The organism is Streptomyces sp. NPDC001135 (genome assembly GCF_053598395.1).
Genome location: NZ_JBSFKD010000013.1, coordinates 57,672 through 114,008 on the forward strand (window position 1 = coordinate 57,672; position 56,337 = coordinate 114,008).

49 protein-coding genes and 3 pseudogenes (1 of these 52 cut by a window edge) are annotated in these 56,337 nt (G+C 71.3%); 27 read left to right on the top strand and 25 right to left on the bottom strand.

Features of this window, described 5'->3' with window-relative positions:
* The first annotated feature begins 239 nt into the window (after window positions 1-239).
* Window positions 240-1,181: a hypothetical protein gene (locus tag ACWC94_RS17855; protein WP_450797521.1), complete on the top strand. Its 942-nt coding sequence runs from the start codon at window positions 240-242 to the stop codon at window positions 1,179-1,181.
* A 359-nt stretch (window positions 1,182-1,540) separates the two neighbouring features.
* Entirely contained in the window at window positions 1,541-1,834 is a 294-nt protein-coding gene (locus tag ACWC94_RS17860) for a hypothetical protein (RefSeq protein WP_450797522.1), read from the top strand.
* 209 nt (window positions 1,835-2,043) lie between these two features.
* Here the strand turns inward: ACWC94_RS17860 and ACWC94_RS17865 are convergent, their stop codons facing one another.
* Both ACWC94_RS17865 and ACWC94_RS17870 read right to left on the bottom strand, forming a co-directional pair.
* A complete protein-coding gene (locus ACWC94_RS17865; RefSeq protein ID WP_450797523.1) occupies window positions 2,044-2,754 on the bottom strand; it encodes a hypothetical protein in 711 nt (236 codons plus the stop codon).
* 270 nt (window positions 2,755-3,024) lie between these two features.
* A complete protein-coding gene (locus tag ACWC94_RS17870) occupies window positions 3,025-3,579 on the bottom strand; it encodes a hypothetical protein (RefSeq protein ID WP_450797524.1) in 555 nt (184 codons plus the stop codon).
* Window positions 3,580-3,885: 306 nt separating this feature from the next.
* On the opposite strand from ACWC94_RS17870, the gene ACWC94_RS17875 reads away from it, so the two are divergent.
* From ACWC94_RS17875 to ACWC94_RS17885, 3 genes are all read left to right on the top strand, one after another.
* A complete protein-coding gene (locus ACWC94_RS17875) occupies window positions 3,886-4,638 on the top strand; it encodes a serine hydrolase (RefSeq protein ID WP_450797525.1) in 753 nt (250 codons plus the stop codon).
* A 26-nt stretch (window positions 4,639-4,664) separates the two neighbouring features.
* Window positions 4,665-5,651, top strand: coding sequence for a hypothetical protein (locus ACWC94_RS17880; RefSeq protein ID WP_450797526.1), 987 nt, complete (start codon window positions 4,665-4,667; stop codon window positions 5,649-5,651).
* A gap of 138 nt (window positions 5,652-5,789) precedes the next feature.
* Window positions 5,790-6,755, top strand: coding sequence for a LysR family transcriptional regulator (locus tag ACWC94_RS17885; protein WP_450797527.1), 966 nt, complete (start codon window positions 5,790-5,792; stop codon window positions 6,753-6,755).
* Window positions 6,756-6,780: 25 nt separating this feature from the next.
* Here ACWC94_RS17885 and ACWC94_RS17890 read toward each other — a convergent pair whose 3' ends face one another.
* From ACWC94_RS17890 to ACWC94_RS17920, 7 genes are read right to left on the bottom strand one after another with little or no spacing between them, the layout of a single operon-like run.
* Window positions 6,781-7,977, bottom strand: coding sequence for a M6 family metalloprotease domain-containing protein (locus ACWC94_RS17890; protein WP_450797528.1), 1,197 nt, complete (start codon window positions 7,975-7,977; stop codon window positions 6,781-6,783).
* 37 nt (window positions 7,978-8,014) lie between these two features.
* Window positions 8,015-9,295, bottom strand: a complete 1,281-nt coding sequence (locus ACWC94_RS17895; RefSeq protein ID WP_450797529.1) for an alpha/beta fold hydrolase — start codon at window positions 9,293-9,295, stop codon at window positions 8,015-8,017.
* A complete protein-coding gene (locus tag ACWC94_RS17900) occupies window positions 9,292-10,302 on the bottom strand; it encodes an ABC transporter ATP-binding protein (RefSeq protein ID WP_450797530.1) in 1,011 nt (336 codons plus the stop codon). Before ACWC94_RS17900 ends, ACWC94_RS17895 begins: the two co-directional genes overlap by 4 nt.
* Window positions 10,299-11,120: an ABC transporter ATP-binding protein gene (locus tag ACWC94_RS17905; RefSeq protein ID WP_450797531.1), complete on the bottom strand. Its 822-nt coding sequence runs from the start codon at window positions 11,118-11,120 to the stop codon at window positions 10,299-10,301. Before ACWC94_RS17905 ends, ACWC94_RS17900 begins: the two co-directional genes overlap by 4 nt.
* A complete protein-coding gene (locus ACWC94_RS17910) occupies window positions 11,117-12,109 on the bottom strand; it encodes an ABC transporter permease (protein ID WP_450797533.1) in 993 nt (330 codons plus the stop codon). The genes ACWC94_RS17905 and ACWC94_RS17910 overlap by 4 nt, the downstream gene beginning before the upstream one ends.
* Complete coding sequence (locus ACWC94_RS17915; protein ID WP_450797535.1) at window positions 12,106-13,050, bottom strand: ABC transporter permease; 945 nt, start codon at window positions 13,048-13,050, stop codon at window positions 12,106-12,108. The genes ACWC94_RS17910 and ACWC94_RS17915 overlap by 4 nt, the downstream gene beginning before the upstream one ends.
* Complete coding sequence (locus ACWC94_RS17920) at window positions 13,047-14,729, bottom strand: ABC transporter substrate-binding protein (RefSeq protein ID WP_450797536.1); 1,683 nt, start codon at window positions 14,727-14,729, stop codon at window positions 13,047-13,049. Before ACWC94_RS17920 ends, ACWC94_RS17915 begins: the two co-directional genes overlap by 4 nt.
* Before the next feature lie 468 nt (window positions 14,730-15,197).
* Here ACWC94_RS17920 and ACWC94_RS17925 point away from each other — a divergent pair, with 468 nt between their 5' ends.
* Entirely contained in the window at window positions 15,198-16,064 is an 867-nt protein-coding gene (locus tag ACWC94_RS17925) for a hypothetical protein (RefSeq protein ID WP_450797538.1), read from the top strand.
* Between the two features lie 24 nt (window positions 16,065-16,088).
* Here the strand turns inward: ACWC94_RS17925 and ACWC94_RS17930 are convergent, their stop codons facing one another.
* Window positions 16,089-17,309 (bottom strand): saccharopine dehydrogenase family protein, encoded by a 1,221-nt coding sequence (locus ACWC94_RS17930; RefSeq protein ID WP_450797539.1) that lies wholly within the window; start codon window positions 17,307-17,309, stop codon window positions 16,089-16,091.
* A gap of 149 nt (window positions 17,310-17,458) precedes the next feature.
* Between ACWC94_RS17930 and ACWC94_RS17935 the strand changes: the two genes are divergently transcribed.
* Complete coding sequence (locus tag ACWC94_RS17935; RefSeq protein WP_450797541.1) at window positions 17,459-18,205, top strand: TetR/AcrR family transcriptional regulator; 747 nt, start codon at window positions 17,459-17,461, stop codon at window positions 18,203-18,205.
* Between the two features lie 156 nt (window positions 18,206-18,361).
* Here ACWC94_RS17935 and ACWC94_RS17940 read toward each other — a convergent pair whose 3' ends face one another.
* Window positions 18,362-18,823: an AAA family ATPase gene (locus tag ACWC94_RS17940; protein WP_450797542.1), complete on the bottom strand. Its 462-nt coding sequence runs from the start codon at window positions 18,821-18,823 to the stop codon at window positions 18,362-18,364.
* A 212-nt stretch (window positions 18,824-19,035) separates the two neighbouring features.
* On the opposite strand from ACWC94_RS17940, the gene ACWC94_RS17945 reads away from it, so the two are divergent.
* Window positions 19,036-20,208: a polysaccharide pyruvyl transferase family protein gene (locus tag ACWC94_RS17945; RefSeq protein WP_450797544.1), complete on the top strand. Its 1,173-nt coding sequence runs from the start codon at window positions 19,036-19,038 to the stop codon at window positions 20,206-20,208.
* Between the two features lie 33 nt (window positions 20,209-20,241).
* Entirely contained in the window at window positions 20,242-21,651 is a 1,410-nt protein-coding gene (locus ACWC94_RS17950) for an FAD-dependent oxidoreductase (protein WP_450797545.1), read from the top strand.
* 103 nt (window positions 21,652-21,754) lie between these two features.
* Here the strand turns inward: ACWC94_RS17950 and ACWC94_RS17955 are convergent, their stop codons facing one another.
* Complete coding sequence (locus tag ACWC94_RS17955) at window positions 21,755-22,984, bottom strand: cytochrome P450 family protein (RefSeq protein WP_450797547.1); 1,230 nt, start codon at window positions 22,982-22,984, stop codon at window positions 21,755-21,757.
* Between the two features lie 324 nt (window positions 22,985-23,308).
* Here ACWC94_RS17955 and ACWC94_RS17960 point away from each other — a divergent pair, with 324 nt between their 5' ends.
* Entirely contained in the window at window positions 23,309-24,307 is a 999-nt protein-coding gene (locus tag ACWC94_RS17960) for an urea transporter (protein ID WP_450797549.1), read from the top strand.
* A 539-nt stretch (window positions 24,308-24,846) separates the two neighbouring features.
* On the opposite strand, the gene ACWC94_RS17965 is transcribed toward ACWC94_RS17960, so the two are convergent.
* Complete coding sequence (locus tag ACWC94_RS17965; RefSeq protein WP_450797550.1) at window positions 24,847-25,107, bottom strand: hypothetical protein; 261 nt, start codon at window positions 25,105-25,107, stop codon at window positions 24,847-24,849.
* Between the two features lie 237 nt (window positions 25,108-25,344).
* Window positions 25,345-26,673, bottom strand: a complete 1,329-nt coding sequence (locus ACWC94_RS17970; protein ID WP_450797681.1) for a phosphatase PAP2 family protein — start codon at window positions 26,671-26,673, stop codon at window positions 25,345-25,347.
* A gap of 729 nt (window positions 26,674-27,402) precedes the next feature.
* On the opposite strand from ACWC94_RS17970, the gene ACWC94_RS17975 reads away from it, so the two are divergent.
* From ACWC94_RS17975 to ACWC94_RS17985, 3 genes are all read left to right on the top strand, one after another.
* Window positions 27,403-28,644, top strand: coding sequence for an alpha/beta hydrolase (locus ACWC94_RS17975; RefSeq protein WP_450797551.1), 1,242 nt, complete (start codon window positions 27,403-27,405; stop codon window positions 28,642-28,644).
* A gap of 404 nt (window positions 28,645-29,048) precedes the next feature.
* Window positions 29,049-31,223, top strand: a complete 2,175-nt coding sequence (locus ACWC94_RS17980) for a glycosyltransferase family 39 protein (RefSeq protein WP_450797553.1) — start codon at window positions 29,049-29,051, stop codon at window positions 31,221-31,223.
* 162 nt (window positions 31,224-31,385) lie between these two features.
* Window positions 31,386-31,931, top strand: coding sequence for a GNAT family N-acetyltransferase (locus ACWC94_RS17985; protein WP_450797554.1), 546 nt, complete (start codon window positions 31,386-31,388; stop codon window positions 31,929-31,931).
* Window positions 31,932-31,995: 64 nt separating this feature from the next.
* Here ACWC94_RS17985 and ACWC94_RS17990 read toward each other — a convergent pair.
* A pseudogene (locus tag ACWC94_RS17990) lies at window positions 31,996-32,301 on the bottom strand (MBL fold metallo-hydrolase); the annotation flags it as partial.
* Window positions 32,302-32,591: 290 nt separating this feature from the next.
* Between ACWC94_RS17990 and ACWC94_RS17995 the strand changes: the two are divergent.
* Entirely contained in the window at window positions 32,592-33,485 is an 894-nt protein-coding gene (locus ACWC94_RS17995) for a dioxygenase family protein (protein WP_450797555.1), read from the top strand.
* Window positions 33,486-33,630: 145 nt separating this feature from the next.
* Here the strand turns inward: ACWC94_RS17995 and ACWC94_RS18000 are convergent.
* Window positions 33,631-34,013, bottom strand: a pseudogene (locus ACWC94_RS18000) (family 43 glycosylhydrolase); the annotation flags it as partial.
* A 165-nt stretch (window positions 34,014-34,178) separates the two neighbouring features.
* Between ACWC94_RS18000 and ACWC94_RS18005 the strand changes: the two are divergent.
* Together ACWC94_RS18005 and ACWC94_RS18010 are read left to right on the top strand one after the other, a co-directional pair.
* Window positions 34,179-34,646 carry an SRPBCC family protein gene (locus tag ACWC94_RS18005; RefSeq protein ID WP_450797556.1) on the top strand — a complete coding sequence of 156 codons (468 nt, stop codon included), beginning with the start codon at window positions 34,179-34,181 and terminating at the stop codon, window positions 34,644-34,646.
* Between the two features lie 221 nt (window positions 34,647-34,867).
* Window positions 34,868-35,044, top strand: a complete 177-nt coding sequence (locus ACWC94_RS18010; protein WP_363219403.1) for a cold-shock protein — start codon at window positions 34,868-34,870, stop codon at window positions 35,042-35,044.
* A 408-nt stretch (window positions 35,045-35,452) separates the two neighbouring features.
* On the opposite strand, the gene ACWC94_RS18015 is transcribed toward ACWC94_RS18010, so the two are convergent.
* Window positions 35,453-35,698 carry a hypothetical protein gene (locus ACWC94_RS18015; RefSeq protein WP_450797557.1) on the bottom strand — a complete coding sequence of 82 codons (246 nt, stop codon included), beginning with the start codon at window positions 35,696-35,698 and terminating at the stop codon, window positions 35,453-35,455.
* 281 nt (window positions 35,699-35,979) lie between these two features.
* Window positions 35,980-37,620, bottom strand: coding sequence for a sigma-70 family RNA polymerase sigma factor (locus tag ACWC94_RS18020; protein WP_450797559.1), 1,641 nt, complete (start codon window positions 37,618-37,620; stop codon window positions 35,980-35,982).
* 336 nt (window positions 37,621-37,956) lie between these two features.
* Here ACWC94_RS18020 and ACWC94_RS18025 point away from each other — a divergent pair, with 336 nt between their 5' ends.
* From ACWC94_RS18025 to ACWC94_RS18045, 5 genes are all read left to right on the top strand, one after another.
* Entirely contained in the window at window positions 37,957-38,397 is a 441-nt protein-coding gene (locus ACWC94_RS18025) for a hypothetical protein (protein WP_450797560.1), read from the top strand.
* A 191-nt stretch (window positions 38,398-38,588) separates the two neighbouring features.
* Window positions 38,589-39,770, top strand: a complete 1,182-nt coding sequence (locus ACWC94_RS18030; RefSeq protein WP_450797562.1) for a PP2C family protein-serine/threonine phosphatase — start codon at window positions 38,589-38,591, stop codon at window positions 39,768-39,770.
* An 89-nt stretch (window positions 39,771-39,859) separates the two neighbouring features.
* Complete coding sequence (gene phoU, locus ACWC94_RS18035) at window positions 39,860-40,534, top strand: phosphate signaling complex protein PhoU (RefSeq protein ID WP_450797564.1); 675 nt, start codon at window positions 39,860-39,862, stop codon at window positions 40,532-40,534.
* A gap of 226 nt (window positions 40,535-40,760) precedes the next feature.
* Window positions 40,761-42,158, top strand: a complete 1,398-nt coding sequence (locus ACWC94_RS18040) for an FAD-binding oxidoreductase (protein ID WP_450797565.1) — start codon at window positions 40,761-40,763, stop codon at window positions 42,156-42,158.
* Window positions 42,159-42,375: 217 nt separating this feature from the next.
* Entirely contained in the window at window positions 42,376-44,073 is a 1,698-nt protein-coding gene (locus ACWC94_RS18045) for a DUF885 domain-containing protein (protein WP_450797683.1), read from the top strand.
* On the opposite strand, the gene ACWC94_RS18050 is transcribed toward ACWC94_RS18045, so the two are convergent.
* Window positions 44,039-45,178, bottom strand: coding sequence for a DNA glycosylase AlkZ-like family protein (locus tag ACWC94_RS18050; protein WP_450797566.1), 1,140 nt, complete (start codon window positions 45,176-45,178; stop codon window positions 44,039-44,041). The genes ACWC94_RS18045 and ACWC94_RS18050 overlap by 35 nt on opposite strands.
* Window positions 45,179-45,546: 368 nt before the next feature.
* Between ACWC94_RS18050 and ACWC94_RS18055 the strand changes: the two genes are divergently transcribed.
* The 6 genes from ACWC94_RS18055 (at window position 45,547) to ACWC94_RS18080 (ending at window position 51,344) form a co-directional block, all read left to right on the top strand.
* Window positions 45,547-46,308 (top strand): response regulator transcription factor, encoded by a 762-nt coding sequence (locus tag ACWC94_RS18055; RefSeq protein WP_450797567.1) that lies wholly within the window; start codon window positions 45,547-45,549, stop codon window positions 46,306-46,308.
* On the top strand, window positions 46,305-47,738 hold the full coding sequence (locus ACWC94_RS18060) for a sensor histidine kinase (RefSeq protein WP_450797568.1): 1,434 nt from the start codon (window positions 46,305-46,307) through the stop codon (window positions 47,736-47,738). Before ACWC94_RS18055 ends, ACWC94_RS18060 begins: the two co-directional genes overlap by 4 nt.
* A gap of 236 nt (window positions 47,739-47,974) precedes the next feature.
* On the top strand, window positions 47,975-48,643 hold the full coding sequence (locus ACWC94_RS18065; RefSeq protein ID WP_450797569.1) for a DedA family protein: 669 nt from the start codon (window positions 47,975-47,977) through the stop codon (window positions 48,641-48,643).
* On the top strand, window positions 48,640-49,245 hold the full coding sequence (locus tag ACWC94_RS18070; protein ID WP_450797571.1) for a phosphatase PAP2 family protein: 606 nt from the start codon (window positions 48,640-48,642) through the stop codon (window positions 49,243-49,245). The genes ACWC94_RS18065 and ACWC94_RS18070 overlap by 4 nt, the downstream gene beginning before the upstream one ends.
* A 57-nt stretch (window positions 49,246-49,302) precedes the next feature.
* Entirely contained in the window at window positions 49,303-49,965 is a 663-nt protein-coding gene (locus tag ACWC94_RS18075; protein WP_450797573.1) for a response regulator transcription factor, read from the top strand.
* Window positions 49,962-51,344: a sensor histidine kinase gene (locus tag ACWC94_RS18080; protein WP_450797575.1), complete on the top strand. Its 1,383-nt coding sequence runs from the start codon at window positions 49,962-49,964 to the stop codon at window positions 51,342-51,344. The genes ACWC94_RS18075 and ACWC94_RS18080 overlap by 4 nt, the downstream gene beginning before the upstream one ends.
* Here the strand turns inward: ACWC94_RS18080 and ACWC94_RS18085 are convergent.
* From ACWC94_RS18085 to ACWC94_RS18110, 6 genes and pseudogenes are all read right to left on the bottom strand, one after another.
* Window positions 51,325-51,798, bottom strand: a pseudogene (locus ACWC94_RS18085) (hypothetical protein); the annotation flags it as partial. The gene ACWC94_RS18080 and the pseudogene ACWC94_RS18085 overlap by 20 nt on opposite strands.
* A gap of 83 nt (window positions 51,799-51,881) precedes the next feature.
* Complete coding sequence (locus ACWC94_RS18090; protein ID WP_450797576.1) at window positions 51,882-52,550, bottom strand: response regulator; 669 nt, start codon at window positions 52,548-52,550, stop codon at window positions 51,882-51,884.
* The gene (locus ACWC94_RS18095) at window positions 52,547-53,839 is read right to left on the bottom strand and encodes a sensor histidine kinase (protein WP_450797578.1); all 1,293 of its coding nucleotides are present in this window, start codon (window positions 53,837-53,839) and stop codon (window positions 52,547-52,549) included. The genes ACWC94_RS18090 and ACWC94_RS18095 overlap by 4 nt, the downstream gene beginning before the upstream one ends.
* Before the next feature lie 53 nt (window positions 53,840-53,892).
* On the bottom strand, window positions 53,893-54,744 hold the full coding sequence (locus ACWC94_RS18100; RefSeq protein WP_450797579.1) for an ABC transporter permease: 852 nt from the start codon (window positions 54,742-54,744) through the stop codon (window positions 53,893-53,895).
* Complete coding sequence (locus ACWC94_RS18105; protein WP_450797580.1) at window positions 54,741-55,679, bottom strand: ATP-binding cassette domain-containing protein; 939 nt, start codon at window positions 55,677-55,679, stop codon at window positions 54,741-54,743. The genes ACWC94_RS18100 and ACWC94_RS18105 overlap by 4 nt, the downstream gene beginning before the upstream one ends.
* 321 nt (window positions 55,680-56,000) lie before the next feature.
* Window positions 56,001-56,337, bottom strand: partial view of a hypothetical protein gene (locus tag ACWC94_RS18110; RefSeq protein WP_450797582.1) — the 3' portion only. It continues 83 nt past the right edge of the window; only the last 337 of its 420 coding nucleotides appear in the window; its start codon lies off the right edge, out of view; it ends in the stop codon at window positions 56,001-56,003.

The following is a 56,337-nucleotide window of genomic DNA, read 5'->3' on the forward strand; positions in this document are numbered from 1 at the left end:
TTCGCAGCGGGGACCGGGCGACGGTGGCTGGAGCCCCGGACAGTGAAGGGGTCCTCGGCGCGGGCAAGGGGCTGGTCGGCTCCGGCGGAGTTCCGGGTGCGGGTGCGGGCGGAGTGGTCGGCGAGTTGGACGGTGGGGGCCGGTCCCGTCTCTTGTGGGAAGCGGCTGCCGTATCGTTACGGCTCATGTGGCCAGGAGAGCAGTCGTCGAGGGACGGACAGAACCCGCAGCAGCCCCCGGTGGGAAGTCCGTCCAACCCGTACCAGCAGCCTGGCCCGCCGAACCCGTACCAGCAGCCCGGTCCCGGCCCGTACCAGCCGAACTCCTACCAGCAGCCCCACCCCTGGCAGACGCCCACACAGCCGGCCGCCGGCGCACCGGTGCCCCCACCGGCGGGTGGCGGCCGCAACCGGACCGGACTCGTCGCCGTCATCGCCGCGGCAGCCGTCGTGCTCGCCGCCGGCGTCACCGGATTCCTCGTGCTCGGCGGCCACGGGCACGACGAGCCCGGCCCGAAGCCGACCAACACCACATCGCCGTCGCGGAGTTCCGCCGCCTCCCGGGGGCCCGTCACCCCGACCGCCACGGTCAAGGGCTGGAAGGTCGTGACGAACCCGACCCAGCACATCGCCTTCGATGTCCCGCCCCAATGGGAGACCCAGTCCCCCAGCTGGGTCACGTACGTCTCCAAGGACGGGGACCCGGATGACAAGCCGCTCATCGCGATACGCAATGTCGCGATGCTGCAGAAGAAGTGGTGTTCCTCGGACGACAACCGGGACGGCACGTTGGAGAACACCCCGCTGGCCCAGGTGGGCACGAGGGGCAACAACGGTTACGGAAGCACGCGGGAGATCGCCGGCTCCGACTCGCGGACCTGGGTGTACGGGGCGTACGCCCAGCCGGACAAGAAGAAGGTGAGGACCGGCACCGTCGAGTCGTTCACCACGAACTCCGGGCTCAAGGGCACTCTGGGCACCGCCTGGTCCGTAGGCGCGAAGAAGTCCGAGAAGTGCGCCACGGACGGGAAGGCATGGGTCTTCGGCTTCAAGAACAGTGCCGGGGATCTGGTCTCCTGGTCGTTCTTCGGCGCCAAGAACGTGGCCGCCGAGGTACCGGACGCGACCATTCGGAAAATCGCCTCCACGGTACGGCTTTACGAGGCCCCGTCGAGCTCCTGACCCCACACACGGCTTGATCTCCCGGACTGTCATGTTTCGACGGTGCCGCCTGGCAGGTCTGCCGAGAACGGGGCAAGCAGGGCCGCGGTCGCCGGTGCGGACGGCACACCGGTCCGGGTCGTGAGCCGGTACCGGTCAGTTGCCGTCAGGGTGACCACTTCCTGGATCGCCTCGACGCGTACTCCGCTGAGCACCGGCAGACACTGGTTCACAGGGGAGGCGACACCAGGTCGCTCGCCATCCAAGATCATGAAACTCGGCGCGCCGAGGGGTGATTTCGGACATTTCTCACTAATCTCCGTTTGCTGTAAGGAGTCGACCCTTCACTCATCGATCCACATCGCCTCACCGGAGATGACATGTACAAGCTTCGCAAGGCCGCCGTCCTGGTCGCCGCCCTCAGCAGCGTCGGCGTGCTGACCGCCGGCACCACCCACGCCGCAGGCTGGGGCCGAGGCGACGGCCACGGGGGCAACCGATACAGCGTCCAGCAAAGCACCCAGTGCAAGTCCCACGACCTGAACATCGACGTCCTCGGCGCGGTCGGGCTGGTCAACGGTCTGCTGGGCAACGGGCTCAACGGCGAGGGCGACGCGGGCAGCCAGGGCACCCACCTGGGCTCGACGATGGGCTGCAACAACAGCGCCTTCTAGACGGGCCCTTGGCGCCACCAGAGGTCACAGGCGGTCAGCGAACGGCTGACCGCCTGGCTGGTACGGAAGCCACCACTGGCGGGTCTCTCATCCGCCACCAACTCGGCGACGGATGACGTGGAATTCACCCAGCGCCGCTTCTGATCGGATCGTTGCGGGGGCGGGGGCGGAGACGACGTGGGTTCGCGCAGGTTGACGACGGCAAGGGATCAGTTCTGGTTGACCGGCCAGACTGCCGCCGGATCGCAGTGGTCCGGACAGGCGAGCAGGTAGACCTCGTTGCCGAGGAACAGCCAGTAGGTATCGGGACTGATGCTGTAGGGCTGCTCCGGCCGGCCGGGCCGGATGGCGAACCGCATGTGCTCAGGCACCTGGCAGATGTACATCAAGTCCGCGCCGCACGAGCACCGGTAGTACTCGGGATCCTGAGCCCAGGACGGCGTACCGCCCACCTTGAACGTCTGGGCTCCCAGTCCTCGCGCATCAGGGGTGTCGGCGAAGGGGTGCAGGGTCAGCGGCAGGGCGCACACGGATGGTTCGGGCTCCGCCGCCGCACGCGTTGCGTTGCGCTGGAGCAGCACGCGCCAGAACGGACGTGGGTAGGGCGGCTGCGGAGCGTCCCAGTACCGCGGGACGAGCCGGCCGGCGGCGGTCTCCGGTTCGGATGCGTCGTTGTGCATGCTGCAGTGGAAGACCAAGAGGTGGTCTCCGCCGAAGTGCTCCAGGTCTGCCGGTAGGTCGAGCTGGAAGAACAAGGTCATGCGAATGCCGCAAAAGCACTCCGGCCACTCCTGGGCTTCATCGAGGAAGGGCCAACCGCCCACCGAGTTCCGCATCGGCTGTTCCAGCGGCTCGGTTCCGATCTCGATCGCATGGGCAGGCAGCACCGCCTGCGTCTTCCTCACCTCAGGTTCGAGCATCCACACACCCTAAGGGGGCCCTTGTGACAGCTGATCACAGGTGAGGTGGTCCGGGTGCGGGCGGTGTGACCACGACGTCGGAGCCGTCAACTTGGCGGGGCCCCAGTCGGCCCCCTGCGCAGTACTCCACCGACGCAGCCCCTGGGCACAGGGCTCGTGATGCCACCTCGACTGACACCTGGGTGAGATGCCTCGCACCATGGGAAGGAGTGGATCACGACAGGCAGGCTGCCGTGTCCGGTCCCCGGTCTCCATGGCCACGTCCCGCGGTCAGGGCTGGGCATCCCCCGTCGGCTCCGGCCGTGTCGCGCGACGCCGGCGGTGGTACGAGATGGTGACGGCGCCGAGCAGCGGCCCCCAGGCGACCAGGGGCAGGTAGAGGAATCCGACGATGGTGTTGCCGAGTGCGGTCATATCGGGGTGGGGGATGGCCCACCAGGCGACGAACGGCGTCCACAGAACGGTCAGTGCGACGGCGGCGACTCCGGCCGGGACGACGGCCGCCAGCGGGTGGATCGGGCGGCCGCCGAGCAGGGGGATCCAGCGCGGAACCACCTCGCCCCAGGGCCGGACGAGGCCGAGCGTGAGCAGTGCCAGTGCCTCGCTGGCCACGCTGAGGCCGACCACGTACACCGCACCCCAACCGGTCAGGCCCATCGCCGCATAGCCTGCGTCGGTGTACCCGGCCGGGTGGCCGGTCGCCAGCAGGAGGCGCCAGATCCCGGTCGGCAGGGTGACGAGCGCGGCGGCATGCGCGGCCCGGACTGCCCATCGGGGCGGGGGCGGAGCGGCGGGATCGAGCCGAGCGGTGGTCATGTACACCATCCTGTCGGCGTACCGCCCTCACGACGTCGGTTCTGGGGATGAGCTTCCGGACCGGCCCAGGATGGAGATCCGTACGGCCGCCTCACCCTCGAGAGGGAGGTGCGTTCGTTCTGCTCCACCTCCCGGGGTCGACGACTCCGGTGGCCCATGGTGCGGGAAGCCGGTCGACTTCCCATCGACGTGTCAGGTGGCGACGGCAGCCGGCCACCAGCGACCTGTCCGCTGCTCTCACCGCATGTAGACGGTCCGAAAGCCTGCCGTTAACCTGCATGAGTCAGGTCGGGGGCATGCCAGGGGGCTGGCGGTATGGACATTGATGGTCGCATCGACTCGTTCATCGCCCACGACCCTTCACGAGCCGTGGTGCTGTCGTCCCTGCGCGGAACAGACCTCTGCGTTCACCGCAACGCCCACCAGGTGTTCCCCGCCGCCAGCCTGATGAAGGTGCCCCTGGCCCTCACCGTGCTGGAGCGAGCGGACGCCTCGCGCGTGGTCAAACGGTCCGAGCTGCAGCGCACGGCCTACCCGTCGCTGCTCGAGGTGTTCGATCCTCAGCACGAGTTCACGTTGGCCGAACTGTGCGGCCTGATGCTGGCCACGAGCGACAACCCCGTCGGCGCCTTCCTGACCGAACTGGTCGGCATGGACGCGGTAACGGCCACCGCCACACGAGCAGGAGCACAACGGACGTACATGCGTGTGGGATTCAGCGACGCCGAGCTGGGCCCGCAGGCCAGGGACAGCACCACGACAGCCCACGACATGGCCGCCATCCTGCGCTACGCAGCTACTCGGCCTGGACTGCGCGGCGTGATCAAGGCCATGCGCAACAGCATGCGCAACTTCCGTCTGCCGCTACGCCTCCCTGACGACCTGGCCGTCGCTCACAAGACCGGCAGCCTGCGTGGCCTCGCCCACGATGCCGGCGTCCTCTACGGGCGCGACAGTGATGTGATCGCGGTGTTCCTCACCGACAACCAGGAGGACACCGCCACCGTGGGCATCCAGATCGGCGACTGCATCGCCGATGTGTGGCATCAGCTCGGCGAAGCCGCGTAACCGGGCTCGCGGACGGGGGTCCCCGGATGACCGACCAGCGCAACGTCATCGCCGAAGTCCGGCGCACGGTCCGCATCTACAACCTTCTGATACTCGTCGTGGGAGCGATCGCTCTCGTCATCTCGGTGAACCGCGCCCACGGCGACGTGATCGTCAAGTGCCTGGAGGTGATCGGCAGCACCCTCGTCTCGGCTGCCGTGGTCAGCATCATCTTCGGCCAGATCACGATCCGCGACACAACACTGCAGGTTGACCAGGCCATCGACCGCGCTCTGCGTGAAGTCCTCGAACCCATAAGGGAAAACCTCTTCGCCGGCGCCCTCGCCCGCTACCGGTGGGACTGCCACCTGGACGGCCTCGCAGTCGACGGATACGCCGTCCAGGCGATGCGCATCTCCTACCAAGTCGCGAACCTGCCCACAGAACTCCGTTTCGTATGTGTCTCCTCACTGTCGGACGAACCCTTCAGCACCCTGGTCGGCGACAACAGATACGCGTTCCGCTGGCAGATCGACGAGGGTCTCGCGCTGACAGACCGAACCTGCTTCCGCGTCGATCACGTCCGCGTCAACGGCCAGGAACTCCCCCAAGCGCCACCGCGCCAGACGGTCCTGCGCGGGTCTCCCGCGATCGAATACCGGTTTCCGCTGTCGGAGCAGCGCCGCCACCACGGTCTGCACTACGTCGAATTCCACGTCGTCGCCCGCAAATACCTCGGGTCCGACCGTGAAATCCGGGTCCAGGCCACCACCTTCAGGCCCATCCTCGATGCGGAGTACCGCCTCACCGTGGGCGAGACCATCGGTTCCCAGATCCTGAACACACAGGTGTCCGGGCTGAGCCGACTCGGTGCGAGCGGACTGACCCAGCACGGCCGTACCTATCCCGAAGCGTTCGGTCAGGTCGCCGCCTACGCCATCTTCACCACGCCGCTGCAGACGGGAAGCACCGTCGTCTTCACCGTCGACCGCGGCAACCCGCGTCGGGCAGGCCTGAGGGGCGGAGCATCCTGAGCCGACGAAGTACGGCACAGGATGCTTCCTGCCGAGGTGCCGCACCCATAGCATTTCAGTGGCGTGTGGCATTGCATAGGGGACTGGCCGGTCCGCACCCCTGCCGGAAGGCTCCCCGGGCTCCCTACCATCCGCGCCATGGATCTAGAGGTACGGCACTTGCGAGTGATCTGCGCGATCGCGGAGGCCGGAAGCCTGACCCGTGCCGCCGCGTCGCTGTGCATGACCCAACCGGGGCTCAGCGCCCAACTGCGGCGTATCGAGGCCATGCTGGGCGGACCGATCTTCGACCGGGGGCAGGCCGGTGCCGTGCCCACCGCGCTGGGTGAGCTGGTGCTGCCCCGGGCGCGGGCCATCCTGCCGGGCATCGACGGCCTGCTCTCCGACACCGCCCGCGCCGCTCACTGCGGGACGGCCCCCGGCCGTGTCCGTCTCGGATCGGTGGGCGCGCCGTTGCTGGCCGATCTCGTCCTGGCGGCAAGGGAGCTGATTCCCGGATCGGACGTGACGACCCGGTGTCAGTACTCCCCCTCGCCGCTGGTGGACGACCTCTCGGCGGGGCGTCTGGAGGCGGCGGTCCTCGGGGACAGCCCCGGGCATGAACTCGCCCCCCGCGAGGGAGTCGTGCTGCGCCCGGTGGCCACCGAGCCCCTCTTCGCGCTGCTGCCGTCCACCCATGCCCTGGCCGGCCGCGAAGAGGTGGGTCTGGAGGAACTCATCGCGGATGACTGGGCCATGCCGCATCCGGACAGTGATCGTACCCGGGAGTACTGGGCGTCCGTCTTCTCCCGGACGGGCCGTCAGCCGCACGCCCCCTACGAGGCGGAAGGCCGGCAGCTGATCGACATCGTCCGGGCAGGCCTGGCCGTCAGTCTCTGTCAGGCCACCTTCATCGAGGTGCCGGGCGTCGCCGTCCGCCCGCTCGCCGGTGATCCCCTCTGGTACCGCCACGTGCTGGGCCTGCGCCGCGACGGACCGCTGGCCGCCCACGGTGACGCGGTCGTCCGCAGGGTGGCCGAGGGGTATCTCGCCACCGGTGCCGCCGCACCGGCCTACGCACGATGGCACCGGCGCCGCCCGAAGTCGCTGTGCCTGCCCGGGTGAGCCACCGCGCGGTGAAGACCGGCTCTCACTGCCGGGCGACAGAGATCTCGTCTTGCAGGGGGGCGCTGCTGTCGACATCGATCCGGACTCCTGTGGCGGGATCGGTGAAGGTCTGGCCGGAGTGGAATGCCGCCATGTCCAGGGCCCGGCAACCCGACGGGGGCGTGGCGCCGGGGTTGCCGTTCACGACCTGGATGGGGCCGTAGCCGGTCGGGGTCGAGGTGTCCACCTTGTAGACGAGCACGCCGCTGGAACAGGCGTGTCCGTCCGCGCCGACGGCCCTGCGGGATTCGGCGACGTAGGCGGTGGTCTCGCCGGTGGGAATCACCGCGATCTTCTTCCCGCCGGGGCTTTCGACCGCGTTCAGGCGGACGGTGCGGGTTCCGGCCGAGGGAAGGCAGGCCACCTGGCGGTCGTCGATCCAGCCGAGCTTCCACCGCTCCCAGCCCAGGTGCTGTGGGGCGGCCCCGGCGATGTCGCCCATGAGGTCCCAGCCGCCGACGAAACGGTGGTAGTCCGTACCGGTGAACGCGTAGAGGTCGGGCAGGCCGAAGGTGTGGCCGGTCTCGTGGTCGGCGACCTTGAAGCCCCAGTGCCACATGTCCTGCCCGAAGGTCACGGCCCACTTGACGCGCCTGCCGTCGGCGGTGACGCCCGCGGTGGCGGGGTCGTACAGGTACGTCGGCGAGAAGCTGATCGCGGCGGCGGACTTCGCCGGGACGATGTAGACCATGTCGTACCGGGAGAAGTCGGCGTACGCGTCCGCGGCCGCCACCGCCTGCCGGACGTACGCCTCGTGCTGCTCGAAGGTGATCCCGCGCTGGAAGCCGTAGCTGGTGGAGTCCTGTGGCATCCGTATCCACCGGTCCAGTGGGGTGATGTCGAGCGAGGCCCGGCCGTAGGAGTCGCGTTTCATCCAGTCGGCGGCCGGGGCGAGTTGCCGGTAGTAGTCGGTCGTGGCACCGGTGGCCGGGGCGTCGGGGAAGTCGACGAACAGCATGAGCACGTGTGTGGTGCCGAGGGGCCGCTGGAACTGGGTGTAGTCGGTGGCGTGGCCCTCGTCCGTCCAGCCGGTCCGGCCGGGAAGCGCGCAGTCGGCGGCCGGGGCGGTGCTCCGCGCCGGCGCTGCGGTGGCGGTCGGAACGGTGACCGGGAGCGTCAGGAAGGCCGTCGCCGCCGCACCCGCGGCAAGGGCTCTGAGCCTCTGGGGGGTTCCGGACATGTCTCCTCGTGTGTGTCGTCGGGATGGGGCGGGGACGTCAGGCCCGTCCGGCGGCCATGTCCATCAGGCGGGACAGCACGCCTTCGCCGGACGCGGTCACCCCGTCGTGCTCCCACTCGTTGGTGACCCAGGCGCGCAGCGCGCCGACCGAGCGCGCGGTCGGCAGGGACAGTTCCGCGGGGACGTACATGTCGTCGTGGTAGACCACTGCGGCCACCGGCACCTGGTTGGCCGCCAGCCGCGACGGCGCGTACAGCGCGGGCCAGTCGGCCCGCTCGGCCAGCAGTCGGGCGGCGTCACGGAACGGCCGCAGCGCGCTGATCTCCTCGTACATCCAGGGATAGAACATCTCGCCGGTGAGCAGCAGCGGGTCGGTGTCCTCGGCGAACTCGGGGCGGTCGGCGATCGCGCGGGCGGCGGCCCAGTCGGTGGGTTTGCCCCCTTGCGCGAAGCAGGCTTCCTGGAGCACGGCGAAGAGCGGGTTGTCGACGAGTCCGGTCAGGTGGGTGACCTGTTGCAGGAAGGTCGCCGAGAGGTCGCCGTCGGCGCCGACGGCCTCGTCCAGCAGCCAGTGCAGGCGCGTGGGCCCGTCCCCCATCCCCAGCATCAGGCCGAGTGTGCGCAGCCGCCGTACGGTGAGCCGGTCGCCGTCCGGCAGGTGGACCGTGCGGCGGTGGAGCCGGTCGGCGATCCGCCGGACCAGGTCGCGGTCGCCGGGGTAACGGGCGTAGTACGCGGTCACCTTCTCCCTGACCCGGGGATAGGTGGCCGCGTAGACGTCGTCGGCGGTGGCGTCCAGGCCGGGCAGGCCGCCGGTGATGTAGCAGGCGCGCAGGCCCTCGGGGGCCTGGGAGAGATAGGTGAGGGTGATGAAGCCGCCGTAGCTCTGGCCGAGCGTCTCCCAGGGCTCGTCGCCGCACAGCTGATGCCGGATCAGCTCCGCGTCGGCGACGATCGAGTCCGCGCGGAGGAGGGCGAGGTGGTCGGCCAGCCCCCGGGGGTCGGGGAACCGTGCGGCCGACCGGGCCGTGACCGGGGTGCTGCGGCCGGTGCCGCGTTGGTCCAGCAGCAGCACCCGGTGGGTCCTGAGGGCGCGGGCGAGCCACCCGGAGATGGCGTTCAGCGGCCGGGGCGACTTGCCACCGGGGCCGCCCTGCAGGAACAGCAGCCAGGGCAGTCGCTCGCCGGCCCGGAGCGGGTCGGACACTTCCCGGGCGAACACCTGGATCGAGGTTCCCGCGGGGTCGGTGTGATCGAGCGGTACGGTGAACTCGTGGTCCGTCACGGCGAGTCCGGGCAGGCGGTAGGTACGGCTCATGCGGTCCTCTCCTCGGCAGACGGCTCGGAGACCGGCTGGGCCAGCGGTTCGGGGTAGTGGCAGGCGACCTCGTGCCCCGGGGCGATCGGGTGCAGCTCGGGCCGTTCGGCGGCGCACCGGTCGGCCGCCCTGGGGCAACGGGTGCGGAACGGGCAGCCGCTGGGCGGATCGAGCGGACTGGGCAGGTCGCCGCTCAGCACGATCCGCTCGCGGGTCCGTTCGGCGTCCGGGTCGGGCAGCGGTACGGCGGACAGCAGGGCGTGGGTGTAGGGGTGCGCGGCCTGTCCGTAGAGCGTGTCCCGGTCGGCCGTCTCCACCACCGTGCCCAGGTACATCACGGCGACGCGTGTGCTGATCTGGCGGACCGCGCCGAGGTCGTGCGCGATGAACACGTAGGCGAGGCCGTACTCCTGCCGCAGGTCCTTGAGCAGGTTGAGGATCTGCGCCTGGACGGACACGTCGAGCGCGGAGACCGGCTCGTCGCACACCACCAGTTTCGGCCGCAGCGCCAGTGCCCGGGCGATCCCGATGCGCTGCGCCTGGCCGCCGGAGAACTCGTGCGGATAGCGGGCGGCATGCTCGGCCCGCAGGCCCACCCGCTCCAGCAGCTGTTCCACCGGTGCGTCGGGGGTCAGCCCCTGGTAGCGGTACGGGGCCGTCAGGATCTGGCGGACGGTCAGGCGGGGGTTGAGCGAGGAGAACGGATCCTGGAAGATCATCTGCAGGTCGCGGCGTACCGGCCGCATCATCGGCTCGTCCAGCGCGGTCAGGTCCCGTCCGGCCACGGTGACCGTGCCCGAGGTGGGCTCGATGAGCCGGGTCAGCAAGCGGGCGACCGTGGACTTGCCGCAGCCGGACTCGCCGACCAGGCCCAGCGTCTCCCCCGCGTCCACCCGCAGCGACACTCCGTCGACCGCCCTGACGTGCCCGGCGAGCCGCCGGGTCAGGCCGTGCCGTACGGGGAACCGTTTGACCAGGTCGCGCGCTTCGAGCAGGGGCGCGTTCACGCGGTCACCTCCGGTGCCGACAGGGTGGGCAGGCGATCGGGCAGCGGTCCGTCGACCCGGGGCACGCAGGCGAGCAGGCCCTTGGTGTAGGTGTCGCGCGGGCGGTAGAACACCTCGCGGACCGTGCCCCGCTCGACCGCGCGGCCGCCGTACATCACGACGACCTGGTCGGCCAGTCCCGCGACCACGCCCATGTCGTGGGTGATGAGCATGATGGCGGTGCCGGACCGTTCCCGTAGCTCCCGCAGCAGGTCCAGGATCTGGGCCTGCACGGTCACGTCGAGTGCGGTGGTCGGTTCGTCGGCGATGAGCAGGTCGGGTTCCAGACACAGGGCCATCGCGGTCATCACGCGCTGGCGCATGCCGCCGGAGAACTCGTGCGGGTACGCGCGGGCTCGCCGCTCGGGCTCGGGGATGCCGACGCGGTCCAGCATCCGTACGGCGACCCGGTGTCCCTCGCGACGCCCCGCCCGGCGGTGTGCCCGGAATGCCTCGGCGATCTGGAAGCCCACCGGGTAGTAGGGGTTCAGGCAGGACAGCGGGTCCTGGAAGATCATCGCGATCCGGTCTCCGCGCAGCCGGCGCAGCGCCCGCCGGTCCATGCCGGTCAACTGCCGTCCGTCGAAGCGGACTTCACCCGTGATCCGGGCGTCCGGCAGCAAGCCCATGACGGCCAGGCTGGTCACGGACTTGCCGCTGCCCGACTCACCCACCACACCGAGCACCGTTCCGGCGGCCAGGTCCAGATCGAGTCCGTCGACGGCGCGTACGCCACCCGCGAAGTCCACGGTCAGATCACGTACGGTCAGCAGGGTCATGCCACGGCCCTCACTCTCGGGTCCAGGAGCGCGTAGACCAGGTCGACCGCGACGTTGGCGATCACCACGAACCCCGCGGCGAAGAGCGTCACCCCGAGGATCACGGGCTGGTCGGCGCTGTTGATCGCGTCGGCCGCGAGCTTTCCGACGCCGGGCAGGCCGAAGACCGACTCGGTGATGAGGGCGCCGCCGAGGAGCGCCCCGAGGTCCATGCCGAAGATCGTCACGATGGGCATCAGCGCCGGCCGCAGCGCGTGCCGGCGCAGCACGGTCGGCTCGGGCAGGCCCTTGGCGCGGGCGGTGCGGACGTAGTTCTGGCCGAGGCTGTCGAGCATCTCGCCGCGGGTGATCCGGGCGTAGATGCCGGCATAGAGCATCGCGAGCGTGATCCACGGCATGACCATGGACTGGGCCCAGCCGACGGGGTCCGCGGTGAGCGGGATCGCCTGCGGGTAGGGCAGCAGGCCGAGCTTGACGACGAGCAGGTACTGCAGCATCAGGGCGGTGAAGTAGACCGGCAGCGAGACGCCGCCGAGCGCGGCCGTCATCGCCGCCCGGTCCCACAGGCTGCCGCGGCGCAGTGCGGAGACCACTCCGGCCGTGACGCCGACGATCAGCCACAGCACCGCCGCGCCGACGGCGATGGAGATGCTGACCGGCAGCCGGTCCGTGAGCATCCGCCACACCGGCTGATCGGTCTGGAAGCTGAATCCCAGGCACGGTGCGGGGCAGTGCACGGCCTGCGCGCCCGTGCCGTAGCCGCGGCCGGCCACGATGCCGACGAGATAGTCACGGAACTGCACGAACACCGAGTGGTTCAGGCCGAGGGTGGCGCGGATCTCGGCGATCCGCTCCGGGCTGCACGCCTTGCCGCAGGCGCCCTGAGCCGGGTCGGCGGGCATCAGATAGAAGATCGAGAAGGTGGCGGCGCAGATCACCAGCAGGATCACCACCGTCGCGGCCAGCCTGCGCAGGACATAGAGGATCATCGTCGGCGGCTCCGGGGATCGAGGGCGTCCCGTACCGCGTCGCCGAGCACGTTGAAGGCGAGCACCGTGACGAACAGGAAGGCGCCAGGGACGAGGAAGTAGACGGGGTCGGCGGCGTACCAGGGCACCGCGGAGGCGATCATCTGGCCCCAGGAGGGGGTCGGCGGGCGCACTCCGATGCCGAGGAAGGACAGGCCCGCCTCGGTGGCGATGTAGCCGGGGATCGACATGGTCGCCACCACGAGGATGGGCCCGCTGAGGTTGGGCAGGACCTCCCGGACCAGCAGTGCCCGCCGGGAGGCGCCCAGCACCCGGGCCGCGGCCACGAACTCGCCACGGGCCAGCACCATCGCCTGCCCGCGCACGATCCGCCCGACGTAGGGCCACCCGAAGAAGCCGAGGACGACGACCAGCAGCAGCTGCCGGTTCACCCCCGGTGCCGCGGAGATCAGCGCGATCATGAAGATCAGGGCGGGAAAGGACATCAACAGGTCCATCAGCCTGCCGACGACCGTGTCGGTCCAGCCCCCGAAGAACCCGGCGGCCAGCCCGAGTGTCGTTCCGAGCACCACCGACAACGCCGTGGCGAGCAGGGCGATCAGCAGCGAGACCCGGGCTCCGTAGACGACACGGGCGAGGATGTCCCGGCCGCTGCCGGGCTCGACACCCAGCCAGTGCGCGGCGCCGATCCCGCCGCCCGTGCCGCGCGGCAGTCCGCCGAGCGCCGGGTCCACCGCTTCGGAGTGGAACTCGGTCGGGGACGTGCCGGCGGCCCAGGTGATCAGCGGGGCCGCGAGGGCGGTCAGCACCAGGAGGACGACGGCCGTCAGTGCGATCGCCGCGGCGCGCTGGGCCAGCAGGCGGCGCAGCAGGGAGGTCTCGTGCGGTACGACGCGGGGCGGTGCGTCGGCCGGAACGGGGGCCGGGAGCGTGGCGGTCACTTGCGCAGTCCCAGGGAGACCAGGTCCAGTCGTCCGACGTAGGCGATGTGCCCGTAGGCGCCGGTGACATGGGAACCGGTCAGGACGGCCGCCTTGTCCCACAGGAACGGCACGACCGGCGCGTCCCGCATGATCTGCGCGGACAGTCGGCCGTAGGCGGTCGCGGCGGCGGCCGGGTCCTTCATCCGGGCGATCTCGTCGATACGGGCGTCGACCTTGGCCGAGGTGTACTGGGCGTGGTTGTTGTTGCCCTCGGGGGTGATCAGCCGGCCGTCGAACACGAGGGGCAGGTAGGTGGAGGCGCCGGGCCAGTCGGGTGTCCAGCCGTCGATCACCAGGTCGTGTTCCTGCGAGGTGTTGCCCACCGTGCTGTAGAAGGCGGACGAGCTGATCGCGTTGATGGTCACCTTGATTCCGGCCTTGGCCAGGGACGCCTGTACGGCCTCGCCCTGCGACTGGCCGCCCGCGGTGGCCGGGGTGTCGAGGGTGAGGGCCAGGCCCGAGGCATGGCCCGCCTGGGCGAGCAGCGCCTTGGCCTTGGCCGGGTCGCCCTTGCCTCCCGGGCTCGGGAAGGGATCGTCGGAAACGGAGCCGGGCAGCGACGGCGGCAGCAGGGTGGTGGCCAGTTGACCGGCGATCGGGCCGCCCCGCGCGGTACGCATCGCGTCCTTGTCCAGCGCGTAGGCGATCGCCTGCCGCACCCGTACGTCGTCGAGCGGCTTGTGCCGGGTGTTGATGCTCAGGTACCGCGTGTTGATCGACTCGCCGGTGACCAGCCTCTTGCGCACCGCGGGGCTGGCCATCACCGGTCCGACCGAGGCCGGGCCGACCGGCTCGAAGGCGACCGCGTCCGCGTCCTGCCCCTGGGCGGAGATGAGCCGCTGGTCGACGACGGCCGGGTCGAGATTGAGATCGAGCACGATCTCGTCCGGCAGGCCCTTGCGCACCGTGTCGGTGGACGGACTCCAGTGGGTGTTGCGGACCAGCGTGAGCCGCTTCTTGGGCTCGAAGGTCCCGATCTTGTACGGACCGGAGGAGAAGGGCCTGCTGTCGTAGCGGACGCCGGTGTCCTTGTCCTGCGGAACCGGGGCGAAGGCCGGCAGCGACACCGCGGAACCGAAGTCGGCCACCGGGCGGTTGAGCTTGAAGACGATGGTCCGGTCGTCCGGGGTCCCGATCGAGGCGAGCCCGCGCTTGTCCTTGTAGGGGCCCTTGTAACTCCGGCCTCCGGCAAGCCACATCCGTGCGTACGGCGGCCCTTCGGGGAGTTCCGCGGCGAACGTCCGCTCGACCCCGTACTTGACGTCCCGGCTGGTGATGGGCCGGCCGTCCTCGAACCTCACCCCAGCCTTGAGTGTGAAGGTCCAGGTCCGGGCACCGTCGCTCGGGCGACCGGTGTCCGTCGCCAGATCCGGCACGATTCTTCCTCCGGCCGGCCCGGGTGCCGCCGCGTACGTCGTCAGCGTCCGGTAGATGAGGCGGCCCACGTCCTCGGACGAGGTGACGTAGTTGCGGGCCGGGTCGAGGTGCTCCAGGTCGAGGCTGGAGAGCACGTGGAGGGTGCCCCCCTTGCTCGCGGCCCCGCCCCGCCCGTCGCCGCCGCCGGCTCCCCCGCAGCCGACGATGGTGACGAGTCCGAGGGCGGCGGCCATGACCATCCCGGAACGTCGTGCTCTCACGATGGCTCCCTATGCGATGTGACATTTCACTGGCTGGGTCAAGGTTGTGGGCGTCAGGCCCTGGCAGCCAGCTCTCAGTTACCCAGAACATCGGGTTATGGACGCTGGTCTCGGCGACGTGAAGCGGACCGCGCTGATGACGACGACGGGGCGCTGCCGGGAGGCCCGCGGCACCCTGGTCCACCGCCTCCCCACCGCACGGCATCGGACCGCATGTGACAGCGACGTACGGAACATGTCACAGCCCGCATACCGCCAACCGCCGCCGCTTCCCCGGAGCGGCACCGGGTGGGATGTTTACCGGCCGGAGCGGCCCACAGCGGGCCGCGGGGAGGGATCGGGGTGGACACCTTGAGACGCCGACAACACCGCACGGGCAACGGCAGATCCGTCGGAAGCGATCGGGGAATCGGCGGAAGCGGCGCACCGCGGCGCCGCCTGGCGGCGGTGGCCGCCACGGCGCTCGCCATGGCCCTACCACTCACCGTCGGCACCGCGGGAGACGCGGGGGCGGCGGGTGACCATCCGATCGTCTTCGCCCGCTACACCGCGGCAGCGCCCGTCGAGGACCTCTACGCGGTCTCCCCCAGCGGCGGCACGCCCGTCGAACTCACCCACACCTCCACCGTCAGCGACGTGATGCCCACCTGGTCCCCGGACGGCAAACGGGTGGCCTTCGTCCGCTATGGATCCGGCGGCGCCATCGACGGCATCTGGACGATGAACACGACGGGCAGCGGCCTGAAGGCCGTCCCCGGCACCAAGGACGCCTCCGACCCGGCGTGGTCCCCGGACGGCAAGCGGATCGCCTACTCCAAGCCGGTCGGCACCCAGCGCGAGATCTATGTGTCCGACATCGACGGCACCCCCGCCACCCGGCTCACCCACACCGCGGCGGACGACCTCCACCCGACGTGGTCCCCTGACGGCAAGTACCTGGCCTTCAACCGCGCGGACGCGGGCGGACACAGCAGGGTGATGCGGATCCGGCTGTCCACCCTGGCCCAGACGGCGGTCACCGGGGCCGGCTCCCACGACTGGACGCCCGACTGGTCGCACAGCGACCGCATCGCCTTCAGCCGCGTGGACTCCTCGGGCTTCGCCCGCCTCTACCTCGTCCGCCCCGACGGCACCGGCCTGCACCGCGTCACCGCGGCCCGCCTCAACGACAAGAACCCTTCGTGGTCCCCGGACGGCAGCCGCCTGGTCTTCACCCGAGGCGGTGCCGACGACGCGGACCCCGAACACCTCTATCTGGTACGGGCCGACGGCACCGGACTGACCCAGCTCACCAAGACCGACTCCCACGACCTGGAGGCGGACTGGCGCCCGTAACGGCCCGTACCGACCGACGGGTCACTACTCGTCGCGCAGTCCCCAGGGAGCGCCGTACTCGGTGAGCAGGTCCAGGAAGGGGCGCGGGGGCAGGGCTTCCGGGCCGAGAACGCCCTTGCCGGACCAGTCACCGGTGGACAGCAGTTCCAGCGCGACGACCGGGTTGACGGCCGTCTGCCAGACGACGGCCTGCGCGCCGTACTCGTGCATCGACCACTGGTTGTCGACCACGTGATACAGGTACACCTCACGCGGCGCCCCGTCCTTGGTGCCCTTCACCCATGTGCCGGCGCAGGTCTTGCCCGTCATCCGCTCCCCCAGGCCGGCCGGGTCGGGCAGGCACGCGGCGACGACGTCCCGCGGCGAGACCGTGACGGGTCCGTCGTCCCCGGGCACCGTCACGCCGGCCGTCGCGTCCAGGCCCAGCTGGTGGAGGGTCTTCAGCTTGGCGATGAAGTCGTCGCCGAGGCCGTACTTGAAGGTGACCCGACGCGCGTCCACCCAGCGGGGTATCAGCAACACCTCTTCGTGTTCGACGTTGACGCACTCCACCGGACCGATGCCCTCGGGGAAGTCGAAGACCTCGGGCTCGCTGAAGGGGGTGGTGGTGAACCAGCCGCGGTCCTTCTCGTAGACCACCGGAGGGTTGAGGCACTCCTCGATGGTCGTCCAGATGCTGAAGGAGGGGGCGAAGTCGTATCCCTCGACCGTCAGATTGGCGCCGTCCCGCACGCCTATCTCCTCGATGTCGTCGAAGAGCTCGTCGGCCGCGTACCGGGCGAAGACGTCGGACAGGCCCGGCTCGACGCCCATGCCGACCAGCGCCAGCCGTCCGGCCTCCTCCCACCGGCGGGCCAGTGCGAACTGTTCGTCACCGAGCTTGACGCCGCACTGCTCGTACGGGCGCGAGCCATGCGGAACGGACAGCGACATCGCCATGTCCAGGTAGTGCGCACCGGCCTCCAGAGCCGCTGTGAAGAGCGGCATCACGAACCTGGGATCGGTGGCGTTGAGCAGCACGTCGCATCGCTCCTCGGTGAGGACCCGGCGGACGGCGTCCTGGTCCGAGGCGTCCAGCCGCTGGGCGCTGAAGCGGGTTGCCCGGTCTCCCAGGGCCGCGACCGCGGCCTCGGCACGGGTGAGGTCGTAGTCGGCGACGACCATGTGGGTGAGGAACGCACGGCGAGCGGCGATCCGGGTGACGGCCGTCCCCACACCACCCGCGCCCACGAGAAGTACGCGCATGTCACAGGCCCTTCTTTCCGGCAAGGCGAGGCGCGCGGCGGAGCGCCTCCGGACAGGGTCGATGCAACGCGACGGCCGGATGTAAGGTCAACCCCGTTGGCGTAAGCCCGGTCAGGGGGCTGTGGCCGACGACGGAGGAGAGGCCCGGCATGGCGAAGCACGTGGTACCGGAGGCGGCACGTCGACGGCGGCGGCCCACGCGCAGCGGCACCGTGCTGTCCGAGGAGATCATCGTGCGGACCGCCCTGCGGGTGCTGCGCGAGCACGGCAGCACCGGGCTGACGGCGCGCCGTCTGGGCGCGGCGCTCGGCGCCGATCCGAGCACGCTCTACCGCTACTTCGCGGGGATGGACGATCTGACCCGGGCCATCGGGGACGAGCTGATGGGGCGGGCTCTCGACAGCTGGACGGCCACCGGCCACTGGCGTACGGACCTGCGTGCTCTGGGCCGGGCCATCCACGCCTCCTACCTCGCCCACCCCCAGGCCGCCGTCCTCACCGCCAGCCGGGTCACGGGCAGACCTCGCGAGATCGCGGTGGACGAGACCATCCTCGGCCTGCTGCGCGGCGCCGGGCTGCCCGATCCGGTGGCGGTGCGCGTCTACCACGCGTTCATCGACCAGAGTCTCGCCTTCGCCGCGCTCGACGCCGGATCCCTCGCGCTCGCGGACGAGGCCCGTGCGGGAGACGAGCACATGTGGCAGTCCACTTATGCGCGCCTGCCCGCCGCATCACACCCCAACATCGCGGCTACGGCCCAGCTGCTCGCCCGGCGTATGCCGCACAGCGCCTATCCGGCCGCCCTGGAGATGCTGCTGGAACACACCGCCGAGCAGTTGCTCGTGAGCCGGCAGGCGAGTTCGCGCGTCGTGCGGGGCCCTTCTGCGGACAAGTGAGACACGCTGCCGGTGCTCGGGGTTCTCGTGGTCGCGGCGGCAGCCGGCGTCCCAGGCGGTGCGCTGGTCGCCGTCGCGGTCCACGGCACGTACGACGCCTGCGCGGCTCCCCTCACTCCCGAGCCCGGCCGGCCTGTCACGTGCCTGTCTCGTACCTCACCCACGCACCTCGAAGCCGCCGCGGCCGTCGAACCGCACCTCGCGTACCTGGTCGAAACCGTCCGCCCTGGACGGCTTGCGCAGCCGCTTCAGTGTGGCCAGGACGCCCACGTCCGGGACGCGCTCACGACCCTCGCGGCCGGCGTTGCGCCGCAGCGAGCCGGCCACGTCCGGAGGGAACCAGTAGGCCGTCACCGTCACCCCATGGGTGTGGGCCGCCTCCACCAGCGGGGCCCACTCCTGCGGCGACGGATTGGTGTTGTCCACCGCCACCGCCCTCTCGGCCGCCAGGTGCTCCGCCAGCAGCCGCAGCTGCCGCACCTGCTTGTTCCTGGCGCCTCGCGGAAACAGGTCCTTGCTGACCAGCGTGTACCGGTCGGACAGACACCGCGCGTAGAACGTGGACTTCCCGGAAGCCTGCAGCCCGACCAGCACGGCAACATCTACTCCAGTCACCATGGACGCCACGATGTCACGCGACCGGCGGACGGAGGTACCGGGCCGTCCGCCGTGAGTGGTCGGGTCGGCCGCTGAGTGATGTCGGCGCCCCGACCACAGAGAGAAGCCGCGCTCTGGTACGGAAGCGCCGAAATGGGGCACATAGCAGACGGCCTGCCTTCCGGTTCTCGCATCGCGGGAGCACTTCTGGTGAACGTCGTGAGGGAGCGGTCATGGACGGCACAGGAAGCGTGACCGTGGGCGTACTGGGCTCCTACGGGGGCCGGAATGTGGGTGACGAGGCGATCCTCACCGCCCTGCTGGACCGCGTGCGGACCGGGCGGCCGGAGACGCGCTTCGTGGTCTTCTCCCGCGATCCCGTGCACACCCGCCGCGTCCATCCGGATGTCGAGGTCGTCGGCTGGGAGGGTGTGTGCAGGGAGGGCATCTCCGCGTATCTGTGCCGGCTGAACGTGCTGGTGCTCGGAGGTGGGGGGATCCTTTACGACACCGAGGCGCGTCGATACCTGCGGATGGCCCGCACGGCCCAGGATCTCGGCGTACCCGTGTTCACCTACGCCGTGGGGGCCGGTCCGCTCACGGACGAGGCGGACTGCGCGTGGGTCCGGCGGGTGCTCTCCGACGCGGTGGAGGTCACCGTGCGGGACGAGGAGTCGAAACTCGTACTCGAAGAGGCCGGAGTGGCCCGGCCCATCTCCGTCACCGCCGATCCGGCGCTGCTGCTCGTCCCCGGCAATCACGGCGCGCAGCTCCTGCGGGCGGAAGCCGTGCCGGACGGGGTGCGCCTGGTGGGGATGAGCGTACGAGAACCCGGGCGTGCGGCCGAGCATCTCGATGAGGACGGATACCACCAGCTCCTGGCCAGTGTGGGGGATTTCCTCGCCCACCGGCTCGACGCCCACATCGTCTTCGTCTCCATGGAGCGCGGCGACATCCGGCACGCGCACGCGGTGGTGTCCCGCATGGCCTCAGCGGACCGCTGCACGGTGCTGCACGGCGACTACGCACCGCAGCAGGTCCTCGACATCGTCACACAGCTGGACCTGGCCGTCGGCATGCGGCTGCACTTTCTGATCTTCGCCGCCCTCTCCGGCATTCCCGTCCTGCCCCTGCCCTACGCGGGCAAGGTCTTCGACTTCGCCCAGCAGATCGGCGCGCCCGCCCTGCGCGGGGTGATCAGGGAGACGACAGGGCTGCTGCTGGCGGAGGTGGACCGCCTGTGGGACGAGCGGCCCTCCCGAGCAGCCGACACGGCGGCGCGTACGGCATCGCTGCGACTGCGGGCGGCGCAGACCGCCGACCGGCTCCTCGCCTATCTGGACGAGAGCGCCTCACACCATGTCATCCGAGACGGCACGCCGGTGCCCGCCTCCACAGCGGGCTGAACCCGACGGCCACCGGCTTCCGAGGGAGTGACCGTGTCCTACCTGATGCCGCCCCGCGTCCCCAGGAAGGTGGAGCTTCCGCCGCGTCAGGCCCTGCACGCGGGGTCCACCCAGGTGCTGGTGATCGGCGGCGGGCCGGCCGGTATCGGCGCCGCCCTGGGTGCCGCGAACGCGGGCGCCGAGGTGGTCCTCGTCGAGCGCTACGGCTTCCTCGGCGGCAACGCCACCGCGGCGCTGGTGATGCCGCTGATGAGTTTCCACAACGAGGTCAAGCAGGCCGTGGCCGGCGACACGACGCGTCTGCTGCCGCCCGACCACGGCGAGGGCGAGCCGGTCGTCGGCGGTGTGCTGTGGGTACTGCTCGACCAGCTGGTGCGGGCGGGCGCGGCGATCCGGCCGTCGCTGGAGACCGGTTACACCGTGCCCTTCGATGCGGAGCTGTTCAAGCTGGTGGCCTACGAGCTGCTGGAGAACCATGAGGTCCGTACGCTCCTCCACGCCTTCGCCTCCGACGTCCTCAGCCTGCCCGAGCGCGTCCGTGCGGTGTTCGAGACCAAGTCGGGTCCCCTCGTCATGGATGCCGACGTGATCGTCGACTGCACCGGGGACGGCGACATCGCCGCGGCGGCGGGGGCCGCGTACGAGATCGGCCGGCCCGAGGACGGCTGGACACAGCCCATGACCCTGATGTTCCGCATGGTCCGCTTCGACCACGAGGAGTTCACCGCATACACCCGCGCCCACCCGGACCAGTGGAGGGGGGTGCACGGGCTGTGGGACCTGGTCCGCACCGCCACCGACGCCGGGGAACTGGACCTGCATCGCGAGGACATCCTCTTCTTCGCCACCCCGAACACCGGGGAGGTGGCGGTCAACTCCACCCGCGTCACCGAGGTACTCGGCACGAGTGTCTGGGACCTGACCCGCGCGGAGTTCACCGCGCACCGGCAGATGGCGCAGATCGCCCGATTCCTGCGGGACCGTGTACCGGGCTTCGCCGACTCCTACGTCGTCCAGAGCGGTGTCCAGGTCGGCGTCCGTGAAACGCGCCGGATCCTGGGCGAATACCAGCTGACGGGCGAGGACGTGCTCACGGCCCGCAAGTTCGACGACGCCGTCGCGCGCGGCGCCTACCCGGTGGACATCCACAATCCGAGCGGCCGCGGCACCATGCTCAAGCGGCTGCCGCGCGGCGAGTCCTACGACATCCCCCTGCGCTGTCTCTTCCCCCGCGGCCTGGACCGGGTTCTGGTCGCGGGCCGCTGCATCTCCGGCGACCACGTGGCGCACTCCTCCTACCGGGTGATGCCGATCTCCATGGCCACGGGGCAAGCGGCGGGTGTCTGCGCGGCCCTGGCGGCCACCCGGGGCCGACAGCCCCGGGACGTCCCGGTGAGCGCCGTCCAGCGAGAGCTCCGTTCACAGGGCGCAAGCCTCCGCTGACGCCCGGCGGCCCCGCCGCCCCTGCCCCCGGCTCGCCTCGGCCGGCGCGTACGACGAAGACGCGCCGGCCGCGACGGCTCGCCCCGTGACACGGGGCACGGGTTCAGCCTGCCCGGCCTTTGGGGGTGAAGGTGACCGGAAGCCGCACCGGGCCGCGGAGTCCGCCGGGCCGCCAGCTCAGCTCGGCCGGCGGCACGGCCGGGGCCAGGTCCGGAAGACGGCGCAGTACGGTCCCGATGGCGATCTGGCCCTCCAGCCGGGCCAGCGGCGCACCCAGGCAGTAGTGGATGCCGTGCCCGAAGGCCAGGTGGCCGTTGTCGTGCCGGGTGACGTCCAGCCTGTCGGGGTCGGGGAACCGCGCCGGATCACGGTCGGCGATCGCCGACGCGACCAGCACCGTCGCGCCGCGCGGGACGGTCACGCCCGCGATCTCGACCTCTTCGCGTGCGAACCGGGCGATTCCCGGACTGACCGGGCCGTCGTAGCGGAGGAACTCCTCGATCGCGTCGGGCAGCAGTTCCGGGCGGTCCCGCAGCAGGGTCAGCTGGGCGGGGTGGGCGAGCAGCGCGGCGATGCCGCCGCCGATCAGGTTGACCGTGGTGACGTACCCGGCCACCAGCAGCAGGAACGTCATGGCGATCAGCTCGTCATGGTTCAGCCGCTGTTCCTCGTCGTGGGCGCTGATCAGCGCGCTGAGGAGGTCGTCCCCCGGCCGGGCCCGCTTGGATTCAAGGTGCTTCGTCACATACCCGCGCATCCGTTGCCACGCCTCGTTGACGACGCCGGGGTCGGGCATCGTCTCCCCGCGCACGAGCATGGCGTCGGTCCACCGCTGGAAGTCGTGCCGGTCGTCCACCGGCACGCCGAGCAGCTCGCTGATGACGGTGACCGGCAGCGGCAGCGCGAAGTCCGCCACGAGTTCGGCCCGGCCGGCCGGGACCACCGCGTCGAGCAGCCCGTCGGTGATCTCCTGGACACGGGGCCGCAGGTCGGCGACCCGGCGTGCGGTGAACGCCTTCGACACGAGGCGGCGCAGCCGGGTGTGGTCGGGCGGGTCACATCGCAGCATGTTGCTCATCATCGATTCCCGCTCGAACTCGGGCAGCTGTGCGATGAGGCGGGGGTCCGAGGCGTCACGGACATCGCTGCTCAGCCTTGGGTCGGACAGCGCGGCGAGCCCGTCCTCGTAGCGTGTGACCAGCCAGGCCTCCAGGCCGCCTGCGATGACCGCACGCCGGACCGGCCCGTCCTCGCGCAGCCGCCGGTAGAGCGGAAAGGGATCCGCCACGAAGGCCGGGTCGTCATAAGGGAGATGGACCGGCTGCTGGCTCATCATGCCTCCCGGTGCACACACCGACCACATGCACCCCTTTTCGGGCATTCAGGGCACACACATACAGATTGTCCGCTACGGCGGCGGCCACCACCCTCCGCACCGGCCGCCCGCACACCCGAGAGCACACCCTTCCGTCCATCATTATGTCGCATAGTGGAAATACAATGCCACCTAGCGGAAGACATGACCGGGGGGTTGGGTATGTGGCGCCGTGTGAAGGCGAACGCGCTTGGCCGCGCAGAGGCGTCCGGGGAGGGGTTGAGCGACCGACCGCCGGCCCACCCCCACTGGTGGTCTCCACGGCGCGCTGCGGAGTCCGGGGTGTTCGTGCTGCGCGGCGTGGCCCAGGTCGTGTTCCTCGACAGCGCTGGGGCAGGCGCCGTCTTCGGCCTGGCGCTGTGGACGGCGGACTGGCGGTACGGCGCCTACGGTGTCGGCGGCGCCACCCTTGGCACCGGCGCCGCACAGTTGCTGGGGGTGGCCCGCGACCGGGTGCGGACGGGGCTGGAAGGCTTCAACGCGTGCCTGACCGCGCTCTGCTTCGCTGTGTTCTTCGATGCGGGCAGGCTGTCCACGGTGCTGCTCGCCGCCGCGGCCTGCCTCGTGGTCACCGTCGTCGCGGCGGCCGTGGTCCGGCTGCTGCACCTGTGGGCTCTGCCGACGCTGACCATCCCCTACTGCCTCCTGGCGGGAGGGGTCACCCTTGCCGCGCCCGCCTTCCGTCGGATCTGGCCTCATGGCGAGAGCGCCGCAGCGCTGCCCCGCGCCGCCTCCGGATCCACCGTGCTGCGGCTGAGCGACGTGGGAGCAGCGTTCTTCCGCAACGTGGCCCAGGTCTTCTTCCTGGATCAGTGGTACGCGGGGGCCCTGCTGCTCGCCGGTCTCTTCCTGGCGAGCCGGGTGGCAGGGTGGGTGGCCTGTTCCGGCAGTGCGACAGGCATCCTGACGGCCTGGGCGCTCGGGGCGCCGGCCGCACGGATCGCCGACGGCACCATGGGCTACAACGCGGTGCTCGTCGCGCTGGCGCTGTGCGGGGTGTTCCTGCCCGCCACCCCCGCGACCCTGTCGTACGCCCTGCTCGGCGCGGCGACCGCCACCACCCTCACCCCGGCCCTCGCCCATCTGCTCGCCCCGTCGGGCGGCCACCCGCTCACCTGGCCGTTCGTGCTGACGACCCTGGGCTTCCTGTTGGCCGCCCGCTCCTTTCCCCACCTGACCAGCCGCCGAGCACCTGCCGCCCATGGGCTGCGGAGGCCGCCCGGGGGGATGCCCTCCTCGGTGAGACGGTCGATACGTCCTGCCACCGAGCCGGGTCGCTGAAGGTTCAGCACTGGCGCTCGCGAAGAACGAGCGGCCGGCATCCGGGACGCGTCCAGGGGGTCGCGGGGTGCACGAGGGCGAGCGTGACGCCGCCTTCGCCGCGGTCATCCCCTGTCCCCCGCCATCACCGGCCAGGACACCCTCCTCGCCCTCGCGACCGGCCGACCACGTGGTGGGGGCACGCGCGCGCCCGCTGATCGCCCCCCGCACCACAGGACAGCCGAGGGACGGGTCCGCCCCCGGTTGAAGTCGCCGACGCGCTGGCTGACAGTGGGAGACATGAGCCGTCACCGGCGCCCTTCCAGGAGGGCCCCGTGGATCGCGGCCGGTGCTGCTGTGCTCGTGCTCGGCGGCCTCGGCGTATGGCTCGCGATGCCGAACGGCGGAACGCCCAGGCCCCACCCGTCGGCCTCGGGGAACCTGTCCCTGCCGACGCCGAAACCGCCCTCGTCCTCACCTCGCGCGCCGGAAACATCCAGCCCCCCAGGGCCGACTCCGACACCGACTCCGACAGCGACGCGGACACCGAGGGCAACGAATCAGCTCCCGGTGGCACCGACCAGCCGGCCGACGCACCGCCCGACAACGGCTCCCCCGCCAGCCGCACCGACGCCGACCGCCCGGACACCGCGGGCGACACCGGAACCCACCCGGTCCACAGCGCTTCCGCCCCCGGCGCGACCCTCGCGGACCGCCACGTCCCCGGCGCCCACGCCGTCGAGGACCTCGACCTTCACGCCGTCCCCCAGCTCCACCCCCACCCCCGCGCGAACGGCCGGTGGCACCGGCGCGCCGACCACGACGTGGTACACCTCCGCCCCGGCGGTCGCCGCCGCTCAGCGCATGGCCGCCGCCGGGGCGGCCGGAGACCCCGCGTGCTCGTTGGCCGCCGTGGGCCGGCCCGACCCCGGTCTCGTCCCGCAAGGCATCCGCATCGGCATCGGGAACTACGGCAGCTATTGGTGCCTGATCTGGTAGGAAGCCGAGGCCGGTCCGACGCGGTGGATCCCCCATGGCCCGTAGTAATGCACCATGCCTCAGGCCAGCGCGGGTTGCGGTTCCGGTTGCTGTGCCGTTGGGATATTCGTTTCCCACCGTTTGGTGGTCCGCAGGTAGCCGTAGACGACTGAACTCACGGCCAGAAGGAGAAGCGGCCCGAAAACCCATGGGTGTCCGGCCATCTCCACCGGCAGGTACCGGTACGACACCAGGAGCGCGGCGAAGACCGTCGTACCGTAGCCGACGAGCTGGATTCCCGACCGGTCCCAGCGGCGGTCGAACGAGCGCAGCGCCGCCTCGACGGTGAACGCGAACACCAGGCCGGCGGCGAGGTCCACGCCGTAGTGGTAGCCGAATCCCAGCGTCGCGGTGAGCGTGGCCGTCAGCCAGAACGTGCCCGCGCATCGCAGGATCCGCGGGCCCTTGCGGGAGTGGATGAAGATCGCGGTGGCCCACGCCGTGTGCAGGCTGGGCATGCAGTTGCGGGGGGTGATCCCGTCGTACGGCATCGGGTGCGGGTGGGTGACCGGCGGCGGCGTGTGGGGCCACAGGTCAGCCACCGCCCAGTGCAGGCCGCCGGTCCCGAAGGCGCCCGGGCCGTAGGCGAAGACCGGTCCGACCACCGGGAAGATCATGTAGATGCCCGGCCCGAGGAGGCCGATCACCAGGAAGGTGCGCACCAGATGATGTCTGGGGAAGCGGCGCTCGGCCGCCACGTTGCGCAGCTGGTACAGCGCGACGACCACCGCGGCCACCGCGAGCTGCGCGTAGACCACGTGGAGCAGAGGGGGGCCGATCGGGCCGGTGGCCGTGACGATCCGGCCCACCAGCCATGACGGGTTGCCGAGCGCGTGATCGGCGGTCGCCACGTACGGGTCGAGCACCGACGGACGGGTCTTCGCCGTGATGAGCAGCCAGGTGTCGCCCGTCTTGCGGCCGGCCACCAGCAGCAGGCCCAGCCCGACGCCCTTGAGCAGCAGCGCGCGTTCGGCGCCGGTACGGCGCGTGACGGCGACGACCGCCCAGCCCAGCATCACCCACAGCGCGCCGTTGCCGAACGGGTGACCCTCGGTCGTCCCGGCGCCGACCGCCCACCGCACCAGTACGAAGACGACGTCGATACCGATCGCGACGCCCACCGCGACGAACCGTTGCCGCCAGGTGAGCACCACCATCATCAACGCCATACCGGCGTACAGCAGCGGCCCCGACTTCGGGGCGAAGATCACCTCTTGTGCCTGGGTGGTGATCGGCCCCGGCAGGCCGTAGCGACGCGCGGCGATCTCCAGGGTGACGAGGAAGCCGAGGGCTGCCACAGCCACCGCAGCCCACAGGATCGCCCGTGGCCGACACCACGCGGCGAACATAATTCTGTAGTTTTGTCGCGAGAACACCCGCGATGCTTTGGATATCAATTTTTCAGCCGATTTGTCAGATTCCAGGGCGATCGTTCGTGGGTTCGATCATGTTATCGGAACGAAGCGGGCGGGTTTTCACCGGTCAAGGGTGGCGCGCAGACCAGTCGACGCGTTCCACACTCCTAGCACGTTGAGCGACGACGCGTGAGGCATCGCGCTGGAGGCGCCGATCCGGAAGTCTGTCGCGCCGCCGGAAGCACCCTCACGGAGGCGCATGGCGCGGCTGGTTGAATTTCCCTGTGGACGAATCATTGTGGAACCGTCTGGCGCCCGGGGCGCGAGCGGAAGTGGACGCTCGGATTGCTGCCCGTCGTCACATACAGGCGATCGTGATGATGCGCGAGCACGCCGGGCTGCCGAGGCCGAGTCTGCGTGAGTGCGTCGACCTTCTGGAACAGCGGGCCCGCGTCCTGCGGCAGTGACGCAAGCGGAAACCGGGGCAAACTCCGGAGCAGACGCCGGTGTTGACGCCGCTTCGGCGTCGCACCGGACCGGAACGGCGTCGCGGACGAGTCGTCGACCGGGCGGCGGTACGGTGTGCCACAGACAGTCACGGGCCGACGCCCTATGATCAACCAGGGGAATTCCATGCCACACCGCCTTCCGCGCCGCCGCCGCAGACTCATAGCCCGTGCGGTCGGTACCGCAGGTGCTCTGGCCGTCGCGGTAAGTGCCGGAATGACGCCGGCGGCAGCCGCTCAGAAGGCCCCCCACAAGCCCGCGGCCACCGCGCCCTCACCCGATCAGGCCGCGCCCTGGGCTCCCGAGAACGACAGCATCCCGCCGCAGAAGGCCGTCCACCCGGCCCTCAAGCCCAGCATGGGGCGCAGTCCCGCCCTCCGGCTGACGCTTCCCGCGCCGAGCGGGCGCTACCCGGTCGGCATGTTCAGCCAGCACCTCGTCGACAAGTCCCGCACCGACCCGTACGTCCGCGGCAAGGCACGCGAGTTGATGGTGACGTACTGGTATCCGGCCGCCTCCACGGCCGGGCACCCTCAGTCACCGTGGATGCCGTCGCTCTCCGGCAACCATTTCCTCCACTCACGCGGTCTGTCGCCGCAGCAGGTCACGCTGCCGCAGACCGCTGGGCACACCCTCGCCCCGGTCGACACCCAGCTCGGCAAGCTGCCCGTTCTGCTGTACTCGACCGGCCTGCACTCGGACCGCGCGATGGGCACCGCGCTCACTCAGGACCTCGCCAGCCGCGGCTACCTCGTCGTCACCGTCGATCACACCCACGACGCCGGTGAGGTCGAATTCCCGGGCGGACGGCTCGAGGTCAACAGAATGCCGGCCGGCTCGCACTCGTCCGACACGCTCAACGTGCGCGCCGCCGACATCCGCTTCGTCATCAACCAGCTCGGCACCATCGCCAAGGGCGGCAACCCGGACGTCGACCACGCCAAGCTCCCCTCCGGCCTGTCGAAGGCCGTGGACACGTCCCGTATCGGGATGTTCGGCTGGTCGCTGGGCGGCGCGGCGGTCGACACCGCCATGCAGCTCGACCGCCGGATCGACGCCGGCGCCAACCTGGACGGGCAGTTCTTCGGCTCGGCGCCGAGCAAGGACCTGAGCCGGCCCTTCATGCTCTTCAGCTCCGGCACCCACAACCGGAACAACGACTCGTCGTGGCGCACGCTGTGGCCCCACCTCAAGGGATACCGGGTCGACATCCAGCTCCACGGCTCGAGGCACCGGTCGTTCAGCGACAACGAGGTGATGGTGCCGCAGGAGGCAGGTCTGCTCGGACTCTCCCGGGATCAGCTGAAGCAGCAGTTCGGCTCGATCGATCCCGACCGGGCGATCCAGATCCAGCGCGTCTATCTCGCCGCCTTCTTCGACCAGGAGTTGCTCCGCAAGCACAGCACCCTGCTGGACGGGCCGGCCAAGAGCTACCCGGAGATCTCCTTCGTCCGCTGACCGGACGCCCCGAGCACGGGCCCCCGCCGCTGGTTCAGGTCCGCCTGAACCAGCCGCCGAACGGTCCGCTCGCAGGCATGGCGCGGGGACGCGAAGGTGACGGTCGCGCGATCCCGTGCGGCTAAAGTGTGCGCCTGTCGAACATTCGAGCGCTCGTCGCCGGCTGAGAGAGGATCCACTGCCCTGCCCACCGCTTCCCGGGCGCCGCGCCGACACCACACCCTCCGCCCCACCGATATGCCGCTGATCAGAAGGACGCCGCGCGCCGCACACCGCGAACGTCACGCTGCCCGCGCGCAGCGTGTACCGGCAGCGGGCCCCCGCTCGGACAGCGTTCCCGGGCTGTTCGCCGCCTTGCGGAGGACGGCTCCCGTTGCAACCAGGACAACAGGCACATCGTCTTCATGCTCGACGCCTGCGGCGACGTCGGCGTCACGCACGCCGGCGGGGCGGCGTCGCCGACCGCAGCCGACGAGCACCGCGTCCTGTCCATGGGCCCCAACGACCGGAGCCGCCACCGCTTCTCCTCCCGCCGCTCTGCCGCCGGCAGCCCGGCCACCCACGATCTGCCGGGCCGCGCGCCGCTGGAAGCCACCGCTCCGTGCCCGCGCTCTCCGAGCCGCCCGCCGCGTGACCCGCCGCACCGCCTGACCACTGATCCGAGGACCCACCGCATGGCCACCACTCCCCTCGCCCAGCCCACCGGCTCCCCCGGCCGCCGCCGGGCATCGCACCGCAACGACGGCCCGCCGGAACCTCCCTTGCGCTGGGAGCGCCCGGCGCTCGCCGCGGTCCTGGTCGTCGCCACAGTGCTGTACGCCTGGGGTATGGGTCAGGCCGCGATTCACCCCTACTACAGCGCGGCGATACGGTCGATGGCCGCCGGGTGGCGCGCGTTCCTCTTCGGCGGTCTGGACCCCAGCGGTTCGATCACCCTCGACAAGCTGCCCGGCGCCTTCTGGCCCGAGGCCGCCTCCGTCTGGCTCTTCGGACCGCACACTTGGGCGGCCGCGTTGCCGCAGGTCATCGAGGGCGTCCTCACGGTCTGGCTGCTCCATCGGATCGTACGGGCCTGGGCCGGGCCGTTCGCCGCGCTGATCGCCGCGCTGACCCTCACCTTCACCCCGGTCACCGTGGTGCTCAACCGGGCCACCATTCCGGACACCGCACTGACCCTGCTGCTGGTGGCAGCCGCCGGAGCCCTGCAGAAGGCAGTGCGGACCGAGCGGCTGCTACCGCTGATCACCTGTGGCGTCTGGGTCGGGCTCGCCTTCCAGGCGAAGATGCTGCAGGCCTGGCTGGTGCTGCCGGTCTTCGCCGCCGTCTACCAACTCGCCGCCCCCGGCACGCCGTTGAAACGGGCCCTGCGTTCCCTGCTGGCCGGTACCGTCGCGCTGGCCGTCTCCTGCTCGTGGGTGCTGCTCGCCTGGGTGACGCCCGCCGCGGACCGCCCCTATGTCGACGGCACCTCCAACAACAACCCGTTCAGCCTGGTCTTCGGCTACAACGGCATGAGCCGCTTCAGCGACGATCCGACCGCCTTCGGCGCAGTCGCGGGCACGGCCGCCAGCCGGACCGACGGAAACACCGGCTGGGGCATGCTGGTCAACCACACGATCGGCCCGCAGATCGCCTGGTTCCTGCCGCTCGCCGTGCTCGCCACCGTTCTGGGCCTGGTCTGGCGCGCCCGTGAACCGCGAACCGACCTGCTGCGTGCCGGTTTTCTCCTCTGGGGCGGCTGGCTGGCCGTACACGCCGTGGTGTTCAGCGTCTCCAATGGCAATCACCCTTACTACACCGCCGTCATCGCCCCGGCGCTCGCCGCGCTGACCGGCGGGGGGCTCGCCCTGTTCCGGGCCGAGCACGAGGCGGGCGGCCGACGGCGTGTGGCGCTGCCCTCGGCCATCGTGTTGACGGTGGTCTGGGCGCTGGTGCTCGACTGGCCGACCGGTTTCGTCTCCTGGCTGCTGGCGCTCGCCGTGATCCTCGGGGTGTGCGGCGCGCTGGGCCTGTGGATCCGTGGGCCGCGCGCCTCCCTCCGGGTGGTGCAGGGCTCTCTGGCCGCCGGAGTCGTGGCCACCCTGCTCGTGCCCCTCGGCTGGGCCGCCTCCTGCCTCGATCCGCTCTACGCGGGCGCCTCCACCTCGCCGACGGCCGGCCCGGTCGGCAAGGTCTACCGCCACGCCCTCGACCACCGATCCGCCCTCCGCCGGGTGGCACTCGACGACCCCAGCCGCCGCGACACCGCCTTGCTCGACTACCTCATCGCGCACCGCCACGGCGAGAAGTACCTGCTGGCCACCCAGGCCGCCTACCCCGCGGAACGCCTTCTGCGCGCCGAGTCCCGGGCCACGCTCGTCATGGGCGGCTTCACCGGCAAGACCCCCTTCCCCACCGCTCAGCAGCTCGGCACCCTCGTCAGCACCCACCAACTGCGCTATGTGCTGCTCACTCCCCGGCGGCCCGCGACTCCCACCACCGCCTGGGTGAAGTCCCACTGCACGCGCCTGCGCCCCAAGACCTACGGGTGGCGTACCAGGGGCAGCTTCGCCCTCTACGACTGCGGCCGACGGGACTGAAGCGGGGGCGGACTTCTCCAGGTGGCGCAGCGGGCCAGCACACTCAGGCGGTGTGTATCCCGCTGCGCCCGCCGGACTTCGGCCACCACGGCCACGAGTCAGGCCCACTACGGTGGTGTCGGACTGGCCACCGGCAGGGGGAGCACTCGGGAGGGGGACAGCGTGGGCGCCAGGAAGATCGCGGCCATCGACACCGAGAGACTGAGTCTCGTGCCGCTCGCTGTCGCGCACGCGGACGAGATGGCCGAGGTGCTCTCCGACCCGGCTCTGCATGTCTTCATCGGCGGGGCCCCGCACTCACCCCGGTCTTTGCGGTCACGCTATGAACGCCTGACAGCCGGTTCACCCGATCCCTCCCGGACGTGGTGGAACTGGGTGGTCCGGCTCCGCGAGGAGGACTGCCTGACCGGAACCGTGCAGGCGACACTCGCCGCCGCCGAGGGCGGGTGCACGGCCGAGATCGCCTGGGTGGTCGGAACCAGGTGGCAAGGACGCGGAATCGCCACCGAGGCGGCACGAGCGCTGGTTGCCTGGCTGCAGGATCAAGACGTGCGGGTGATCCGCGCCCTCATCCATCCGGAGCATCGCGCATCCGCCGCTGTTGCCGCCGCTGCCGGCCTGGCTCCCACCAGTCACTGGCACGAGGGTGAGATCAGATGGGAGATTCCGGCGACGCAGCCGCATGCCGACAGGACTCAGCGGTCGTGACGGATCCCCTACCGGCGTTGTCCTGAACACCCCTCACACGTCGGCCCAGGGTTCCGGCGAACTCACCGATCTCGAAGGCCGCACCGGGTACGGCGTAGTCGGTGGGGCCGTCACAGTGTGCCGAAGCGCGTGCCACGGCCTGCTGGGGCGTGAGGAACCGGCCGATATGCGTGATGATCAACCGGCCCGCCCGGGCCGCGGCGGCGGTCTCGCCCGCGTCCTCGGGGGTGTGGTGCACCTGGTCGCCCTCGGTGGGCGCCTGCGCGCCCTCGGCTTCGCACAGCAGCACGTCGCATCCCTCGGCCAGACTCGTCAGGCCGGCGCACGGCGCCGTGTCCCCGGAGTACACCAGCGCCCCGCCCGCACTCTCGACGCCGCGCTGGGATAGGGCGTCGCGCATCCCAGAACCGTGGGGGGCCTGATGTGCCCTGTCACCGCGCGGTGGCGGTCATCGGGTGTGTCCGCGACGGTCTTGCGCAGGCGGCGGAGAAAGACCGTCGCCCTCGTCGGCGGCCTGCTCGCGGTCGGCGCAGGCAGACGCCCTCCCGGGGGTCGCCGGCATGCGCCGCGCCCCCTCGGGCCCGGCTCTCCCGGGGGCATCCGCCGTCGTCCCAGGGGAAACACTCCTACAACCATGCCGCCCCCAGGAGGACTCCCAGCATGACCACCACCACTCCCCCCGTACCGGACCGGCAGCGCAAGGTCGAGGACGAGCTCGTCCGCACGGTCCTCGCCTCGTTCGAGGGCACCCCGGACCCCCGGCTCAAAGAGGTGATGCAGGCCCTGGTACGGCACCTGCACGCGTTCATCCGCGAGGTGAGGCCGACCGAGGACGAATGGCAGCGGGCCATCGACTTCCTCACCGCGGTCGGCCACATCACCACCGACCGCCGTCAGGAGTTCGTGCTGCTCTCCGACGTCCTCGGCGCCTCCATGCAGACCATCAACGTCCATCACGAGTCGGGCTCGGGCGCGACCGAGGCCACGGTCGTCGGCCCGTTCTTCGTGGAGGGCTCCCCGGAGATCCCCCGGGGCGGCGACATGGCCGCGGGCGCCCCGGGAGAACCCTGCTGGGTCGAGGGCACCGTCACGGACACCGAGGGCGATCCGGTCGCCGGGGCACGGCTCGAGGTGTGGGAGGCGGACGAGGACGGACTGTACGACGTGCAGTACGACGACGGGCACCTGGCCGGCCGGGCCCACCTGTACACCGACGACGAGGGCGGGTACGCCTTCTGGGGGCTCACGCCGACGCCGTACCCGATCCCCCACGACGGCCCGGTGGGGGCCCTGCTCGACAAGACCGGACGTTCACACCTGCGCGCCTCCCACCTGCACTTCATGGTCACCGCACCCGGCCTGCGCACCCTCGTCACCCACGTCTTCGTCGAGGGTGACGGCCTGCTCGGCTCCGACGCCGTGTTCGGCGTGAGGGAGTCCCTCGTCAGGCGATTCGAGCGGCAACCGGCCGGCACCCCCGGCCCCGACGGGCGCGACCTCTCCGGGCGCGCCTGGACCCGCGTGCGCTTCGACATCGTGCTGCGACGGCAGTGAGGGCTTCGGTGCCTTGCGCAGCCCCCCACCAGCGGTAGAGACAACACGGCCCGGCCGTCCGGCGGGCGTTCGCCGCGACGAGGGTTTGCGTGGGCCGAAGGCGTCGAGGGCCATGGTGCCGTACCGCGGGAGACGCCGCCGCTGCCGGCTCACCGCGTGTCTCCCCGGTGCGGGGGCGATCCGGACCTGGCTGACTCCCGCGACGGTGCACCAGCGGGTACCGTCCCAGGAGAGATCCGGGTCTATGCCCTGCACTCCGGGCAGCCGGACCGGCTCGGCCCAGGGGCCGGACGGATCCGTGGCAGTGAACAGCCGATTGCCGTCACCGCTCACGTTGGTGACGATCAGCCAGAAGCGGCCGTGACAGCGCAGTGTGGGAGCGCAGAGCCCGCCGGACGAGGTCGTGTCGGGCGGCAGGCGCAGTTGGCCCGGCCGGTCGAGGGCGCTACCGATCCGGGTCCAGTGGACCAGGTCCCGGCTGTGGAAGACCGGTATGCCGGGGACGTACTCGAAGCTGGAGCAGGCGAGTGGCTCGCGTCGGCCGTTCCAGGGGGCGGTGTCGCGGCCCGCTTCCAGCCCGTAGCGCCGCTTGCGCGGCCGGTGACAGGGATGGCGCGCGCATGAGGTCGGTGGTGATCAGAAATTCATGGGTACTCGGCTCCAGCAGCAGACCGACGCAACGGAGGCACACTGATGAGCACAGTCAGGGAAACGGTAGAAGTCGACGTGCCGGTCCACACCGCCTACAACCAGTGGACGCAGTTCGAGACGTTCCCGGACTTCATGGAAGGCGTGGAGGAGGTCAGGCAACTGGACGATCGCCACAACCACTGGACCACCAAGATCGGTGGAGTCCGGCGGGAGTTCGACACTGAGATCGTCGACCAGCTCCCCGACGAACGCATCACATGGCGCACCACCACAGGCGACACGGCCCAGAAGGGCAGCGTCCGCTTCCAGCGCATGGACGACATGCACACCAGGGTGGAACTCGTCATGGATGTCGAACCCAGCGGAGCCGCGGAGAAGGTCGCGGACCTGCTCGGGACGCTCGACCGGCGCGTCAAGGGCGACATGAAGCGCTTCAAGCAGTACATCGAACAGCGCGGAGAAGAGTCCGGAGCGTGGCGCGGACGCATCCGGCCCGGGGATGAGCAGTGACCTCTTGAAGCCACGGCCCGCCCGCCAGTGCCTCGGGCATCGAGGTGGGCGGGCCCCATGGGGCCTGTTCCCGCGGGCGGCAGCGCCCGCCGATCGGACGGCTGACTTCCGGTCAAACAGTGGCCGACGCGCCGAGGTGTCCTTTCCACCGCCGCTCACGTCGGGTGATGCTCTGCTCACCGGGGGAGATCAGTAGCCGCCAACCCACGGAGGAACAGACGATGCCTCTCGGAACAATCGCCGTGTACAACAGGGCGGACGGCGTGGGCGTCATCACCGACGAGGACGGCGAGCGGCGCCCGTTCTCCGGGATGGAAACGCAAACCACCCGCGAGGGTCAGCGCGTGGTCTTCGACGTCGTCGGCCACAAGGCCACGAACGTGATCGCCGTTCGATGACCGACCCGCTCACCAGCGCCCCGCCCCGACAGAATCGGGAGCGGGGCGTACTGCCCTTCGGACGGTGACGCGTCCACGCCCGGCGATCGGCCCAGGCGAGGGTGGACGACATGCCTGGACGGAGCCGGGTCCAGGAGCCGGAACCGCGTGGGGACCACGACCGCCAGCGGCCGTTGGTACGACGCTCCCGGCGCACCTCCTCAACGACCTCGCCGAGGACCTGCGGGAGGGCCGCGTGGGCATCCCGGCCGACACGAGGAAACGCTGCTCGGTCACCGTGGACGGCCCGGCGGCCGGCGTCGGCCCCTGGCCTCGAGGAACTGGTGGCAGACCAGGTCACCACCGCCCGCACGGCGAACTGCTCACCGCGGACGCGGTGCTGCCGCACTCCCCGAGGTGAAGACGGGTTCAGCCGAGCATCTCCGCCAGGACCGCGGCCACGACCGTGAGCACGGCGACCGGCAGTATGACCATGCGCAGCTGGACCAGTCGGCCGGTGAGGTCGTGGCCCGCACGGGCCGACGCGTGCCGCTGATCGCCATGCCCGAACAGGGCCCGGCACCAGCGGCAGTCCCCTCCCCTGTCGTCCGGACGAGAGGCATCGGTCAGCTGAGCGAAGGCCGTACCGTCTCCGTCCTCCATCGCAGCGCTCATGCCGGATCAACGACGCATACCGGCGCCGGGCCACCGTCAGCGGTCGGCTCGTGATCCCTCCGCCGCAGGATCGTGACCGACGGACGCCGGGCCCCAGCGGATGGCGGGAGACGGGAGCCTTCCACGCGGTCCGCGCGTTCCGTGCGGCGGGAAGCGGAGCCGATTCGAGTGGCACACTGCACTTGGCCCTGCCCGGTGGGGCGTTGAGGTGCCTCATGAGCTGACCGGCCGTGCACGCGAGGGCCGCAGCACCCGCCCGCCGGGACCGCGTCCGAGGTGCGTCACTGCTTGGCGCCGAAGTCCTGCGTCCACCAGGGGCCGCCCGTGCCCTTGTGGACGCCCACGCCGATGTCCTTGAAGGAGCAGTTGAGGATGTTCGCTCGGTGGCCTGGGCTGTTCATCCAGGACTCCATGACCGCTGCGGCCGTCTGCTGCCCCTGGGCGATGTTCTCGCCGTAGGTGGACCAGCGGTAGCCGGCGGCGGTGATGCGCTGTCCGGGGTCGGCACCGTCCGGGTTGGTGTGGTCGAAGAAATGGCGAGCGGCCATGTCGTCGGACTGGCCCTGTGCGGCCTTCTGCAGTTGCGGATCCTCGGCGAGCGGACCACAGCCGGCGGCGGCCCGCTCCTTGTTCACCAGCGCAACCACCTGGTCGACCGTGCCGGTGGGGACCGGGGAACTCCGCGTCGTGTGCGCCGGGGCCGGAGCCGGCCGGGTGGACTGCCGGGCAGTGGGGGTGCTCTTCCTGGTGGGGCCCGCAGTCTTGGCGGGGTGCGGCTTCGGCTTCTTCGTCGCGGACGGAGACGGAGAGGGCGAGGCCGACGGAGATCCGGCGTCGGTGGTGGGCGTGGAGAGGTCCGGCACGGGTACGGCTGCTCGTTGCTCGGCGTTCGTCCGGTCGGGGCCGGTACCGGAGTCCGTGCCGAAGTACCACAGGCCGCCTCCCGCGACGCAGGCCGCGACGACCGCACCGCCGACGGCACGGCGCCGCATCCGCCGGCGTCGGCGGGACTGGCTGCGCGAGCCGGCGCCCGTGCCCCGGACACCGCGTCGTCCTGTGCCGGGGCTCGATGGGGTACCGCCGCCGACGCCGTCGAGCGGTGCGGCAGAACCAGCCGGGGCAAGCGTCCCGGAAGCGGAGAAGTGCTTGGCCAGCAGTGTGGAGGACACCGCGACCAGCCCCAGGCCGGCCAGCAGCCCTTCCGCGGGCATCAGTCCGCTCCACAGTCCGCTGCAGCGGGAGCAGCCGCGCGCGTGCCGGGCTATTCGTTTGCGCCACAGAGCCGAGGGCCGGCCGTCCCAGGAGGCCAGGACGGTCCGGAGTTCCTCGCACAGCGGCCGTGCGTCGAGCGCTCGTACCACCACGCGGGCCGCTTCGAGCTGCGCCTTCATCCGCTGCACCCGGACCGCCGTGTGCTGTGGCGACAGGTCCAGGGCCGCGGCGACCTCGGCCCGGGTGAGTTCGCCGGCGCACTCCAGCCACCACAGTGACAGCAGTCCCCGGTCGTCGGGCTCCAGCCAGCGCGTCGCCTGCGCGGTCTCCTGGCGTTGTCCCGCGAGCTGCAGCTGCACCACGGTCAGATCGACGAAGTCAGCACCGGGATCGGCCAGGTCCTCGGCCTCCTCCACCGCGCCCGGGGCGGAGCGCCGGTGCTCCCAGTGCACCCGGACCTGGTTCATCGCGATCGCCACCAGCCAGGACCGGAAGCGCTCGGGCGTCCGCAGCCCGTCCAGCCCGTCCAGAGCCCGCAACATGGTCTCCTGGACCACATCGTCGACGTCCACCGAGCCGTTCAGAGCACGGCCGACGATGTTGTAGACCAGCGGGAGGTACGCGTTGACCAGAGCGTCCTGAGCCTGCGTATCGCCCTCTCGGGCGGCCGTGACCAGTACCGCCGTCTCCATCGCGTCCTGCGTGCTCATAAAAGTGCTTCCCATCCTCGATGCCGAACGATTGTGTCCGATACCTGGGAGACCGCTCGATGCACCCCGGATAACACTTCTTCGGGAGCGAGTTCCGGCCGGCATGTCTTCGGCTGCCGGCCCGCCTCCGGCCGCCGGCGGTCCCGCCGTCCCGCCGTATCCCCGCCGCTTGGGGTGTCCCAGCAGGTCACAGGGGTGGAAATCCCGTGAGCGCCTCATGTGCCCGAGAACGCTGGGGTGGGGCGGGGCGACCGGGCACGGTGGTGTCGTGCCGACGGACCGCCAAGGGACCCGACGGGGGGACCGTCCGCCGGCCGACGGAGAGGATGACCGACCATGATGTCCCGCAAGCGCATCGCCCTCGCAGCGGCCGGACTGGCCCTGGCGGGGGGCCTCGCCGCCGCCCCGGCCGCGACCGCCGCACCGGCCGCCCTGCCCGCCCTGTCCGCTCGGTCGGCCGGGCACGTGGGGGCCGCGGCCGACAACTGCTCCGGCTGGAAGGAGATCCACATCACCGGCGGCTCCGCGAAGTACATGGAGTGCACGAAGAAGGTCAACGGCAAGTCGTACGCCTCCGGCGCCTTTTACCTGTGGGACACCAAGCACGACGGCAAGGCGGTCCAGGCCTACGCGGAGACGGACTACGACCACTGGTACGGCGACGACGTGACCTGGGAGCACTTCTACAGCTGGGCCGACGACACCCACCACAGCCCGGAGATCGTCACCGGCTGGCACCCGGGCAACGACTTCGGCCTGGTGATCGAACTCAGGTAACGGCCGTCTCCCAGCACGTCCGCGGTTCCGCGGCAGCCACCGGCTGGGCCCGTCGCCACGCGAAGACGACGGGCCCGGGAGCGTACGCCTGAAGCAGGGCCCTCTCCCGGTGACCGGCATCGGGTCAGCGGCCGGGCCGCGATCGCCGGCGGGGCTCGTCAGTCATGTCCCGATGGTGCACTGTGGAAGACGTGGATGTCCGGCGAGACGTTGCTGCCGGTGTGCGCCAGCCATGGCAGTCGAGTCATGCGCTGCTGGTGATCCCCATCGTGCTCATCGTCGTCATCACGGTGGCGGACCAGCTGGTCCCGGCCGACGTTCATCTCGGACCGCTGCTGGTCATCGCCCCCGCGATCACCGCGTCGTTCGCCGGCGCCTGGCTGACCGGGTTGATCGGGTTCCTGTCCGTGGGAGCGCAGGCGTACATCGGCTGGCACTTCGGTGTGCTGTTCTCGCGCAACGTACTGGTGCAGATCCTCGCACTGACCGTGCTGTCGGCTCTGACCGTGTTCTACTGCGTGATGCGGGAGCGGCGCACGCGCCAGCTGGAGCAGGTGCGCATGATCGCCGAGGCCGCGCAGCACGTACTGCTGTGGCCGCTGCCGGAGCAGATCGGCTCGATGAAGATCGCCTGCCTGTACTTGGCCGCCGAGGCCGAGGCGCAGATCGGCGGTGACCTGTACGCCGCGACACCCACCGACAGCGGCCTACGGGTCATGATCGGCGACGTGCGCGGCAAGGGCCTGTCCGCCATCGGCGAGGCCGCGCTCCTCATCGGAGCCTTCCGCGAAGCCGCCCACCACCACACCTCGCTGCCCACACTGGCCGCCGCCCTGGAGCGCAGTGTGGCCCGCAACCTGCCCGATCTCGAACCGGGCGAAGAACTGGGCGAGCGGTTCGCCACCGTGATGCTGGTGGAGATCTCCGACGAGGGCCACCTCACCCGGATACTCAGCTGCGGCCACCCCCCGCCCCTGCTGCTCAGTCCCGGGAGCGCCGTGACGGTTCCCGTGCATCCGGCGCCTCCGCTCGGGATCCACGGGACGGCGCCCGGGGACTACACCGTCGACGTGTTCTCCTTCGAGCCCGGTGACACGCTCCTGCTCTACACCGACGGCGTCATCGAGGCCCGGGATGCCGACGGCGTCTTCTATCCGCTCCCGGAACGGGCCGCCCAGTGGGCCGGGACCAGCCCGGAGAAGCTTGTGCACCACATCCGCCGCGATCTGCTCGATCACGTCGAGGGACGCCTCGACGACGACGCCGCGCTCATCGCGCTGTGCCGCACACCCAGCACCCAGCGGGCCCATCGGCACGGGCTGGGCCTCCATGTCGGTGGGTTCGCTCACGGCAACAGACAGGTGCCTCGGTGAGGCACCCCATGCGGCCGGCGGGCGGAGTGACCGCACGCGCGTCCGGCACCGGGGGGATGCGGGGGGCACATAGCTGCAGGAGGGACACGATGCGAGAGGCGTACCACGAGGAACTGGCGTCGCTCTGTGACGGGCTCGTGGAGATGGCCCGGCTGGCGGGCTCCGCGATCGGCCGCGCCACCACCGCTCTGCTCGACGCCGACCTGCAGATCGCCGAGGGCGTCATCTCGGCCGACGTGAAGGTCGACGACCTCCAGAGGGATCTCGAGGACCGGGCGATCGCCCTGCTGGCCCGGCAGCAGCCCGTCGCCACCGACCTGCGCACCGTGGTGACCAGCCTGCGGATGAGCGCGGACCTGGAGCGGTGCGGGGACCTGGCCCGGCACGTGGCCCAGCTGGCCCGGCTGCGGTACCCGGGGCGCGCCGTACCGGACGACCTGCACCGGACGGTTCTGGAAATGGGCCAGCTCGCGCAGCGCCTGATGGCGCAGGCCGCCGAGGTGCTCCTGACCAGGGACGTCGACGCGGCGCTGCAACTGGAGCAGGACGACGACCGCATGGACGAGCTGCACCGCATGATCTTCCGGCACCTGATGGACGGCCGGTGGCGGCACGGCGTGGAGACCGCCGTCGACGTCACGCTGGTCGGCCGCTACTACGAACGCTTCGCCGACCACGCCGTGTCGGTCGCCCGACGCATGGTCTTCCTGGTCACCGGCGAACACGCGGACGAGTACACCACCGACACGCCCGTCACGACGTAGCGGGCATCCGGGGCGTCATGCGGGCCCGTCCTTCACGAGGTGCGACAGCCGGCGGGCGGACGGACAATGGCGGACGACGGGGTGCCGCACGCTGCCGGTGGTGGGTGCCCCACCCTGCCGGTCCTTATCACAGGCGCGTACGGATCCGCGTCTACGCCCCCGCAGCCCGCCCGGACGTCGCGCCCGCGTCCGTCCACGCGTCACGTGCGTGAGCAGGGGTGCAACCATGGGCGGTATCAACGAACCAGCTCTTGAAAGTCTGCGAGAGGCCCTGCGGGGACCCGTCCTCGCTCCGGGAGACCCCGGCTACGACGCGGCCCGCAGCATCTACAACGCCATGATCGACCGGCGGCCGGCCGCGATCGCCGGGTGCGTCGACGTGGCGGACGTACGGAACGTGCTCTCCTTCGCCCGGGACACCGGGGTGGAGCTGGCGGTGCGCGGAGGGGGCCACAGCGGTCCGGGGCTGTGCCTGGTCGACGGCGCGCTGACGCTCGACCTGTCGCCGATGCGCTGGGTGGACGTCGACCCGGAAGCGGGGACCGCGCGGGTGGGCGGCGGAAGCCAGCTGGGCGACCTCGACCACGCGGCGCACACCTTCGGCCTCGCCACGCCGGCCGGGATCGTGTCGACCACCGGGGTCGGCGGTCTCACCCTCGGCGGCGGGCACGGGTACCTGACCCGCAGGTACGGCCTGACCGTCGACAACCTGCTGGCCGCCGACGTCGTCCTCGCCGACGGCACGTTCGTCACCGCGTCCGAGGACGACCACCCGGACCTGTTCTGGGCCCTGCGGGGCGGCGGCGGCAACTTCGGCGTGGTCACCTCGTTCACGTTCCGGCTGCACCCCGTGGACGCCGTCGGTGTCGCGGTGACCGTCTGGCCGGTGGACCGCACCCGCGAAGTGCTGCAGTGGTACCGGGAGTTCATTCCCGCCGCACCCGAGGACCTCTACGGCTTCTTCGCCCTGCTGACCATTCCGCCCGGACCGCCCTTCCCCGAGCCGATCCACGGGCAGAAGATGTGCGGGGTCGTGTGGTGCTACACCGGCGACCTGGAAGGCGACCGCCTGGAGAAGGTGCTGACCGTGGTGAACGCGCCGGGGCCACCCGCCTTCCACTTCACCACGCCCATGCCCTACCCCGCCCTGCAGACCATGTTCGACGAGCTGCTCCCGAAGGGGCTGCAGTGGTACTGGCGCGGCGACTTCTTCGACGCCATCTCCGACGACGCGATCGCGGTGCATGAGAAGTACGGGCAGAACCTCCCCACCGGCCTGAGCACGATGCACCTGTACCCGGTCGACGGGGCGACCCGCCGTATCGGGCCCGGCGACACGGCCTGGGCCTACCGGCACGCCGCATGGTCGGGGGTCATCGCCGGCATCGACCCCGAACCCGCCAACGCCGGCCTGATCCGGCAGTGGTGCGTCGACTACTGGACCGACCTGCACCCCCATTCCATGGGCGGCGCCTACATCAACTTCCTGGGTGAACAGGAGAGCACCGACCGCGTCCGGGGCACGTACCGCGACCACTACGACCGGCTGGCCGCGATCAAGCGCACCTACGACCCCGGCAACTTCTTCCACGCCAACCAGAACATCCCGCCCGCCCCGGCATGAGCGGCAACCGCCGGCTCCACGTTCCGTCGTCGCGGCTGCCGGATCCGTCCTGGCCAGGCCCACATGCGACGTAAGCCGTGACTCATGGGATCACCCTCGCCCGTCGCGGAACGGCGCTCAACTGCCTCGAAGCGGTTGCTCAGGCATACGTGGGCCAGCGGCCGAAAGCCGACGGCACGTGGCTGACACGGTCGGCGACGGTGCCAGCATGAGCGGCATGCCCGAGAAGCTGAGCACCCCGCGCCGGATCGCCGACGACCACGTCGCGCAGGTCGCCGCCCTCGACCCCCTGGTCTCGACCCGGCTCGGCCTGCGTCCCGGGGACGACCGGCAGCCGGACCTGTCCCCGCAAGGCTTCGAGGCGCTCGCCGAAGTGGCCCGTCGCACGCTCTGCGCGCTCGACGCCACCGAGCGGAACGCCGAAAACGACGGTGTGGTGTTCGAGGACGTCGAGCGCAACTGCGCCCGGCTGCTGCGGGAGCGGCTGACCGCGGAACTCGCCCTGCACGAGGCGGGGGACCACTTCCGCCGGCTGAGCAACGGCAACACGCCGCTGCACCAGGTCCGCGGCATCTTCACGCTGATGCCCACCGACACCGACGAGGACTGGGCGACGGTGGCCGGGCGGCTGCGCAACCTGCCCGGCGCCCTGGACGGCTACCGGGCGACCCTGACCGAGGGCATCGCCCGTGGGCTGCTGTGCGCGCCCCGCCAGGCCCGGGCCGTCATCGGGCAACTCGCCGCCTGGACCGGCCAGGACGTCGGCGGCGCGAGCTGGTTCGCCACGTTCGTGGCCGGCGGGCCGGACCGGCTCAGGCCCGAACTGGACGCCGCCGCCGGCCGCGCGACGGCCGCCGTGGCCGGCTTCCGTGACTGGCTGGTCGACACCTACCTGCCCGCCGCGGCCGGTACCCCGGACGCCGTCGGCCGTGAGCGCTACCTGCGCTCGGCCCGCTGGGCCAACGGCGCCGACGTGGACCCCGCCGAGGCGTACGCCTGGGCCTGGGAGGAGTTCCACCGGACGGTCGCCGAGATGCAGGCCAAGGCCGGCCGGGTCCTTCCGGGCGCGGGCGCCCGCGAGACCATGGACCACCTGAACCGGCACGGGCACACCATCGTGGGCGAGGAGAACATCCGCGCCTGGCTCCAGGAGATCACGGACGAGGCGATCGACGCTCTCGACGGCACCCACTTCGACATCTCCGGGCCCCTGCGCCGGGTGGAGACGAGGATCGCTCCCGCCGGCAGTGCGGGCGCTCCGTACTACAACGGTCCCAGCCTGGACTTCAGCCGCCCCGGCCGCACGTATCTGCCCACTTTGGGCCAACAGACCTTCCCCACCTGGCAGATCGTCAGCACCTGGTACCACGAGGGCGTGCCCGGGCACCACTTGCAGACCGCCCGGTGGACCGCCGCCGCGGACCGCCTCAGCCCCTACCAGATCACTTTGGGCGCGGTCAGCGCCAACAAGGAAGGCTGGGCCCTGTACGCCGAGCGTCTGATGGACGAACTGGGCTTCCTCACCGACCCCGCCCGCCGCCTGGGCTATCTCGACAAGCAGATGCTCCGTGTCATCCGCGTGATCATCGACATCGGTATGCACCTGGAACTGGTCATCCCCGACGACTCCGGCTTCCACCCCGGCGAACGCTGGACACCGGACCTCGCCACCGCGTTCATGGCCGCCCACCACGGCAGCGACACCGCCCGGCGTACCAGCGAGATCGACCGGTACCTCGGCCGGCCCGGCCAGGCCATCGGCTACAAACTGGGAGAGCGCGCGTGGCTGGAGGGCCGTGAGGCTTCCCGCCGCCGTCTCGGCGCCGGTTTCGACCTGCGGACCTGGCACATGAACGCGCTCACCCAGGGCTCACTCGGCCTCACCGACCTGGCCGACAACCTCGCGTCGCTGTGAGCGGCCATGTGAAGGATGCGCCGGCCGGCTTCTTCGACGACCTCCGGCCTCTCGGACCTACCGTACGGCGCAGGCGAGGCGGCGTTCGAGAGGGGTCCGGTAGCAGGGGGTGACGCGGGTGCCGTCGAGGGAAGGCGAGGGTGCGGTGGATTTCGGCTTCGACGGCGGTGCGGGCCTCGCTGCCGGGATCGGTCAGGAGGTGGTGGTTGATGTGCCCGTCCGCGTGCTGGGCCCGGCTGCCGACGATGCGGCCGTTCCACCAGATGGTCGGGCCGATGTTGCCGTTCCGGTCGAAGAGGGCCTTGGTGTGGTCGGGGTCGAGGTACCAGTGACGGTGGCGCCAGCCCATGGGGGTGGGGTCCAGGCCGGGCAGCAGGGCTGCCGCGGGATCGGGACCCTCGGTGGCCTTCACGGCTTCGAGCTCTTGGAGTTCTTCCAGGTGTTCGGGCAACAGGTAGCCGGTGCCCTCGTCGCGTTCGGCTGCTTGAGCGCCGGTGGCGGCGAGGGCCTTGCGGGTGCCGGTCACGGTCCAGCCCGTCCACCACTTCAGGTCCTCGACCGTGACCGGGCCGAACGCGGCGATGCAGTGGCGGGCGAGCGTGCCCTTCGCCTCCGGCGCGGGGACACGCGGCAGGGGGCGGGCGCCGACCCGGCGGAACTGGGCGGAGGTCCAGGAGCCGGCCGGCCGGGTCCGGCGGATGTGTCCCTCCGCCGCCAGCAGACCCGGGACGGGTGTACTGGCGCGCTGCCGGGACTCGTACGCCTTGCCGGGGAAGACGACGAACTGCTCACGCAAGTCCGCTGTGTCGAGGGCGAGTTCGACGGCCGTCGCCCCGCCGCGCACGGCCAGGGCCTCCAGGACGGCCTGCTCCACCGCGGCGCAACGGTGCTCCTCCCAGCCGAGGCCCTCGCGCAACTGGGCTGTGGCGCGGGCACGGTGACGGTGGGCGTCGTCGGCGGTGGTGGCGGACCGGATCACCGGGGCCAGATGGCCGGGGACGACGAACATGGTGCGGCGCATGCAGCGGATGCGCTCCGGTCCGGGGACGCCGTCGGGGGCGTGGTAGAGGGAGTGGTCGACGGCGGCCGCGGTCGGGGCATGCATGCGGGCAGCGGCGGCCAGGTCGCCGCACGACGGACACCACGGGAGGGTGTGTAAGCGCAAATCAAGCGGGAATGCAGGGGCTTTGAGAAAAACCCGCGCCGAATACCACGAACCCCGGGGACATCCGGATCACGCAGGGGACTTGCCGAGTACTCGCTAAAACCTCGGAACCATGAATCACCGTGCAGAACGGCGGGTCCGGTTACGTTTCTTAACCATCATGCGCCGTCCGGCGGATTTCCGGGCGTGGTCGATCGAAGGTCCCGCGCATGGCGCGGTCACAGGAGAAACCCGAAGGATCACTGAGACGAGGGACCCCAGCCGCGGTTGGCCAGCACGATGCGGCTGCCGTTTGTGAGCCTGTCGTCATGCATCTGCTGCTGATCGAGGACGACGACCGCGTGGCCGAACCCTTGATGGAGGGACTGGGCCGCTTCGGGTTCACCGTGGAACACGCACGGACCGGTGCCGCCGGCCTGTCCGCCGCGGAGCCGGCGATAGTGCTGTTGGACCTGGGGCTCCCCGACATGGACGGCATCGACGTCTGCCGGGAGCTACGCGCCCGTTCCTCGGTCCCGATCATCATGATCACCGCCCGGGACTCCGAGACCGACCGGGTGCTCGGCCTGGAACTGGGCGCTGACGACTACGTCTCGAAGCCGTTCGGGGTCCGGGAGCTGGTGGCGCGGATCCGAGCCGTGACTCGACGAACCCGGACCGTGCCCGTCGACGCGGGCGGTCCGGTCATGGGTGCCCCCGGCGGTCGTGACCTGTCCGGTGCATCCGGCGCCCAGCGGATCGGCCCCCTGAGCATCGACCGCCGTACCCGTCAGGTGCACGTGCACGAGCTGCCGGTCGCGCTGGCCCCCAAGGAGTTCGACCTGCTCCTCTGCCTGGCCGAGGATCCCGGAGCTGTCTACTCACGCCAGCAGATTCTCGACACGGTCTGGGAGCCGGACTACTACGGCCCCACGAAGACCCTTGATGTGCACATCGCCGCCCTGCGCCGCAAGCTCGGTGACCCGTCCTGGATCGAGAACATCCGCGGCATCGGCTTCCGCCTCGTCCCGCCCAGTGGCCGTGGCGCTGTCCCGCCCCCACCGCACCAGCCCCGCGGAGGCGTCCGATGACCCGCCGTCTGCTGCTCAGCTATCTCAGCCTCATGGCGCTCGTCCTGCTGGCCCTGGAAGTGCCCTTCGGCTTCGTCTACGCCCGCAACGAGCTGAACCGCTTCTCCCACACCGCGGAGCTGGGCGCGGTGACGCTCGCCACCGTGTGCGAGGACAAGCTCGAACACGGACGGGCGTCGGACCTGGCGGCCATCTCCCGCGACTACGCGCGACGCACCGGCAGCCGGGTGGTCATCACCGACCGGAGCGGCACGGTGCTCACCGACTCCGCCACCCCCGCGGCCGGCGGGAACCTCTCCTCCCAGCCGGACATCGCCTCCGCCCTCCGCGACCGCCCCGCCACCGGGATCCGCGACGACCTCGTCCCGGACGGCAAGGTCCTGTTCGCCACCGTGCCAGGCAGGTCCAGCGACACCGTCCCCTGCGTCGTGCGGACCCTCTATCCGCTCGCGCCGCTCACCGGGAAGGTCCGTGCCACCTGGGTCGCACTCGCCGTCGTCGGCCTGTGCGTACTGGCGGCGGTCACGCTGATCGGGTTCGCGCTCGCCCGCTGGATCACCCGTCCCCTGCGGGCCCTGGAACGGGCCACCGCGCAACTCGCCGACGGTCGCCTGACCGACCCGCCGGCCACCGATCGCGGGCCGCCCGAACTGCGCCGGGTGACGGCCTCGTTCACTCGCACGGCCACCCGGCTGCAGCACCTGCTCCATGCCCAGCAGGCCTTCGCCTCCGAGGCGTCCCACGAGCTCAAGACTCCCCTGACCTCCCTGCGCCTGCGCCTGGAGAACTTCGAGCCCCACCTCGCCGCCTGCGCGCAGGACAGCCTCAGTGACGCGATCGACGAAGTCGGACGCCTCAGCCGGATGGTGCAGGGACTGCTCGCCCTTGCCCGACTGGAGAACTCGGCGATCACCCCGGAGATCGTCGACCTCGACGCCGTCGTCGCGGACCGCGCGGCCATCTGGACGGCGTTCGCCGGTGACCAGCGCGTCGGCATCGCCGTGGCCGGCACGAAGGCCGGCCCGGTGTGGGCGGTGGCGGGCGCCCTCGAACAGATCCTCGACAACCTGTTGTCCAACGCCCTGTGCGTCTCCCCGCCCCACACCACCATCACCTTGGCGACCGCCACCGCACCGGCCGACGGCGGCCGTGCGGTCGAACTGCATGTGATCGACCAGGGGCCGGGGATGACCGAGACCGACCGCCAACGGGCCTTCGACCGGTTCTGGCGTGCCGCTGACGCCCACCACGACGGCACCGGCCTGGGCCTGTCCATGGTCCAGCGGCTCACCCACGCCAGCGGAGGCGACGTCCGCCTGAACGCGGCGCCCGGCGGCGGTCTGGACGCCGTCGTCAGCCTCCGGCCCGTGGAGACCGGCCGTGCCCGGGTCCCCGCGGGCGTGGGAAACCTCACGCCAAGACGTCGTTGAGGCCCCGGCTGCGCGTCGACGCCTCTGCGGAGACGCATCGGATCAGCACCGCCTCGCGGCCGGAGCAGCCCTCCGGCGGCGGCTTCACCGGCGCCCGTCGCGTGCCGGGCGATCCACGCCCGCCGGACGCCCGGCCGGACGCCCGACCGCCCGCGGAACGCACCCCGCCCGTCATTCGTCTACAGTTCATGAATCGTCTACGTGCTTGTAGTCACTCCTAGGAAGGCCCGGGGCCTATGACCACACCGCTGCACCTCGCCTCGCAGCTGGCCGTCAACGTATGGGACGCCCGGTCGCTGCTGGCCGCGTTCGGTGTCCTGGGCGTCGGCGTGGTGATGTTCGCCGAGACGGGGCTGCTGGTCGGCTTCTTCCTCCCCGGGGACTCACTGCTGTTCACGGCGGGGCTGCTGTGCACGGGGTCGGCCGACCAGACCGTCCACCTCTCCCTGGGTCCGTTGCTGGTCGCCGCAGCCTTCGGAGCGCTGGCCGGTGCGCAGTGCGGATATGTGCTCGGCCGGAAGGCGGGCGGGGCGCTGCTCGCCCGCAGCCGCTCGACGCGGCTGCACGAGGGGGCGCAGCGGGCCGAGGAACTGCTGGAGCGGTACGGGTACGCGAAGGCCGTCGTCCTGGCCCGCTTCGTGCCGGTGGTGCGGACGGTGCTCAATCCGATGGCGGGCGCGCTCGGCGTACCGGTCCGCACGTTCACGGTGTGGCAGGTGGTCGGCGGACTGGTGTGGAGTCTCGGTCTGACCCTGGCGGGCTACGCGCTCGGTTCCTCGATCCCGAACGTCGACCGCTACCTGCTGCCGCTGGTCGGACTGATCGTCGTCGTGTCGCTGATCCCCCTGCTGACCGAGGTCCTCCGCTCCCGTCGGACCGCCAGGGCCCGGGAGGAACGCGGATGACCCTCGCCTTCGACGGGTCCTCGATCGACGGGTCCGGCTATCTGGACGTGGTGCGCCTGGCCCGGCACGCGCCGGGCCGGCTGGACGACCTGGTGTTGTTCTGGTCGACGTACGGACTCGCGGTCTTCGCTGTCCTCGCGGCCGCCGGCTGGTGGAGCGCCCGGCGGAGGGGGCCCGCGGCAGCGGTGGGGGCGCTGGCGGTACCGGTCGTCGTCATCGCCGCGTACGGCGCCGACTCCGCGCTGAAGCTGCTGGTGCGCGAGGACCGCCCGTGCCGGAGCCTGCACGTGAAGGTGCTGGAGGCGTGTCCGGCCCCCGGCGACTGGTCCTTCCCCAGCAACCACGCGGCAATAGCAGCCGCCGCCGCGATGGCGCTGCTGTTCGTCTCACGTCGGCTGGGTGCCGTCGGGACCGCGGCCGCACTGGCGATGGCCGCCTCCCGCATCTGGGTCGGCGCGCACTATCCGCACGACGTCGTCGCCGGGATCGCCGTCGGCGCGCTCGCCGGGCTGTCGCTGATGACCATGGTGCGCAGACAGTCGGAGACGCTGGCACGGTGGATCACGTCCGGGAGACTGCGTCCCCTGCTCGTTGCGCCGTAACCCACTCGCCCGTCGCCGGCACGACCCGCCGTGTGGCCCAGGAGTCACTGGAAGATCATGCGTCACAAAGTCCTGGTCGTCGAGGACGATCACGCTCTGCGCGATGTGCTGCGCCGTGGCCTGACCGAGGAGGGGTTCGACCCCGTCCTCGCCTCCGACGGCTCGACCGCCCTGCGGCTGGCCACCCCCGACGTCGCGGCGGCCGTCCTGGACATCGGGCTGCCCGACGCGGACGGACGGGACGTGTGCCAGGCGCTGCGCGCCAACGGCTTCCCCGCTCCCGTGATCTTCCTGACCGCCCGGCACCAGCTCACCGACCGGCTGTCCGCCTTCTCCGCCGGTGGCGACGACTATCTGCCCAAACCCTTCCACCTCGCCGAGCTCGCCGCACGGCTGAGAGCCGCCGTCAGACGAGCGGCGCCGACCTCGACGGCCCTGGCGGGGGACCTCGTCCTGGACGCGGTCGGGCACTGCGCCACCGTGCACGGCGTCCGCGTCGCGCTGACCCCGACCGAGTTCCGGCTGCTCGCGCCGCTCGTCGCCGCGGCCGGCTCCACCCTCAGCCGTCGCGAGTTGATCAGGGCGGCCTGGCCCGAAGGTGCGCAGGTCAGCGACAACACCCTGGACCAGTACCTGACGCGGCTGCGTCGCAAGCTGCGCGAGGCGGGCAGCACGCTGACGATCGGTACGGCGCGCGGGATCGGACACCACCTGTCATGACCGTCGACCGCGCCCTGCGCCGCCTGTCGCCCCGCACCCTGCGCGGCCGGCTCTCCCTCGTGGCGCTGACCACCGCCGCCCTGCTGATGACCGTCCTGACCGTGGTGTTCAACGTCGTGACGGACCGGCATCTGCAGCATCAGGCGGACGACGAACTGCGCAACCGGGCCGCCGCCGTGGCCACGACCGTCGACACCAGCGGCCGCCGGGCGCGCGTCCTGGAGACCTCCAACGACGGTCTCCTCGACGCGAACGCCTGGATCTACGCCGGCACACGACTGCTCGAGAAACCTCCGTCGACGACGGCCGGCAGTCCGCTCACCGAGACCGCCGACCGGCTGGCCGCACATCGCGAGCCGGGGTGCACGACCGTACACGCCCCCGGCCTCCAGCCCGTCCGTCTGTGCTCCCGGCCTCTGGCCGGCCGTCATGCCGACGCAACGGTCGTCACCGCCTTGGACCTCGGTCCCTACCGCAGTTCGGCCGACACCCTGCTGCTCGGATCCCTGGTCCTGGACGCGGTCATGCTCGCCTGCACCTATGTGCTCACGCGTCTCGCCGTCGGCCGGGCACTGCGCCCGGTGCGAACGATGACCGACCAGGCCACCCAGTGGAGTGCCGTGGGCTCCGACGACCGTTTCGGCGCCGAGGAGCACCCGGCCGAACTGGCCCGCCTGGGCGCCTCCCTGGACGCGCTCCTGGACCGCATCCGCACCGTCCTGCGCCACGAACGGCAACTGACCGGCGAACTGTCCCACGAACTGCGGACCCCGCTGACCCGGATCGTCATCGAACTCGACTGGTGGCGGGCCCGCCACCGCTCGGAGGCCGAGACCCGCGCCACCCACGAAGTGATCGCCGAGGCCGCGCAGTCGATGCGCACGATCTGCGACACGCTGCTGAACGACGCGCGCGACAACGCGCTGAACCCGCCCGCGGCACCCGGCACGACCGACGTCGTTCCCGTCCTGGACCGCATGGTCCAGGGCCTCGGCGGACCGGACGACGTGAAGGCCACCGTCGCGCCCGCGGCCCCCGGTCTTCAGACGGGGGTCGCCCCCGCTTTCCTGGAACGGATCGTCGGCCCGTTGCTCGCCAACGCCGTCCGCTACGCCCGCTCCGGCGTGACCGTCGCCGCGCGGCGCGAACCCGGTGCCGTGCGCATCGACGTGGTCGACGACGGCCCGGGCGTGCCGGAGGCGTTCGTCGGCGACCTGTTCCATCCCGGCCGACGCGCCGACTACGGCGACGGGCACGACGGCGCGGGCCTGGGGCTGCCGCTCGCGCGTCGCCTGGCCCGCGCCGTCGGCGGTGAGGTGTCCTACGACCCCGGGCACACCCCCGGGGCCAGGTTCACGGTCAGCCTGCCTGCAGCGTGACCGGTTCGGAGACGTCCCTGCGGGTGGCGGACAGGTGGACGACCAGCCCGAGGACGACCGTCAGGAACAGGGCGCTGGTCACGACGGTGCCCAGCCCGAGGCCGCCGTCGCCGGTGGGCTGGGAGAGGTGGTCACCGAGGGAGGCGCCGAGGGGGCGGGTGAGGATGCAGAGGATGCAGGGGATCCAGAAGCTCCAGACGGTGTCCAGGCCCGGCGCGAAGTGCGCGATGGCCACCGCGGCGATGGGTGCCGCGAACAGGACGGCGGACCGCCAGTACCCGAGGTCCATGCGCTCGGAGACCAGGTCACCGGCGGCGGTGCAGGGCGAACGTATCAGTGCCACGGCGAGCCAGTACACGCCCGCGCGGTGGGCGCTCGTGCGGAACTGGACCTCCAGGACGACGGCCGGCAGGCCGCTCATCAGCACGGACACGCCGGTAAGCCCCAGACCGGCGTGCCCGACCGTGCCACCCGGCACCTGAACACCTCCCGACTGCCGCCACCCACGCGCTGCCGGCCGAAGGCCGGACCACCGGCTCAGCCGGGGTGCGGACGGGCCAGGCCGTGGTCGTAGGCGAAGATCACCGCCTGGATGCGGTCACGGGCGCCGATCTTGGACAGGACGCGGCCGACATGTGTCTTCACCGTGGACTCCGACAGGACGAAACGTGTGGCGATCTCGCCGTTGGTCCAGCCCTTGCCGATGGCGACGAGGATCTCGCGCTCGCGGTCGGTGAGGGAGGCCAGCCGCGGGTCCTCGGCGGAGCCGTCGGCACGGGCCGGCACCAGTCGGGCGAACTCGTGCAGCAGGCGGCGGGTGAGTGCGGGGGCGATCACGGCGTCCCCGACGGCGACGGCGCGGATGCCTGCGAGCAGTTCCTCGGGGCGGGCGTCCTTGAGGAGGAAGCCGCTGGCTCCGGCACGCAGGGCCGCGTAAACGTATTCGTCGAGGTCGAAGGTGGTCAGCACCAGGACGCGGGAGCGGTCACCGGACGCGACGATGCGGCGTGTGGCCTCGATGCCGTCCATGCCCGGCATACGTACGTCCATGAGGACGACGTCGGGACGGAGCTCGGCGGCCCTGCGTACGGCTTCGCCTCCGTGCGCGGCCTCGCCGACCACCTCCGTCTCGGGCACGGAGTCGAGGAGCATGCGGAAGCCGTACCGCTGGAGCGGCTGGTCGTCCACGACGAGCACGGTGGTCATCGGGCGCCTTCCCGGGGAGCGAGGTCGAGCTCGGCCCGCACCGCCCATCCCGTGCCGACGGGACCCGCGCTGACGTGCCCGCCGTAGAGAGCCGCTCGTTCCCGCATGCCCACCAGGCCGTGTCCTTCCTCGTTCGCCGTGCCGGGAACTCCGGCCGGGGCGAGTGGGCCGGAGTCCTCGACGGTGATGGTCAGCCGCGTGTCCTCCACGACGATCGCCAGGTTCGCACGGGCGCCCGCGCCGGCGTGCTTCAGGGTGTTCGTCAGCGCCTCCTGCACGATGCGGTAGACCGTGAGCTGCACCCCGCTGTCGAGGACGTCGACGTCACCGGCGCTACGGTAGACGACCTCCAGGCCGGCGGCGCGCACCCCCTCGCACAGCGCGTCGATGTCCGCGAGCCCGGGCTGCGGGCTCAGTTCGGGCTCGCCCCGCGGACCGTCCGCCTCGCGCAGCACGCCGAGCACCCGGCGCAGTTCGCTCAGGGCCTGGCGGCCGGTGTCGCCGATGAGGTGCAGGGCTTCCGCTCCCCGCTCCGGGGCGACGGCCGTGGCGTAGGCACCCGCGTCGGCGAGCGTGATGATGACGGACAGGTTGTGGCCGACGATGTCGTGCATCTCACGGGCCACCCGTGCCCTTTCGGCCGCGACGGCGAGCCTGCCCCGCTGGTCGCGTTCGATCTCCAGCCGGGCCGCACGGTCCCGCAGCCCGGCCAGCTGGGCCCGCCGGATGCGGATCACCAGGCCGAGCGCGAGGGCCGCGGTGGCCGTGCTGAGCAGGAAGAACAGCGCGTCCCAGACCGACACCGCCGCCGCGACCCGCGCCGCGACCAGGCCCAGCGCAGCCGCCATGGCCGCGCAGGCCCAGGGCAGCTGCCGCAGCCGCCCGTGCAGGGTCAGGCTGTACAGGGCGACGAAGAGGGCGACGTCCGCACGGAGTGCGGCGCCGAGGGCCCACTGGAGCACGAACACGGCCGCGACGGCGCCGAAGGCCACCGCGGGCGCCCGCCGTCGCCACAGCAACGGGAGCACCAGCCCGGCCTGCAGGGCCAGCATGCCGGCCGTGGGCAGCCGGGTGAACGCCAGACGGAAGCGGCGCGGGCCGTCGCCGTCCCCGCCGACCGCGCCGACCGCGTGCAGCAGGTCCGGCAGACAGAACAGCAGGAAGACCAGGACCACCACCGCGGTGTCCAGCACCCACGGACGGGCCCGGTCGGCGAGCCGGAGCCGCTGGCCGGCCCGGCCGAGCCGGGCGACCAGCGGCCCCATCCCGCCGAGGTCATCGGTGGTCACGGAATTCACCAGCCCATGATGCGGGTCCGGCCGACGATGCGGGCTCAGGGGGCTCAGACGTCGTCGCGCAGCAGCCGGTACGCCGCACCCGCCAGCGCCAGTGCCGTCCAGCCGAGGAGGACCAGCAGGCCAGCGGCGGGCGACAGGGTGGTGGAGTCATGGGTCAGCGCGAAGATCGACTCGCCCGCGTGGCTCGGCAGATAGGGGTCGATGTCGCCCTGCCACGAGGTGGGCAGCAGGGAGGTCAGTCCGGGTACCAGCATCAGGGCGGCGACCAGGACCGAGATGGCGCCCGCCACGGACCGCAGGAGCGCACCCAGGGCGGTGCCGATCACACCGACCAGGCCGAGGTAGAGTCCGGCACCCAGCAGACTGCGTACGACGCCGGCGTGGCCGAGGCCCATGGCGGCGGGCGTACCGGAGACGATCCGGCTGCCGACGAGGAAGGCGACGAACGCGCCGACGGTGGCGATCACCAGCGCGACCAGCCCGTACACCGCCGCCTTGGACCACAGCACGGGCAGCCGGCGCGGTACCGCGGCCAGGGTCGAGCGGATCATGCCGGTGGAGTACTCGCCCGCCGTCACCAGCACGCCGAGCACACCGAGGGCCAGCTGCGCGAAGTTCGTACCGAAGAGGGACAGGCTCGCGGCCGTCGCGGTGGCGAAGTCGCGGTCCATGTGCCGGCCGGAGCCGAGGTTGGACTTGTAGTGGCTCGCGGCGATGACGCCGAAGGCGACGAGGAACAGCAGGCCCAGGCCGAGGGTGATCCAGGTGGAGCGCAGGGACCAGAGTTTGGCCCACTCGGAGGACAGCACGCGCCGTCCGGTCACCCGGTAGACGGGGCGGGCCGGAGCGGTCCGGGCGGTCTCAGGGGTCTCGGGTGTTGCCGTGAGGGTGCTCATGCCGCGCTCCCGGAGGTGTCGGTACCGGTCGTGGAGCCGTGGTACTCCACGGCGTCCCTGGTCAGTTCCATGAACGCCGCCTCCAGCGACACCGCCTTCGTGGTCAGCTCGAACAGGGGGATCCCGTGCTCGGCCGCCTTCAGCCCGATCTCGCGGGCGGACACCCCGGTCACCTGCAGTTCCTCGGAGCCGACGCGGCCGGTGATCTCCACGCCCGGCCCGGCCAGCACGTCCCGAAGCCGCGCGGGGTCGTCCGTGGCGACCTTCACGGTGTCGCCGCCCGCCTCGCGGACCAGGTCCTGCACCGTCGTGTCGGCCAGCAGCCGGCCGCGCCCGACGATGATCAGGTGATCCGCGACCAGGGCCACCTCGCTCATCAGGTGCGAGGAGACGAACACCGTCCGTCCCTCGGCCGCGAGCGACGTCAGCAGATTGCGGATCCAGAGCACACCCTCGGGGTCCAGTCCGTTCACGGGCTCGTCCAGCATCACCGTCTGCGGGTCGCCCAGCAGGGCGGCCGCTATGCCGAGCCGCTGTCCCATGCCGAGGGAGAAGGCCCCGGCCCGCTTCTTCGCGACGCTTCCGAGACCGGCGAGTTCGACGACCTCGTCGACCCGGCGGCGCGGAATCCCGTGGGTCAGCGCGAGCGCCCTGAGGTGCTGGTGGGCCGAGCGGCCCGGGTGGATCGACTTGGCCTCCAGCAGCGCCCCGACTTCCTGCAGCGGCGCCTGATGACGGGCGTAGCGCTGCCCGTTCACCGTGACGGAGCCGCTCGTCGGCGCGTCCAGCCCGACGATCATGCGCATCGTCGTGGACTTGCCCGCCCCGTTGGGCCCCAGGAAGCCGGTCACCGTACCCGGCCTCACAGCGAAGTCGAGACCGTCGACGGCTGTCTTCTCCCCGTACCTCTTGGTGAGCTGCTGTGCGTCGATCATGCGTGTTCTCTCTCTCGGACTGCGGCGTCCGGCACACCTGACGCCTCCTCCGCCACGCTAAGTCCGCGATCTCCCGGATCCGGTGGTACCGGGGGCTGAACAGTGCCGCGCAGGTGGTACCGGGGTACTACGGCCCCGCGCGCGCTGTGCGCGGCCGGGACACGGGAACCGCCGCGGAGGGCCCGGGGCCGCCCTCCGGCCCTGCTGCCGGCCTACTCGGCGACCGGTCTTCCTTCACCGGAGGGTTCTGCCCGCCACCGGAGCGGGCAGAACCGTCGCCGCGCCGGTGGCGGGTTGCCGCAGCCGCGGTGCCGGTGCGGCTCAGCGGACCGTCACGTTGAAGACCGGGGAGGCCGTGGTGCCGCTGACGATGCGCAGGTCGTTGGTGCCCTTCAGACCGAGCTCGACGCGCAGCGAGTAGGAGCCGTCGCGCGCGACGGGCGCGGACGCGGGCAGGCTGACCCACTTGCCGTGCTGCTTCTGCTGCAGGGTCACCTTGCTGCCCGCCTTGAGGCCGGTCGTCTCGCCGGTGACCCGGAACAGCTGCCAGGCGCGGACGGAGGACGCCGACGGTGTGGCGGTGATGCCGGCCTTGGGCGCCTGGGCCTTGTGCGCGGCGGCGACGGGGGTCGCGGTGTGCGTGGCCGGGGTGGCGGCC

What these genes read in the sequence shown, in the direction of transcription:
- ACWC94_RS17975 (WP_450797551.1), top strand. Translation starts at nt 27,403, where the DNA reads ATGACGCCGGCGGCAGCCGCTCAGAAGGCCCCCCACAAGCCCGCGGCC.
- ACWC94_RS18050 (WP_450797566.1), bottom strand. Translation starts at nt 45,178, where the DNA reads ATGCATGCCCCGACCGCGGCCGCCGTCGACCACTCCCTCTACCACGCC.
- phoU (WP_450797564.1), top strand. Translation starts at nt 39,860, where the DNA reads ATGCGAGAGGCGTACCACGAGGAACTGGCGTCGCTCTGTGACGGGCTC.
- ACWC94_RS17870 (WP_450797524.1), bottom strand. Translation starts at nt 3,579, where the DNA reads ATGGTGTACATGACCACCGCTCGGCTCGATCCCGCCGCTCCGCCCCCG.
- ACWC94_RS17890 (WP_450797528.1), bottom strand. Translation starts at nt 7,977, where the DNA reads ATGTCCGGAACCCCCCAGAGGCTCAGAGCCCTTGCCGCGGGTGCGGCG.
- ACWC94_RS17955 (WP_450797547.1), bottom strand. Translation starts at nt 22,984, where the DNA reads ATGAGCCAGCAGCCGGTCCATCTCCCTTATGACGACCCGGCCTTCGTG.
- ACWC94_RS17945 (WP_450797544.1), top strand. Translation starts at nt 19,036, where the DNA reads ATGGACGGCACAGGAAGCGTGACCGTGGGCGTACTGGGCTCCTACGGG.
- ACWC94_RS17880 (WP_450797526.1), top strand. Translation starts at nt 4,665, where the DNA reads ATGACCGACCAGCGCAACGTCATCGCCGAAGTCCGGCGCACGGTCCGC.
- ACWC94_RS17905 (WP_450797531.1), bottom strand. Translation starts at nt 11,120, where the DNA reads ATGACCCTGCTGACCGTACGTGATCTGACCGTGGACTTCGCGGGTGGC.
- ACWC94_RS17935 (WP_450797541.1), top strand. Translation starts at nt 17,459, where the DNA reads ATGGCGAAGCACGTGGTACCGGAGGCGGCACGTCGACGGCGGCGGCCC.
- ACWC94_RS17875 (WP_450797525.1), top strand. Translation starts at nt 3,886, where the DNA reads ATGGACATTGATGGTCGCATCGACTCGTTCATCGCCCACGACCCTTCA.
- ACWC94_RS17860 (WP_450797522.1), top strand. Translation starts at nt 1,541, where the DNA reads ATGTACAAGCTTCGCAAGGCCGCCGTCCTGGTCGCCGCCCTCAGCAGC.
- ACWC94_RS18005 (WP_450797556.1), top strand. Translation starts at nt 34,179, where the DNA reads ATGAGCACAGTCAGGGAAACGGTAGAAGTCGACGTGCCGGTCCACACC.
- ACWC94_RS17885 (WP_450797527.1), top strand. Translation starts at nt 5,790, where the DNA reads ATGGATCTAGAGGTACGGCACTTGCGAGTGATCTGCGCGATCGCGGAG.
- ACWC94_RS18045 (WP_450797683.1), top strand. Translation starts at nt 42,376, where the DNA reads ATGCCCGAGAAGCTGAGCACCCCGCGCCGGATCGCCGACGACCACGTC.
- ACWC94_RS18105 (WP_450797580.1), bottom strand. Translation starts at nt 55,679, where the DNA reads ATGATCGACGCACAGCAGCTCACCAAGAGGTACGGGGAGAAGACAGCC.
- ACWC94_RS18020 (WP_450797559.1), bottom strand. Translation starts at nt 37,620, where the DNA reads ATGAGCACGCAGGACGCGATGGAGACGGCGGTACTGGTCACGGCCGCC.
- ACWC94_RS18080 (WP_450797575.1), top strand. Translation starts at nt 49,962, where the DNA reads ATGACCGTCGACCGCGCCCTGCGCCGCCTGTCGCCCCGCACCCTGCGC.
- ACWC94_RS17980 (WP_450797553.1), top strand. Translation starts at nt 29,049, where the DNA reads ATGCTCGACGCCTGCGGCGACGTCGGCGTCACGCACGCCGGCGGGGCG.
- ACWC94_RS18040 (WP_450797565.1), top strand. Translation starts at nt 40,761, where the DNA reads ATGGGCGGTATCAACGAACCAGCTCTTGAAAGTCTGCGAGAGGCCCTG.
- ACWC94_RS17995 (WP_450797555.1), top strand. Translation starts at nt 32,592, where the DNA reads ATGACCACCACCACTCCCCCCGTACCGGACCGGCAGCGCAAGGTCGAG.
- ACWC94_RS18010 (WP_363219403.1), top strand. Translation starts at nt 34,868, where the DNA reads ATGCCTCTCGGAACAATCGCCGTGTACAACAGGGCGGACGGCGTGGGC.
- ACWC94_RS18060 (WP_450797568.1), top strand. Translation starts at nt 46,305, where the DNA reads ATGACCCGCCGTCTGCTGCTCAGCTATCTCAGCCTCATGGCGCTCGTC.
- ACWC94_RS17940 (WP_450797542.1), bottom strand. Translation starts at nt 18,823, where the DNA reads ATGGTGACTGGAGTAGATGTTGCCGTGCTGGTCGGGCTGCAGGCTTCC.
- ACWC94_RS18055 (WP_450797567.1), top strand. Translation starts at nt 45,547, where the DNA reads ATGCATCTGCTGCTGATCGAGGACGACGACCGCGTGGCCGAACCCTTG.
- ACWC94_RS17895 (WP_450797529.1), bottom strand. Translation starts at nt 9,295, where the DNA reads ATGAGCCGTACCTACCGCCTGCCCGGACTCGCCGTGACGGACCACGAG.
- ACWC94_RS17970 (WP_450797681.1), bottom strand. Translation starts at nt 26,673, where the DNA reads ATGTTCGCCGCGTGGTGTCGGCCACGGGCGATCCTGTGGGCTGCGGTG.
- ACWC94_RS17930 (WP_450797539.1), bottom strand. Translation starts at nt 17,309, where the DNA reads ATGCGCGTACTTCTCGTGGGCGCGGGTGGTGTGGGGACGGCCGTCACC.
- ACWC94_RS17925 (WP_450797538.1), top strand. Translation starts at nt 15,198, where the DNA reads ATGGCCCTACCACTCACCGTCGGCACCGCGGGAGACGCGGGGGCGGCG.
- ACWC94_RS18100 (WP_450797579.1), bottom strand. Translation starts at nt 54,744, where the DNA reads ATGAGCACCCTCACGGCAACACCCGAGACCCCTGAGACCGCCCGGACC.
- ACWC94_RS18070 (WP_450797571.1), top strand. Translation starts at nt 48,640, where the DNA reads ATGACCCTCGCCTTCGACGGGTCCTCGATCGACGGGTCCGGCTATCTG.
- ACWC94_RS17910 (WP_450797533.1), bottom strand. Translation starts at nt 12,109, where the DNA reads ATGATCCTCTATGTCCTGCGCAGGCTGGCCGCGACGGTGGTGATCCTG.
- ACWC94_RS18065 (WP_450797569.1), top strand. Translation starts at nt 47,975, where the DNA reads ATGACCACACCGCTGCACCTCGCCTCGCAGCTGGCCGTCAACGTATGG.
- ACWC94_RS18015 (WP_450797557.1), bottom strand. Translation starts at nt 35,698, where the DNA reads ATGAGCGCTGCGATGGAGGACGGAGACGGTACGGCCTTCGCTCAGCTG.
- ACWC94_RS18075 (WP_450797573.1), top strand. Translation starts at nt 49,303, where the DNA reads ATGCGTCACAAAGTCCTGGTCGTCGAGGACGATCACGCTCTGCGCGAT.
- ACWC94_RS17865 (WP_450797523.1), bottom strand. Translation starts at nt 2,754, where the DNA reads ATGCTCGAACCTGAGGTGAGGAAGACGCAGGCGGTGCTGCCTGCCCAT.
- ACWC94_RS18025 (WP_450797560.1), top strand. Translation starts at nt 37,957, where the DNA reads ATGATGTCCCGCAAGCGCATCGCCCTCGCAGCGGCCGGACTGGCCCTG.
- ACWC94_RS18090 (WP_450797576.1), bottom strand. Translation starts at nt 52,550, where the DNA reads ATGACCACCGTGCTCGTCGTGGACGACCAGCCGCTCCAGCGGTACGGC.